54 protein-coding genes and 2 pseudogenes (2 of these 56 running past the window's edge) are annotated in these 56,154 nt (G+C 72.9%); 23 read left to right on the plus strand and 33 right to left on the minus strand.

The features are described 5' to 3' along the window. From E4P38_RS05035 to E4P38_RS05045, 3 genes are all read left to right on the plus strand, one after another. Positions 1-775, plus strand: the 3' portion of a protein-coding gene (locus tag E4P38_RS05035; protein WP_135130685.1) for an HAD family phosphatase. Its footprint begins 11 nt before the window's first position; the window shows 775 of its 786 coding nt (coding positions 12-786); its start codon lies beyond the left edge, outside the window; the stop codon is at positions 773-775. After that, a complete protein-coding gene (locus E4P38_RS05040; protein ID WP_135130686.1) occupies positions 772-1,887 on the plus strand; it encodes a CDP-glycerol glycerophosphotransferase family protein in 1,116 nt (371 codons plus the stop codon). The genes E4P38_RS05035 and E4P38_RS05040 overlap by 4 nt, the downstream gene beginning before the upstream one ends. Positions 1,888-1,966: 79 nt before the next feature. Next, complete coding sequence (locus E4P38_RS05045) at positions 1,967-2,704, plus strand: phosphocholine cytidylyltransferase family protein (protein ID WP_135130687.1); 738 nt, start codon at positions 1,967-1,969, stop codon at positions 2,702-2,704. Positions 2,705-2,708: 4 nt separating this feature from the next. Here the strand turns inward: E4P38_RS05045 and E4P38_RS05050 are convergent, their stop codons facing one another. From E4P38_RS05050 to E4P38_RS05070, 5 genes are read right to left on the minus strand one after another with little or no spacing between them, the layout of a single operon-like run. After that, complete coding sequence (locus E4P38_RS05050) at positions 2,709-3,785, minus strand: hypothetical protein (protein ID WP_135130688.1); 1,077 nt, start codon at positions 3,783-3,785, stop codon at positions 2,709-2,711. After that, the gene (locus E4P38_RS05055) at positions 3,782-4,459 is read right to left on the minus strand and encodes an SCO family protein (RefSeq protein WP_135130689.1); all 678 of its coding nucleotides are present in this window, start codon (positions 4,457-4,459) and stop codon (positions 3,782-3,784) included. Before E4P38_RS05055 ends, E4P38_RS05050 begins: the two co-directional genes overlap by 4 nt. Then, positions 4,456-5,181, minus strand: coding sequence for a YcnI family protein (locus E4P38_RS05060; RefSeq protein WP_135130690.1), 726 nt, complete (start codon positions 5,179-5,181; stop codon positions 4,456-4,458). The genes E4P38_RS05055 and E4P38_RS05060 overlap by 4 nt, the downstream gene beginning before the upstream one ends. A 35-nt stretch (positions 5,182-5,216) precedes the next feature. Further along, on the minus strand, positions 5,217-6,989 hold the full coding sequence (locus tag E4P38_RS05065) for a copper resistance protein CopC (RefSeq protein ID WP_135130691.1): 1,773 nt from the start codon (positions 6,987-6,989) through the stop codon (positions 5,217-5,219). Beyond that, positions 6,986-7,627 (minus strand): hypothetical protein, encoded by a 642-nt coding sequence (locus E4P38_RS05070; protein WP_135130692.1) that lies wholly within the window; start codon positions 7,625-7,627, stop codon positions 6,986-6,988. The genes E4P38_RS05065 and E4P38_RS05070 overlap by 4 nt, the downstream gene beginning before the upstream one ends. Before the next feature lie 69 nt (positions 7,628-7,696). On the opposite strand from E4P38_RS05070, the gene E4P38_RS05075 reads away from it, so the two are divergent. The 5 genes from E4P38_RS05075 (at position 7,697) to E4P38_RS05095 (ending at position 12,633) form a co-directional block, all read left to right on the plus strand. Beyond that, positions 7,697-8,263 (plus strand): sigma-70 family RNA polymerase sigma factor, encoded by a 567-nt coding sequence (locus E4P38_RS05075; RefSeq protein WP_135130693.1) that lies wholly within the window; start codon positions 7,697-7,699, stop codon positions 8,261-8,263. Between the two features lie 104 nt (positions 8,264-8,367). Next, complete coding sequence (locus E4P38_RS05080) at positions 8,368-8,985, plus strand: DUF47 family protein (RefSeq protein ID WP_135130694.1); 618 nt, start codon at positions 8,368-8,370, stop codon at positions 8,983-8,985. 6 nt (positions 8,986-8,991) lie between these two features. After that, on the plus strand, positions 8,992-9,993 hold the full coding sequence (locus E4P38_RS05085; RefSeq protein ID WP_135130695.1) for an inorganic phosphate transporter: 1,002 nt from the start codon (positions 8,992-8,994) through the stop codon (positions 9,991-9,993). A gap of 7 nt (positions 9,994-10,000) precedes the next feature. Then, positions 10,001-11,413, plus strand: coding sequence for an MFS transporter (locus E4P38_RS05090; RefSeq protein WP_135130696.1), 1,413 nt, complete (start codon positions 10,001-10,003; stop codon positions 11,411-11,413). A 230-nt stretch (positions 11,414-11,643) separates the two neighbouring features. After that, on the plus strand, positions 11,644-12,633 hold the full coding sequence (locus E4P38_RS05095) for a sulfite exporter TauE/SafE family protein (protein ID WP_135130697.1): 990 nt from the start codon (positions 11,644-11,646) through the stop codon (positions 12,631-12,633). A 15-nt stretch (positions 12,634-12,648) separates the two neighbouring features. Here E4P38_RS05095 and E4P38_RS05100 read toward each other — a convergent pair whose 3' ends face one another. The 9 genes and pseudogenes from E4P38_RS05100 to E4P38_RS05130 all read right to left on the minus strand — a co-directional run bounded on the left by E4P38_RS05100 (position 12,649) and on the right by E4P38_RS05130 (position 18,896). Beyond that, a complete protein-coding gene (locus tag E4P38_RS05100) occupies positions 12,649-13,632 on the minus strand; it encodes an NAD-dependent epimerase/dehydratase family protein (RefSeq protein WP_135130698.1) in 984 nt (327 codons plus the stop codon). Between the two features lie 182 nt (positions 13,633-13,814). After that, positions 13,815-14,342 carry a DUF5994 family protein gene (locus tag E4P38_RS05105; RefSeq protein ID WP_245160802.1) on the minus strand — a complete coding sequence of 176 codons (528 nt, stop codon included), beginning with the start codon at positions 14,340-14,342 and terminating at the stop codon, positions 13,815-13,817. Positions 14,343-14,592: 250 nt separating this feature from the next. Beyond that, on the minus strand, positions 14,593-16,485 hold the full coding sequence (gene typA, locus E4P38_RS05110; protein ID WP_135130699.1) for a translational GTPase TypA: 1,893 nt from the start codon (positions 16,483-16,485) through the stop codon (positions 14,593-14,595). 102 nt (positions 16,486-16,587) lie between these two features. Beyond that, the gene (locus tag E4P38_RS05115; RefSeq protein WP_135130700.1) at positions 16,588-16,935 is read right to left on the minus strand and encodes a hypothetical protein; all 348 of its coding nucleotides are present in this window, start codon (positions 16,933-16,935) and stop codon (positions 16,588-16,590) included. A gap of 22 nt (positions 16,936-16,957) precedes the next feature. Further along, positions 16,958-17,131 carry a thioredoxin domain-containing protein gene (locus tag E4P38_RS23770; RefSeq protein WP_280791051.1) on the minus strand — a complete coding sequence of 58 codons (174 nt, stop codon included), beginning with the start codon at positions 17,129-17,131 and terminating at the stop codon, positions 16,958-16,960. Between the two features lie 130 nt (positions 17,132-17,261). Next, positions 17,262-17,546, minus strand: a pseudogene (locus E4P38_RS23775) (thioredoxin domain-containing protein); the annotation flags it as partial. A gap of 157 nt (positions 17,547-17,703) precedes the next feature. Next, entirely contained in the window at positions 17,704-17,982 is a 279-nt protein-coding gene (locus E4P38_RS23780; RefSeq protein WP_280791045.1) for a MauE/DoxX family redox-associated membrane protein, read from the minus strand. 89 nt (positions 17,983-18,071) lie between these two features. Continuing rightward, a pseudogene (locus E4P38_RS23960) lies at positions 18,072-18,203 on the minus strand (hypothetical protein); the annotation flags it as partial. 129 nt (positions 18,204-18,332) lie between these two features. Continuing rightward, positions 18,333-18,896 (minus strand): YceI family protein, encoded by a 564-nt coding sequence (locus E4P38_RS05130; protein WP_135130701.1) that lies wholly within the window; start codon positions 18,894-18,896, stop codon positions 18,333-18,335. A 93-nt stretch (positions 18,897-18,989) separates the two neighbouring features. Between E4P38_RS05130 and E4P38_RS05135 the strand changes: the two genes are divergently transcribed. Then, complete coding sequence (locus tag E4P38_RS05135; RefSeq protein WP_135130702.1) at positions 18,990-19,496, plus strand: MarR family transcriptional regulator; 507 nt, start codon at positions 18,990-18,992, stop codon at positions 19,494-19,496. Between the two features lie 70 nt (positions 19,497-19,566). Here the strand turns inward: E4P38_RS05135 and E4P38_RS05140 are convergent, their stop codons facing one another. From E4P38_RS05140 to E4P38_RS05150, 3 genes are read right to left on the minus strand one after another with little or no spacing between them, the layout of a single operon-like run. Beyond that, a complete protein-coding gene (locus E4P38_RS05140; RefSeq protein ID WP_135130703.1) occupies positions 19,567-21,690 on the minus strand; it encodes a xanthine dehydrogenase family protein molybdopterin-binding subunit in 2,124 nt (707 codons plus the stop codon). Beyond that, a complete protein-coding gene (locus tag E4P38_RS05145) occupies positions 21,687-22,682 on the minus strand; it encodes a xanthine dehydrogenase family protein subunit M (protein WP_135130704.1) in 996 nt (331 codons plus the stop codon). The genes E4P38_RS05140 and E4P38_RS05145 overlap by 4 nt, the downstream gene beginning before the upstream one ends. Further along, positions 22,679-23,200 carry a 2Fe-2S iron-sulfur cluster-binding protein gene (locus E4P38_RS05150; protein WP_135130705.1) on the minus strand — a complete coding sequence of 174 codons (522 nt, stop codon included), beginning with the start codon at positions 23,198-23,200 and terminating at the stop codon, positions 22,679-22,681. Before E4P38_RS05150 ends, E4P38_RS05145 begins: the two co-directional genes overlap by 4 nt. A gap of 183 nt (positions 23,201-23,383) precedes the next feature. Between E4P38_RS05150 and E4P38_RS05155 the strand changes: the two genes are divergently transcribed. From E4P38_RS05155 to E4P38_RS05165, 3 genes are all read left to right on the plus strand, one after another. After that, positions 23,384-24,043, plus strand: coding sequence for a hypothetical protein (locus tag E4P38_RS05155; protein ID WP_135130706.1), 660 nt, complete (start codon positions 23,384-23,386; stop codon positions 24,041-24,043). 98 nt (positions 24,044-24,141) lie between these two features. Next, a complete protein-coding gene (locus E4P38_RS05160) occupies positions 24,142-26,208 on the plus strand; it encodes a histidine kinase (protein ID WP_135130707.1) in 2,067 nt (688 codons plus the stop codon). 1 nt (position 26,209) lies between these two features. Continuing rightward, on the plus strand, positions 26,210-26,851 hold the full coding sequence (locus tag E4P38_RS05165) for a response regulator transcription factor (RefSeq protein WP_135130708.1): 642 nt from the start codon (positions 26,210-26,212) through the stop codon (positions 26,849-26,851). A gap of 15 nt (positions 26,852-26,866) precedes the next feature. Here the strand turns inward: E4P38_RS05165 and E4P38_RS05170 are convergent, their stop codons facing one another. Beyond that, positions 26,867-27,532, minus strand: coding sequence for a DUF4386 family protein (locus tag E4P38_RS05170; protein ID WP_135130709.1), 666 nt, complete (start codon positions 27,530-27,532; stop codon positions 26,867-26,869). A gap of 159 nt (positions 27,533-27,691) precedes the next feature. On the opposite strand from E4P38_RS05170, the gene E4P38_RS05175 reads away from it, so the two are divergent. From E4P38_RS05175 to E4P38_RS05185, 3 genes are all read left to right on the plus strand, one after another. Then, positions 27,692-28,861 (plus strand): histidine kinase, encoded by a 1,170-nt coding sequence (locus E4P38_RS05175; RefSeq protein WP_135130710.1) that lies wholly within the window; start codon positions 27,692-27,694, stop codon positions 28,859-28,861. Next, positions 28,858-29,514: a response regulator transcription factor gene (locus E4P38_RS05180; RefSeq protein WP_209308941.1), complete on the plus strand. Its 657-nt coding sequence runs from the start codon at positions 28,858-28,860 to the stop codon at positions 29,512-29,514. Before E4P38_RS05175 ends, E4P38_RS05180 begins: the two co-directional genes overlap by 4 nt. Positions 29,515-29,583: 69 nt before the next feature. Beyond that, a complete protein-coding gene (locus tag E4P38_RS05185; RefSeq protein WP_209308942.1) occupies positions 29,584-31,179 on the plus strand; it encodes a long-chain-fatty-acid--CoA ligase in 1,596 nt (531 codons plus the stop codon). A gap of 67 nt (positions 31,180-31,246) precedes the next feature. On the opposite strand, the gene E4P38_RS05190 is transcribed toward E4P38_RS05185, so the two are convergent. Beyond that, positions 31,247-32,140, minus strand: a complete 894-nt coding sequence (locus E4P38_RS05190) for a LysR family transcriptional regulator ArgP (protein ID WP_135130712.1) — start codon at positions 32,138-32,140, stop codon at positions 31,247-31,249. Between the two features lie 70 nt (positions 32,141-32,210). Here E4P38_RS05190 and E4P38_RS05195 point away from each other — a divergent pair, with 70 nt between their 5' ends. Beyond that, on the plus strand, positions 32,211-32,843 hold the full coding sequence (locus E4P38_RS05195) for a LysE/ArgO family amino acid transporter (protein WP_135130713.1): 633 nt from the start codon (positions 32,211-32,213) through the stop codon (positions 32,841-32,843). 25 nt (positions 32,844-32,868) lie between these two features. Here E4P38_RS05195 and E4P38_RS05200 read toward each other — a convergent pair whose 3' ends face one another. Next, entirely contained in the window at positions 32,869-33,720 is an 852-nt protein-coding gene (locus E4P38_RS05200; RefSeq protein WP_135130714.1) for a patatin-like phospholipase family protein, read from the minus strand. Between the two features lie 90 nt (positions 33,721-33,810). Here E4P38_RS05200 and E4P38_RS05205 point away from each other — a divergent pair, with 90 nt between their 5' ends. Together E4P38_RS05205 and E4P38_RS05210 are read left to right on the plus strand one after the other, a co-directional pair. Next, a complete protein-coding gene (locus E4P38_RS05205) occupies positions 33,811-35,544 on the plus strand; it encodes a class I adenylate-forming enzyme family protein (RefSeq protein ID WP_135130715.1) in 1,734 nt (577 codons plus the stop codon). 80 nt (positions 35,545-35,624) lie between these two features. After that, positions 35,625-36,653 (plus strand): potassium channel family protein, encoded by a 1,029-nt coding sequence (locus E4P38_RS05210; protein ID WP_135130716.1) that lies wholly within the window; start codon positions 35,625-35,627, stop codon positions 36,651-36,653. A 63-nt stretch (positions 36,654-36,716) separates the two neighbouring features. Here E4P38_RS05210 and E4P38_RS05215 read toward each other — a convergent pair whose 3' ends face one another. From E4P38_RS05215 to E4P38_RS23145, 3 genes are read right to left on the minus strand one after another with little or no spacing between them, the layout of a single operon-like run. Then, complete coding sequence (locus tag E4P38_RS05215; protein WP_135130717.1) at positions 36,717-38,633, minus strand: peroxidase family protein; 1,917 nt, start codon at positions 38,631-38,633, stop codon at positions 36,717-36,719. Then, a complete protein-coding gene (locus E4P38_RS05220) occupies positions 38,630-40,669 on the minus strand; it encodes a GMC oxidoreductase (protein ID WP_209308943.1) in 2,040 nt (679 codons plus the stop codon). Before E4P38_RS05220 ends, E4P38_RS05215 begins: the two co-directional genes overlap by 4 nt. Beyond that, on the minus strand, positions 40,666-41,064 hold the full coding sequence (locus tag E4P38_RS23145) for a hypothetical protein (protein ID WP_209308944.1): 399 nt from the start codon (positions 41,062-41,064) through the stop codon (positions 40,666-40,668). Before E4P38_RS23145 ends, E4P38_RS05220 begins: the two co-directional genes overlap by 4 nt. 675 nt (positions 41,065-41,739) lie before the next feature. Between E4P38_RS23145 and E4P38_RS05225 the strand changes: the two genes are divergently transcribed. Genes E4P38_RS05225 through E4P38_RS05235 form a run of 3 tightly spaced genes read left to right on the plus strand, consistent with a single transcriptional unit; the run spans position 41,740 to position 44,356 of the window. Next, positions 41,740-42,147 (plus strand): hypothetical protein, encoded by a 408-nt coding sequence (locus E4P38_RS05225; RefSeq protein ID WP_245160803.1) that lies wholly within the window; start codon positions 41,740-41,742, stop codon positions 42,145-42,147. A gap of 53 nt (positions 42,148-42,200) precedes the next feature. Beyond that, entirely contained in the window at positions 42,201-43,388 is a 1,188-nt protein-coding gene (locus E4P38_RS05230; RefSeq protein ID WP_135130720.1) for a hypothetical protein, read from the plus strand. Continuing rightward, the gene (locus E4P38_RS05235) at positions 43,385-44,356 is read left to right on the plus strand and encodes a patatin-like phospholipase family protein (protein WP_135130721.1); all 972 of its coding nucleotides are present in this window, start codon (positions 43,385-43,387) and stop codon (positions 44,354-44,356) included. The genes E4P38_RS05230 and E4P38_RS05235 overlap by 4 nt, the downstream gene beginning before the upstream one ends. 5 nt (positions 44,357-44,361) lie before the next feature. On the opposite strand, the gene E4P38_RS05240 is transcribed toward E4P38_RS05235, so the two are convergent. Further along, positions 44,362-45,888 carry an adenylate/guanylate cyclase domain-containing protein gene (locus E4P38_RS05240; RefSeq protein ID WP_135130722.1) on the minus strand — a complete coding sequence of 509 codons (1,527 nt, stop codon included), beginning with the start codon at positions 45,886-45,888 and terminating at the stop codon, positions 44,362-44,364. A 162-nt stretch (positions 45,889-46,050) separates the two neighbouring features. Here E4P38_RS05240 and E4P38_RS05245 point away from each other — a divergent pair, with 162 nt between their 5' ends. Further along, positions 46,051-46,833, plus strand: a complete 783-nt coding sequence (locus E4P38_RS05245) for an IclR family transcriptional regulator C-terminal domain-containing protein (RefSeq protein WP_135130723.1) — start codon at positions 46,051-46,053, stop codon at positions 46,831-46,833. A 7-nt stretch (positions 46,834-46,840) separates the two neighbouring features. Here E4P38_RS05245 and E4P38_RS05250 read toward each other — a convergent pair whose 3' ends face one another. The 5 genes from E4P38_RS05250 to E4P38_RS05270 all read right to left on the minus strand — a co-directional run bounded on the left by E4P38_RS05250 (position 46,841) and on the right by E4P38_RS05270 (position 51,173). Then, entirely contained in the window at positions 46,841-47,311 is a 471-nt protein-coding gene (locus E4P38_RS05250) for a LysM peptidoglycan-binding domain-containing protein (RefSeq protein ID WP_135130724.1), read from the minus strand. Then, complete coding sequence (locus tag E4P38_RS05255; protein ID WP_135130725.1) at positions 47,308-48,708, minus strand: FAD-binding protein; 1,401 nt, start codon at positions 48,706-48,708, stop codon at positions 47,308-47,310. Before E4P38_RS05255 ends, E4P38_RS05250 begins: the two co-directional genes overlap by 4 nt. Positions 48,709-48,853: 145 nt before the next feature. Continuing rightward, positions 48,854-49,237 carry a cupin domain-containing protein gene (locus E4P38_RS05260; protein ID WP_135130726.1) on the minus strand — a complete coding sequence of 128 codons (384 nt, stop codon included), beginning with the start codon at positions 49,235-49,237 and terminating at the stop codon, positions 48,854-48,856. Between the two features lie 15 nt (positions 49,238-49,252). Further along, complete coding sequence (locus E4P38_RS05265) at positions 49,253-50,275, minus strand: alcohol dehydrogenase catalytic domain-containing protein (RefSeq protein WP_209308945.1); 1,023 nt, start codon at positions 50,273-50,275, stop codon at positions 49,253-49,255. A 43-nt stretch (positions 50,276-50,318) separates the two neighbouring features. After that, positions 50,319-51,173 (minus strand): SDR family NAD(P)-dependent oxidoreductase, encoded by an 855-nt coding sequence (locus E4P38_RS05270; protein ID WP_135130727.1) that lies wholly within the window; start codon positions 51,171-51,173, stop codon positions 50,319-50,321. Between the two features lie 157 nt (positions 51,174-51,330). Here E4P38_RS05270 and E4P38_RS05275 point away from each other — a divergent pair, with 157 nt between their 5' ends. Continuing rightward, positions 51,331-52,236, plus strand: coding sequence for a helix-turn-helix transcriptional regulator (locus E4P38_RS05275; protein WP_135130728.1), 906 nt, complete (start codon positions 51,331-51,333; stop codon positions 52,234-52,236). Here the strand turns inward: E4P38_RS05275 and E4P38_RS05280 are convergent. The 4 genes from E4P38_RS05280 to E4P38_RS05295 all read right to left on the minus strand — a co-directional run. Continuing rightward, complete coding sequence (locus tag E4P38_RS05280; protein ID WP_135130729.1) at positions 52,209-53,573, minus strand: FAD-dependent monooxygenase; 1,365 nt, start codon at positions 53,571-53,573, stop codon at positions 52,209-52,211. The genes E4P38_RS05275 and E4P38_RS05280 overlap by 28 nt on opposite strands. An 84-nt stretch (positions 53,574-53,657) precedes the next feature. Next, positions 53,658-55,238, minus strand: a complete 1,581-nt coding sequence (locus E4P38_RS05285) for a Na+/H+ antiporter (protein ID WP_135130730.1) — start codon at positions 55,236-55,238, stop codon at positions 53,658-53,660. 21 nt (positions 55,239-55,259) lie between these two features. After that, positions 55,260-55,547 carry a DUF1905 domain-containing protein gene (locus E4P38_RS05290; RefSeq protein ID WP_135130731.1) on the minus strand — a complete coding sequence of 96 codons (288 nt, stop codon included), beginning with the start codon at positions 55,545-55,547 and terminating at the stop codon, positions 55,260-55,262. A gap of 9 nt (positions 55,548-55,556) precedes the next feature. Further along, on the minus strand, positions 55,557-56,154 hold the 3' portion of the coding sequence (locus E4P38_RS05295) for an alpha/beta hydrolase (protein ID WP_245160804.1). 275 nt of this gene lie beyond the right edge of the window; 598 of the gene's 873 nt are visible here — the last part of the coding sequence; the start codon falls outside the window, past its right edge; the stop codon is at positions 55,557-55,559.

The following is a 56,154-nucleotide window of genomic DNA, read 5'->3' on the forward strand; positions in this document are numbered from 1 at the left end:
CCCGACGCCGCTCCTCGAGCGGGTGCAGATCCTGCTCTGCGACGCCGACGGCAACCTGTTCCCCTCCGAGGAGCCGGCCTTCGACGCCTCCGTCGAGGTGACCAACGCCTTCCTGGCCGAGATCGGCAGCGACCGTCGCTTCACCGCGGACGAGCTCCGCCATGAAGCGACGGGCATGAACTTCCGGACGACGGCCCTGCGCCTGACCGCCGCCGAGGGGGTCACCGACATCGACGTGGACCCCTGGGTCGCCGAGGAGAAGCGGGCGGTCACCGCCCACCTCGGGCACACGCTGCGGCCACATCTCCCCACGTCGGCGGCGTTGACCGACCTCGCCGCCGTCCTGCCGCTCGCCGCCGTGAGCTCCAGCGCACTCGCGCGCCTGGCTGCGTGCTTCACGGCCACCGGCCTCGACGACCTGATCCCGCCCGCCCGCCGGTACAGCGCCGAGGACTCGCTGCCGACGCCCACGAGCAAGCCCGACCCGGCCGTCTATCTGCACGCCTGCGCCCAGCTCGGCATCGCACCCGAGGCGGGTCTGGCGGTCGAGGACGCCGTGGCCGGCGTGCGGTCCGCGGTCGCCGCAGGCTGCCCCACGATCGGCAACCTGCTCTTCGTGCTCCCCGACGAGCGTGCCGACCGCGCCGAGGCGCTCCGGGCCGCCGGTGCGCTCGCCGTCGTCAGCTCCTGGCAGGAACTGGCCGATCTGCTGCTGCCGGTGCTCGCCCGCCGCGGTTCGGCGGCCGACGACCTCGTGACCGGAGCGGCCCGATGAACCTCGTCTTCACCGCGTTCCGCGGCCACTTCTCCGACAGCCCGCGGGCGATCTACGAGGCCCTGCTCGAGCGGGGCCTCGACGCGGACGTCACCTGGCTGTCGGCACCGCACACCCAGGCGACGTTCCCCGACGGCGTCAGCACCGCGGAGTTCGGCACCCCCGCGTCCGTCGCCGCGCTCGAGGCCGCCGACGTCGTCGTCTCCAACGACCACATCCCGCTCGACTGGGAGAAGCGGCCCGGCGCGACCTACCTGCAGACCTGGCACGGGACGCCGCTGAAGCGGATCCACAACGACGTCCTCTGGGCGCCCGAAGGCCGCTTGGCCTACCTGGAGCACGACATCGCGCGCTGGGATCTGGTGCTGTCCCCCAACGCCGCCAGCACCGAGCGGCTGCGCCGGGCGTTCGGGTTCAGCGGCCCGATCCACGAGACGGGACTCCCCCGCAACGACCTGCTGAGCTCGCCGCGCGCGGGCGAGGTCCGGGCCGCCGTCCGCGCCGAGCTCGGTATCGGCGACGACCAGAAGGTCGTGCTCTACACGCCGACCTGGCGCGACGACCTGGTGTTCCAGAAGACCGGACCCCAGGACTTCGAGTTCCCGATCGACCTCGACGACTTCGCCGCGCGGCTGGGCGAGGACCACGTGCTGCTGCTCCGGCTGCACAACATGGTCATGGACCGGCTGGAGATTCCCGAGGGATCGCCGGTGCGCGACGTCTGCGGCTATCCGGACATCCGCGACCTCTACCTGGCTGCGGACCTGCTGGTCACCGACTACTCCTCGACGATGTTCGACTTCGCCATCACCGGCAAGCCGATCGTCTTCTTCACCTACGACCTGGACTACTTCCGGGACGAGTTGCGCGGCTTCTACTTCGACCTCGCCGAGGCCGCCCCGACGCCCCTGCTGCGCACCAGCAAGGAACTCGTCGACGCCATCACGGACATCGATGCGATCGCCGCGGAAAGCGCGGAGGACTACGCCCGTTTCCGGGAGACTTTCACCCATCTCGAGGACGGCGCAGCCACCCAGCGCGTCCTCGACCTGCTCTTCCCCACCACCCCCACCGAAGACCCCGAGGGAGATGAGAACCATGCGGACCTCTGATCGAGTTCTGAACAACGTCCTGCGGGGTCGCTCCCCCTCCTCGGCCCACCCGCCGAGGCTCCGGACGGCGACCCCACCCATGGAGGTCGTCATCCTCGCTGCGGGCATGGGCACCCGGCTGGGTCGCGACCACCCCAAGCCGCTCACCCCGCTGAACGACGGGCAGAGCATCCTCCAGCGTCAGCTCGACGGCCTGCGGTCGGTGCTCGGGAACGACGTCCCGATCACCGTCGTCGTCGGCTTCCGCTGCGAGATGATCATGCAGGCCGCACCCGACCTGACGTTCGTCTACAACCCCGACTTCGCGACGACAAACACCTGCAAGAGCCTGTTGCGCGGGCTCCGGTCCTCTCGCGACGGCGGCGTCCTCTGGCTCAACGGGGACGTGGTGTTCGACCCGGCCGTCGTGGATCTCGCGCTGCCGCTCGTGCACGCAGACCAGAGCTTCGTCTGCGTCGACACGAACACGGTCGCCGACGAAGAGGTCAAGTACACCCTCGACCCCGACGGCTACGTCGCCGAGCTGTCCAAGACCGTGGTGGGCGGGCTGGGCGAGGCCGTCGGCATCAACTACGTCTCCGCCGCCGACAAGGCCACGCTGATCGACAACCTCGACGCCTGCGACGTCACCGACTACTTCGAGCGGGGCATGGAGACCGCCATCGAGCGGCAGGGACTGCGCTTCCGGCCGCTCGACATCTCCCAGTTCGCCGCCGTCGAGGTCGACTTCGAGACCGACCTCCACCGGGCGAACACGCTGCTGCCCGGCACCCGCGGACACGTCTCCGATCTGGCCGAGGTCGCCGAGGTCGGCTGACCCGTCAGGCGGCCGGAACGGGCCGGCCGGCGTCCGCCCCCTCGGGCGGCACGTCGGCCTCCCGGAACCGGCGGACGGCGGCGATCCCGGCGACCACGAACCCGGCGCCCAGCGCCAGCAGCAGCGCCACGGCCACCCGGCCGACCTCCGGCGGCCCGTTGGACAGCACGTTCGCCGACCACAGGACGTCGACGTCGGGCAGCCCCTGCACCAGCAGCAGCCAGCCCAGGACGACGGCGAACAGACCGGTCATCGCGCCGCGCCCGCGCCGGGACGCCCGGAAGCCCAGGACGGCCACGACCGCGGCGGTGAGCGCCGGCAGCAGGGCCGAGAGGATCGCCCCGGTGTGGGAGGAGATGCTGACGGCCGGAACCGGCGTCGCCCCGGCGTGCCACAGCGCCGCAGCCGCCCCGACGAGCAGCAGCGCCCCCAGCGGGCGGGCCGACCCGGCCAGCACGCCGGCCGCCGCCGCGATCAGCGCCAGCGCCGCATAGAGCGGCCACACCAGCCACGGCGACGGCGGCGGGGTCCAGGTGAGCACCCCGGCCACCTCGGCCGGGCTGTCTCCGTAGCGCAGCGGCACCGTCCACTCGAAGACGGTGTGGCTGCGGCTGGGATCGGCGGCCACCACCGGCGGCAGCTGGCCCTGGCTCATCCAGTGCGTCCGGTGGTCGTGCCAGACGTAGTGCGGCTCGGTGGACAGCTGCACCCAGTCCGGGTCGGCCCGGGGGTCGACGTCCCCGGGAAGCGGAACGCGGGCGTACCGGTCGAGGTTGATGTAGGTCGCCGGACTGCGGGCGTTGCGCCAGACGCCGTCCGGGCCGATCCGCAGGTACGGCTCGTCCTCGTAGCCGGGCACCGTGACCTCGGTGTCACTCGAGTTGACCAGCTCGAACTCGTCCCCGAACTGCAGGATCCGGACCGTCACGCCGGGCAGGTCAGGGCTGACCGAGGTGACCCGGCCGTCGAAGTCGCTGCCTGCCGCCCCACCACCGACGTGCGCCGACGCCGGTCCGGCGAGCGCGACGCTCGCGAGTGTGGCCAGCGCGACCACCAGCAGCCGCGCTGCCACCCGTCTCACGCCGCGCCCGCCACCAGGCGCAGGTCGTCGGCGATGTCTCGCGAGGTGTTGGCCGCGTCGAAGGCGACGTGGGCCTCGTCGTCCGTTCCGTACAGCAGCAGTAACGACGAGTGCAGCCGCCCCTCCTCCTCGGCCAGCGGCACACCGGTCGACAGCTGCGCCTGGTCGATCGCCTCCTGGTCGCCGGTCAGTCCGATGAACCGCTGTGGGAGGTCCGCGTCGAAGCGGGCCAGGTACTCCCCGAGCACCCCGGGGCTGTCGGTCTTCGGGTCCGTTGTCACGAAGACGACCTGCAGCTGCTCGACCAGCGCCGCGTCCAGGCCGCGCAGGGCCACCGCGACGTCGGCCATCGTCGTCGGGCACACGTCCGGGCAGTTCGTGTAGCCGAAGAACAGCAGGGTCGGCCGGCCCGACGTGGCGGCCGTGAAGTCGAAGGACGCGCCGGCGGTGTCGGTGAGCGTGAAGGAGGGCCGGCGGTAGGGCTCGGCCAGGTCCAGGCCGGCATAGACGTCCTCCGGTCCCTCGACCGTGGCCGGCCCGGAGCTCGCGGAGTGGTCGTGGCCGGCGTCGGCCCCGGGGGTCGCCGTCCCGCAGGCCGACACAGCCAGGCCCGAGGCGAGCAGCAGCGCCGCCAGGGCCTGGCGCCTACGGCGGCTAAGGACGGCGGAGCTCACGAGGACACGGTACGTCGGCCCGCCCGCAACCCGAGGACGACGCCGCCGATCGCCGCGAGCAGCGCGAGGATCGAGAGGAACAGCGCGAGGCCTGCGGGCGCGTTCGACACGTCGTCCCCGTGCGAGTGCACGGACGCCTCGTCCGTGGCGGCGGCGGTCGGGGTCGCGGCCGCGGGGTCGGCGGCGAGCGAGAGCACGGGGGCCGGGTGCTCCGGCTCCGCCTGGCCGTCGACGGTCGGCTCGATCCAGGCCGACTCGCTACCGTCGCTGTAGCTCTGCACCACGGGGAAGGCGAGCGAGTCGGCGTCCGGGAACGGGCCGCCGGACAGCGAGAACTCCTGGAACTCCCCCGGCCCGACCCCGCCGCCGGCGTCCGCGCTGAACTCCACCACCGAGATCGCCTCGGTGATCCGCTGACCGTCGTCGTCGGTGACCGGTGGGTCGAGCTCGCTGCGGGTGGTGGTGGCCGTCCAGCCGGGCACCGGCTGCGTCCGCAGTGACGCCAGCGGCGTGTCCGTGGGGAACTGGATCCGGATCGTGGTGGTGCTGGCCGTGTCGCTCTCGTTGGGCACGCGGAAGGTCAGCTTGCCGAAGCCGCCGGCCGCGGCGTCCGGGGACGAGACGCTGACGTGGGCCGAGGCGAGCCCGTTGGAGGCCGCGACGGCCGTGGTTGCAGCGAGGACGACCACGGCGAGACGGGCGAGGGGGCGGGGCAAGGACACGGAACTCCTCTTCATCGGGGTGGGACGTGTACCGGTCAGCGGACCGGGAAGTCGGTGCTGGCCGTGGTGGCGGTGAACTCGTCGAGCCGGACGCTGACGGCGAGGGTCCAGGTGCCGGCGCCGGGGATGTCCATCGCGTCGCTCACGTAGTGACCGGGCCCGGCCGGTGAGAGCTCGACGTCCAGCGGGCCGATCTGCTGACTCGCCTCGGTCAGGCTCACGGTGATGTCGGCCGGCTGCGTGAGCCGTCCGGTGTCGTCGAACAGGTAGACGTGCAGCGTGTTGCCGCCGGGCCGGGCGGGGTCCACCGACACCTGCACGCTGCCGGACGGGCCGGTGGCGCTCTGCAGCGGCAGCAGCGCGTCGACCGGCTGGGCGACGGCCGCCCGCGCCGGTGGAAGGCCGACCAGGGTCGCCGACAGCGCGAGGACGGCAGCGGCGACGGCGAGCTCCACGAGCACCGAACGGCGCAGCGCCGGCACGTGCTCGGCCGCGCTGTCCGACTGCGTCTGCCCCCGCACGTCCGCGGCAGTCTGCACGCTCCCGTTCGGGTCGGCCGTGGCGGCGAAGGCGTGGGCGGTGAGGCTGCGGCTCCCGCCACGGCGGGAGCGGCGCACCCCCAGCCGCTGCTGCACCCAGACCCGCGAGATCCCGGCTGCCGCGAGCACCACGGCGACCAGGACCAGCTTGGCCACGAGCAACCAGCCGTAGGCGGTGACGAAGAGCGCGGTGGGCGACTCGACCTCCCGGACCGCCTGCACGGTGCCGCTGACGACGAGCGCCGCCACCGCCCCGAACGCGATCCGCGAGTAGCGGGGCACGACGGCGGCGACCTCGCCGGCCGGGACCTCCGGCCGGAGCACGGCGAGGAACAGCCCCGCGAGGCCGCCGAGCCAGACGGCCATCGCCGCGACGTGCACCACGGTGACGGCGACGGCGAGCCAGGGCCACGGGCCGGCGACCGGATGGCCGATCGCGGCCGTGCTGATCACCAGCCCGGCGGCGAGGGCACCGCCGAGCACGACCCGGCCGGCGGACGGCGCAGTGCCTCGGCGCCAGACCGACAGCAGCACCCCGGCCAGGGCGAGCGCCAGGACGAAGCGGGCCAGGAGCGCCCAGCCGGCGCCCGCCGCTGCCGTGGCGCGCAGCAGGGAGGGGTCGAGCAGGGAGCCGGGACCGGTGGCCGCGGCGTAGGGCCCCTGGAACAGGAAACTGCCCAGCGCGCCGACCGCGACCGCGACGGCCCCCCAGATCGCCGGCCGGCGCAGCCGGTCCGAGGCCCAGCCGCCGGGCCAGCAGAGCAGCGCGAGGACCGGCACGCCGACCGCCAGGGCCACGCCGGCGAAGCCGAGCCAGCGGAAGAGCGGCAGGGCGACCGCGACGACGGGGTCGGTGGGGTCCTCGGTGCCGGCCGCGGAGGTGGGCACGAGTTCGCCGTCCCCGACGACGAAGGAGTAGGCGCCGGAGATCGGGTGCGAGTCGGCGGAGATGACCCGGTAGGTGACGAGGTAGCCGTCGTCCGGCAGCCCGCTGCGCAGCGGGATCGTCAGGACGCCGCCGCCGACCGACGCCGTCCCGGCGTCGACGCGCTCGCCGTCGGACCCCAGGACCCGGGCGTACCCGGCACCGAGCGAGACGCCCTCGCTGAACTCGAGGGTCACCGCCGCCGGCACCTGGTCCACCCGGGCGCTCTCGCCCGGGTCGGTGGAGATCAGCGTCGCGTGCGCCAAGGCCGGCCCGGCCGTGACGACGCCGGCGAGCAACCAGCCGGCCAGCAGGGTGAGCAGGAGCAGGGGGGCACGCCTCACGCGGGCACCCGCTGCCCGGAGACCGCCCGGGCGCGGTGCCGGTGCCCGCGCCAGGCGACCGTGGCCACCAGCGCCAGCCCGGCGAGGAGCAGCAGGTGGACGGCGGCGCGGTCGGCGTGGACGTGCCCGGCCCCGAGGTCGGCGAGGGTCACCGGAACCAGGAGCGCGGTGACCGTGGCCAGGAACGGCAACGCCCCGGCGGCCAGCCGCGGGGACGCGGCGACGGCCAGGAACGCTGCTGCCACGCCCAGGCTCCAGGCGCCGGTCTCGTGCGCCATGTGCACCGGCGCGCTCATGGCGGCCTGCCCGGAGGCGAGCGCCGGCCAGGCCAGTCCGGCCTGCGCGACGCCCACGGCCAGCAGGGCGAGCCGCAGCGCGGTGTCGACCAGCCGGACCCGTGCGGCGGCGCCGACGCCCGGCAGCTCACGGGGCAGCGCGGCCAGGACCGTGGCCGTGAGGTCGGGAACGGGCGGTGCCGCCGACAGCCGGGCACGGCGGGTCACCCGAGCGGCGTCGGCAGCCCAGGCCGAGCAGGCGGCGCACGTCGAGAGGTGGCTGTCGAGCTCGGATCCGGGCATCCCGAGGGGCTCGGCATCGAGCCGCGCGGAGATCGCCTCCCGGAAGGGCACACAGGTCATGGTTGATTAGTCGTCCGCCGAGGCCTCCTGGTTCCCGGCGGGGTTGCACCAGCCGATGAAGATGGAGACATGGACGAGCTCGAGCGCATCGCGGCCGGCGCCGCCGGGGGCGATCCCCTGGCCGCGGCGGCGCTCGTGCGGGCCACCCAGTCCGACGTCTGGCGGCTGTGCGCCGCCCTTGGGGACCGCTCCTCGGCGGACGACCTCACGCAGGAGACCTACCTCCGCGCCTTCGGGTCGCTGCACCGCTTCGAGAACCGCTCGTCGGTGCGCACCTGGCTGCTGGCCATCGCCCGCCGCGTGTGCGCCGATGCCGTCCGCTCGCGCCGCCGCCGGCGGCTCACCCTGGTCCGGGACGACGCCGACCTCGAGCTCTTCCAGCGCGACGGGGCACTCGTCGACGCCGTGGCCGAGGGAGCGGCGGCCGCGGATCTGCTGGCCCGGCTCGACCCCGACCGCCGTGAGGCGTTCGTCCTGACCCAGCTGCTGGGCCTCTCCTATGCCGAGGCGGCGGAGGTGGCGGGCTGCCCGGTCGGCACCATCCGGTCCCGGATCGCGCGGGCCCGGGCGGACCTCGTCGATTCCCTCGGCGGGGTGGCCGAGGACGATCCCCGGGGCGACACCGCCCACGCCTGACGCTGCCGGGGACATCCGTCCTCCGTGGGGCACCTATGCTGCCCGACGGCCGTGCGTCATCTCCATGACGCCGTCCGTTTCCCATCCCGATACGGAGCCGCCGCGTGCCCTTCAGCCTGACCCCCAAGGACTCGAGCTTCTACCCGTTGTTCACCGCCTCGGCGGAGAACCTGGTGGCCGCCACCGACGTCCTGAGCGACTTCGTCCACGACCACGCCCGACGTCCGGAACTGAACGACAAACTGCGCGACCTCGAGCACGCCGGCGACCAGACGACGCACGCGATCTTCCGGCAGCTCAACACCAGCTTCGTGACGCCGTTCGACCGCGAGGACATCTACAACCTGGCCAGTGACCTCGACGACGTCATGGACTTCGTCGAGGCGGCCGCGGACCTGGTCATCCTGACCGGTCTCGGCACGCTGCCGGCCGAGATGCACCAGCAGGTCGAGCTCCTGCAGCGCTGCGCCCACACCACGGCCGAGGCCATGCCCCGGCTGCGCACCCTGAAGGACCTCTCCGACTACTGGATCGAGGTCAACCGGATCGAGAACGAGGCCGACAAGCTGTACCGCCGGCTGCTCTCGCGTCTCTACAGCGGCGAGTTCGACGCGCTGGAGATCATGAAGCTGAAGGAGGTCGCCGACCAGCTCGAGGAGGCGGCCGACGCGTTCGAGCACGTCGCCAACGTGGTCGAGACGATCGCCGTCAAGGAGTCCTGACCCCGCATGGATGCGGCCTTCCTCGCGCTGCTGCTGATCGTCGCGGTAGCGCTGGCCTTCGACTACACCAACGGCTTCCACGACGCCGCCAACGCCATCGCCGTGGCGGTCTCCACCAAGGCACTCACGCCGCGGGTGGCCCTGGCGCTGGCCGCGGTGATGAACCTCGTGGGCGCCCTCATCTCGACCAAGGTCGCCAAGACCGTCGGCGAGGGCATCATCGACGCTCCCCGGGGCTCCGACGGGCTGAAGATCGTCTTCGCCGCCCTGATCGGGGCGATCACCTGGAACCTGATCACCTGGTACTTCGGCCTGCCGTCGTCGTCGTCGCACGCCCTCATCGGCGGCCTGGTCGGCGCGGCACTGGCCGCCGTCCACTCCGTGAAGTGGATGGGCATCTTCGACAAGGTCATCATCCCGATGGTGCTCTCGCCGCTGGTGGGCTTCGGGCTGGGCTACCTCTTCATGCTCGGCATCCTGTGGACCTTCCGGGGCGCGAACGTGTCGAAGGCCAACCGTGGATTCCGCTACGCGCAGATCGTCAGCTCCGGGACCATGGCGCTGGGCCACGGCATGCAGGACGCTCAGAAGACGATGGGCATCATCACCCTGGCGCTGTTCACCGCCGGCGAGATCGACACGTTCGACGTCCCCTTCTGGGTGGTCCTGGCGGCCGCCGCGGCGATCAGCGCGGGTACCTACGCGGGCGGGTTCCGCATCATGCGGACCATGGGACGACGGATCATCCAGCTCACCCCGGCCGGGGGCTTCTCCGCCCAGACGGTCGCCTCGGGCGTCATGATCACCACGGCCACCGTGTTCGCCGTCCCCGTGTCGACGACGCACATCACGACCACCTCGATCATGGGCGTGGGCGCGACCCGTCGGCTGTCGGCGGTCCGCTGGGGCGTGGCGGGCAACATCGTGCTCGCGTGGATCGTCACGCTGCCGGCCGCCGGCGCGGTCGCTGCGGTGGCGTTCTACCTGACCGATCTCGTCATCGGCTGAGCGGCTCATGACCGACGCTCCTGCACGGCAGTCGGTCGCGCTCGGCACCGCACCGGGCCGGTGGCTGGTCGTCGTCACGGTGCTGGCGTCGGGCATGGCGTTCCTCGACGCGACGGCCGTGCAGGTGGCGCTGCCCTCGATCGGCCGCGAGCTCGACGCCTCGCTGTCGGGCCTGCAGTGGACGGTCACCGGCTACACGCTGACGCTGGCGTCGCTCATCCTGCTCGGCGGCTCGCTCGGCGACCGCTACGGCCGCCGCCGCGTCTTCGTCATCGGGGTGTGCTGGTTCGCCGCAGCCTCCCTGCTCTGCGGCCTGGCCCAGAACACCGGGCAGCTCGTCGCGGCCCGCGCCCTCCAGGGGGTCGGCGGCGCGCTGCTGACCCCCGGCAGTCTGGCTCTGATCCAGTCCTCGTTCCGGCCGCAGGACCGCGCCCGGGCGATCGGCCTGTGGTCGTCCCTGGCCGGCATCTCGGGTCTCATCGGCCCGTTCCTCGGCGGGGTCCTCGTCGACACGGTGAGCTGGCGACTGGTCTTCCTCATCAACGTGCCGTTCGCCGTCGTCATCGTGGCCGTGGCCGGGCGGCACGTCCCGGAGAGCCACGACGCGGGTGGTCACGGTCGCTTCGACGTGCTCGGCGCCGCCCTGGGCGCCCTGGCGCTCGGTGGGCTGACCTACGCCCTCATCGCGGGTGGCGAATCGTTCACGCGTGCCGACGTGGTGGTCTCGGTCGCCATCGGCCTCGCCGCCGGCGTGGCCTTCGTGGTGCGCGAGCAGCGGGCGGCCGACCCCATGCTGCCGCTGGGGTTGTTCGGCGACCGGCAGTTCACCGGCGCCAACCTCGCCACGCTCGCCGTCTACGGGGCGCTCGGGGGCAGCGGCCTGTTCCTGGTGCTCCAGCTGCAGACCACGCTCGGGTACGACGCCACGGCTGCCGGCGCGGCCACGTTGCCGACGATCGCGCTGATCACGCTGCTGTCGCCCCGGGCCGGCGCGCTCGCGACGCGGATCGGCCCGCGGCTGCCGATGACCGTCGGCCCGCTGATCGTCGCGGTCGGCACACTGTGGCTGGCCTGGGTGGACGGCAGCGCTCCCTACGTGGTCGAGATCCTCCCGGGCTCGGTGCTCCAGGGGCTGGGCATGGCGATAGTCGTCGCTCCGCTGACCGCCACGGTGCTCGGTGCGGCGCCGGACGCGCAGGCGGGGATCGCGAGCGGGGTCAACAACGCCGTGGCCCGTGCCGCTCAGCTGCTGGCCGTGGCCGCGCTGCCGGTGGCGGTGGGCCTCTCCGGGGACGACTACGCCGACCCCACCGCCTTCACCAGCGGATTCCGGATCGCGCTGATCGCGTGCGCCGCCCTGTTCGCCGCGGGTGGCGTGGTCTCGTGGCTGACCATCCGGAACGACGTCCTCGAGGGGTAGTCCCGCGGTGTGGGACGCCACGTTGCATATGTCGATCGGCCTGGTAGACATATGCACGTGGCGGCGACGGCGGTGCTCCTCGTGGGGCGGATCCACGTCGACCTGCTGCGGGTCTGCGCGAGTCGCTGTCCGGGCTGCTGACGCCCCGCGTCTCCCCCCGCCCCTGCTGAACCCGCTGTGCTGCGCCGTGTCCGGGCGCCCGCGGTCCCCTGACTCGGAGTCCACTTCCCGTGAAGACCATCGTCCTGCTCGCCCTCGTCGGCCTGGGCGCGCAGCTCGTGGACGGCAGCCTCGGCATGGCCTACGGCGTCACCTCCACGACGCTGCTGCTCGCGATCGGGACCAGCCCGGCCGCCGCCTCCGCAACGGTCCACTTCGCCGAGATCGGCACCAGCCTGATGTCGGGGCTCGCGCACTGGAAGTTCGGCAACGTCGACTGGAAGGTGGTCGCGAAGATCGGCGTCCCGGGCGCCGTCGGTGCCTTTGCCGGCGCCACCTTCCTGTCCCACCTGTCGACCGCCCTGGCCGCGCCGGCGATGTCGCTGATCCTCCTGGCGCTCGGTCTCTACCTGCTCATCCGCTTCACCCTGCGCGGGATCGACCGCCGGCACCTGGGAAAGCCCATGCGCAAGCGCTTCCTCGCCCCGCTCGGCCTGGTCGCCGGCTTCGTGGACGCCACCGGCGGCGGGGGCTGGGGGCCGATCGGCACGCCCGCGATCCTGGCCAGCGGGCGCATGGAGCCGCGCAAGGTGATCGGCTCGATCGACACCTCGGAGTTCCTGATCGCCCTGGCCGCGAGCCTGGGCTTCCTGTTCGCGCTCGGCTCCCAGGGCGTCGACGCGACCTGGGCACTCGGCCTCCTGGCCGGTGGGCTGGTCGCCGCCCCGATCGCCGCCTGGCTCGTCCGCCACGTCCCGCCGCGCCTGCTCGGCTCGCTGGTCGGCGGCATGATCGTCCAGACCAACACCCGCACGCTGTTGACCAGCGACTGGATCGATGCCGGCGACGCCGTCCGCTACTCGGTCTACGCCGTCATCTACGTCGTCTGGGCCGCGGCGGTCGTGCACTCCTTCCGCGCGTACCGCAAGGATCGCGTCCTCGAGTCCGCCGAGGCGGTCGCCGCCCAGGCCGAGATCCAGGCGAACGTCGCGGCCGACGTCGACCCCGAGCCGGCCGAGGCGCGGGTCCCCGCCGGGCGCCCGAGCGCCCCCCGCGACTAGACCGGCGCCGGAGGCCTAGCGGCCCGCGAGCAGCCGCTCCTCCAGCTCGACCGGCAGGCCCGGTTGCGGAGAGCCGAACGGGGAGACGAACGGCCCCCCGTCCGCTGTCTGCCACGCCCAGGTGTCGGCCACCGACTCGGCCAGCGGCCGGCTGGGCAGCCCGAGGGACCGCGCCCGGGTCGTGTCGATGTCCCATCCCGGGCCGGCGTCCGCCGCCCGCAACCACAGCGGCAGGTGCACCCACTCCTCGACGCCGGCGTCGAGCAGGTCCGCCTCCGGCACCGGCACCCACTCGGCATCGCTGCCGGTGACGTCCCGGCAGAGGTCGAGGAGGCCGCCGAAGGTGGTCATCCCGTTCGGCCCGGTGGCGTTGACCGCTCCGGTCTCGCCGCGCTCGGCCATGTCGACGAGCCAGCCGGCCAGGTCGCGGGCGTCCACCAAGGCGATCGGCTGGGCGAGCCCCTCGGCCGGCACGACGACGCGACCCCCGCGGGCGATCCGGTCCAGCCACCAGCCGAGCCGGTAGACGTAGTCGTGCGGGCCGATGATCAGCCCCGCCCGCGCGGTGAGGAAGCCGGTCCCGACGGCCGACCCGATCTCCCGCTCGGCAAAGGCCTTGTTGGGGCCGTAGTCGTCGTCCTCGGTCGACCAGGTTGCTTCGTCCTCCTCCTTGCCCACCGGGCCCGGAGGCCAGTTCCGGTACGCGTTGAGGCTGCTGACGAACGCGTACCCGGCGACGTCGCCGAGGGCCGCCGCCGCATTCCGGGCAGCGGCGCGGGTCCGGCAGGAGGTGTCAACGACGAGTTCGGGCGCCCAACCGTCGAGCGCCGCCGGCAAGGCGTCGGGGTCGTTCCGGTCACCGTGCAGCGCCCGCGCCCCCTCCGGAGGCTCGCCGGAGACCCCGCGGGTGAACGTCGCGACGTCGTGCCCGCGCTCGAGCGCCGCCGTCGCGACGTGCCTGCCGAGGAAGTGGGTGCCACCGAGAACGAGGAGTCGCATGGCCCCACTCCAGCCGAGTCCCGCCCCCGCCGTCCAGCCGGTTCGCCGGAGGCGTAGAGCCCGGCCCGCAGTCGTCAGGCGGACGTTTCGTCGTCCTGGCTCAGCATGCTGGGTCCTGGCTCACCGTCGACAGTGAGCCAGGACCCCGAATGATCAGGTCTCCTGATCATTACGGGCCGCGTTCAGACGGCTCGGCGGTACTCCGGCACCTGCGGGAGCGGTGTCGACCGGGCGGCGGCCAGCACCATCTGCGGCGAGCGCGGCAGGCCACGGCGGGTGCACAGCCGCAGCGCGCGGGCGCCGGTCAGCACGTCGGTCTCCGGGGGCACGACGAGCAGGTCGGCCCGCCGCGTGCCGGCGTCCCAGGTCAGGCAGACGATGCCGGGGTCCATGCTGCGGAAGCCGCCGGTGCGCACGATCCGGTCGCCGACGACCAGCTTGCGGGCCGCCGGTGACCAGGCGTCGAGGGCGTAGGTGAACCGCTCGACCCGGACGCCGCGCCGGTCGAGTTCGGCGATCAGCTCGGGCACCTCGACCGCCAGCTCACGGGTGCGCGGGAACCACGCCCCGTCGAACGCCGAGTTCCGGTCGCCCGCGTCGGCTCGGAGACTCACCCGGACGTCGATCCCGCCCCGGAACCCCGCGTCCAGAGCCGTTCGGGTGATCGCCGTCATCAGCGCCTCTCTCGTCGTCGCCAGGGCCGTCCACACGGACCCGAGAGGAACGTACGTCGAGGTCAGCGCGCCGTCCGCGCAAGGGACGACGGGCGGGTCGCCGTCCACCGGCCGGTCGTCACGACCCGTGCCCGACTCGCCACGTCAGCCCTCTCGCCACGTCAGCCCTCTCGCCACCCGAAATATGATCATCGCCTGCGTGCACGCGACACAGGCGAACGCGGTTGGACGCGCCGACCGGCCGGGCACGCAGGCGATGATCAACTGCGGGCAGGCAGGAGACTGCTCAGGCGGGCTTGGGCTTGCGGTTCTTCGCCTTGCCGCGCTCGGTCTGGTCCAGGACCACCTTGCGGATGCGGACGGTGGCCGGGGTGACCTCTACGCACTCGTCCTCGGCGCAGAACTCCAGCGCCTGCTCCAGGTTCAGGATGCGCGGCGGGATCAGCCGCTCCAGCTCCTCGGAGGTGGACTTGCGCATGTTAGTGAGCTTCTTCTCCTTGGTGATGTTCACGTCCATGTCGTCCGGACGGGAGTTCTCACCGATGATCATGCCCTCGTAGACCTCGGTGCCGGGCTGCACCATCATCGAGCCGCGCTCCTGCAGCGAGAACATCGAGTACGTCGTCGCCACACCCTGCCGGTCGGCGACGAGCGAGCCGGTCGGGCGCGCGCGCATGTCGCCGAGCCACGGCTCGTAGCCCTCGAGGTTGTGGTTGAGGACGCCGGTACCGCGGGTCTCGGTCAGGAACTCGGTGCGGAACCCGATGAGGCCCCGCGACGGGATGATGTACTCCATCCGCGCCCAGCCGGTGTCGTGGTGCACGAGGTTCTCCAGCCGCGCGCGGCGACTGGCCAGCGCCTGGGTCAGCGTGCCCACGTACTCGCCCGGGACGTCGATGGTGACGCGCTCGACCGGCTCGTGCAGCTTGCCGTCGATCTCCTTGGTGACCACGGTCGGCCGGCCGACGGTGAGCTCGAACTCCTCGCGGCGCAACTGCTCCACCAGGATGGCCAGCGCCAGCTCGCCGCGGCCCTGCATCTCCCAGGTGTCGGGACGGTCGGTGGGCAGCATCCGCACCGACACGTTGCCGACCAGCTCCTGGTCGAGCCGGTTCTTGATCAGCCGGGCCGTGAGCTTCTTGCCCGACCGGCCCGCCAGCACCGACGTGTTGATCCCGATGGTGATCGAGATCGACGGCTCGTCGACGGTGAGCGGGGGCAGCGGCCGCGGGTCGTTCGGGTCGGCGAGGGTGTCGCCGATCATGATGTCCTCGATGCCGGCGATGGCCACGAGCTCACCGGGGCCGGCGCTGTCAGCCGGCGTGCGGGTGAGGCCCTCGGTGACCAGCAGCTCGGTGATCTTGACGTTCTTGATCGTGCCGTCGACCTTGCACCAGGCGACCTGCTGGCCGTTCTTCATCTCACCGGAGTGGATGCGCAGCAGGGCGAGGCGGCCGAGGTAGGGCGAGGCGTCGAGGTTGGTGACCTGCGCGCGCAGCGGCTCCTCGGCGTCGTAGACCGGTGCCGGGATCGTGTCGAGCAGCGTCTTCACCAGCGGCCCGAGGTCGGGGCTGTCGGGTGAGGTGCCGTCCTCCGGACGCGTGAGCGACGCCTGGCCAGTCTTGCCGTTGCTGTAGACGATCGGGAAGTCGAGGTTGTCCACGTCCATGCCGGAGTCCTCGAGCAGCTCCATGAACAGCTCGTAGGTCTCGTCGACGACCTCGCCGATGCGGGCGTCGGAACGATCGGTCTTGTTCACCACGAGGATGACCGGCAGGCCCTTGCCGAGCGCCTTGCGGAGCACGAAGCGGGTCTGCGGCAGCGGGCCCTCGGAGGCGTCCACGAGCAGGACGACGCCGTCGACCATCGACAGGCCGCGCTCGACCTCGCCACCGAAGTCGGCGTGGCCCGGGGTGTCGACGATGTTGATGACCACGGGGTTGCCGTTGTCGTCAGCCAGGTGGATGGCGGTGTTCTTGGCGAGGATGGTGATCCCGCGCTCGCGCTCGAGATCCATCGAGTCCATGACCCGGTCCTGCGTCGAGTCGTTGTCCGTGCCCTCGCCCTTGGACCGCCCCAGGGCGCCCGCCTGACGGAGAAGGGCATCGACCAGGGTCGTCTTGCCGTGGTCGACGTGGGCGATGATCGCCACGTTGCGCAGGTCGTCGCGGGTGGGCATGGAAAAAAAGCACCTCAGAAAGTCATTCGGGGATTCGGCGCTCTGGTGCGCCCGTCATGGGAGTAACGGTCGCCGGCCCGGCGACCTTCCCATGGTAGTCGCTCAGATGCCTTCGGCGTCCGTCCGCGGGCGATCGGCCACCGCGAACGTCACTCCTGCGGAGACAAGGGTGACCAGACTCACCGCCAGCCAGGCCGGGAAACCGGCGCCGAGCGCCAGCACGTGGGCCAGGACGAAGGCCGCGACGTAGAGGACGCCGAGGCCGAGAGCCACCGCCCAGCCGCGCCGCTGCACCCACAGCCAGGCAGCGCCCAGGCCCCCGAGGGCGAAGACCGCCCCGCCCAGCGCGCGGATGCCGGTGCCCTGCGCGATGCCGAAGCCCGCCGCCAGGCCGACGGCGACGAGCAGGGCGGAGGGGAACCGGGTGCGGGTCAGGGTCGAGGTCGACATGTCTCCGAGTCTCCCCGAGGGGTCAGCCGGCCTGGGCGGCGGTGACCGCGGCGGTCAGTCCGGCCGGCGACAGTTCGGTCAGGTCCTGGCCGTCGACGAGGACCGTCGGGGTGCCCGTCACGCCCTCCTGACTCGCCTGGTCGGTGGATGTCGCCACCCAGTCCCCGTAGGTCAGGTCCCGGATGTCCTGCTCCACCGTGCTGCCCGAGGCACCGGCCTGCGCTGCGTAGGCGATGAGCTGGTCGTCGGTCAGGCCGGAGCCGCCCCTCGTCGGGCTGGTTGGCGTACAGCAGGTCGTGGAACGTCTGGAACGCCTCGGAGCCGCCGGCTACGACGACCACGGCGGCGGCGTCGAGGGCGCGCGTCGAGTACTGGTCGTTGGCGCTCGTGTCGAGGAACGCCATGCCGTGGTAGCGCGCCTGCACGGTGCCGTCGGCGACGAGCTGGGCGAGCGTGCTGCCGGTCGCGTCCTCGAAGGCCTTGCAGTTGGGGCACTGGAAGTCCTCGTAGAGATCGACGGTCACAGGGGCGTCGGCCGCGCCGACGGAGATGACGGTCCCGTCGACGTTGGCCGGCACCGCCGCGCCGGCGGACGGGGACGTCCGCTGCATCTGGACGGCGATCACGACGACCAGCGCGACGAGGACGGCGACCGCCGCGACCACCCCGCCGAGGATGGTGCGCCGGCGGCGCTCGGCCCGCGCCCGGGCGGCCGCCTCGGCGGCACGGCGGGCCGCGAGCCGATCGCGGTTGGCCTGGCGGGTGGTGTCAGCGGGCACGGGAGAACTCCTCGGATTCCGTCGGTGCGACGACCGGACGGCCGCCGAGAGCCAGCCGGGAGACCGGCCGGCCGGCGAGCAGCAGCGCTATCAGCAGCAGGCCGACGTCGCGCAGCACCTCGAGGGGATAGGCCGTCTCCCCCGCGGCCACCTCGCCGCCGTTGCCGAAGCAGCCGCAGTCGATCCGGAGGCCGCGGGCCCAGGCCGAGCCGACGCCCACCAGGAAGACGACCAGCAGGACGGCCGCGGCGATCGCGGCGGTGCGCACGAAGACCCCGAGCAGCAGGGCCAGTCCCCGGCGATCTCGAGGACCGGCAGCCCGAAGGCCACGGGCGCCACGAGGGTCTCGGGCAGCAGCCGGTAGGCCCGGACGGCGCGCACCGCCGCGGCCGGGTCCGGGACCTTCAGCGCGCCGGCGACGACGAACACACCACCGAGAACGAGCCGGGCGACCGTGGCCAGCCACGGCCCGGCCACGTCCCAGCTCACGTTCTGGAAGGTCGTCCGGAGAGCTGGAGAAGTTTCCGGGGCTTCCTGTGCATTCGCTGGACGCCGGAAGACGCCGCGAGGGCCCCGGGCAGATCGCCCGGGGCCCTCGCCAGAGGTGCTGCTGCTGGATCAGGCGGCGCGGAGCACGGCCTCGATCTCGAGCTCGACGTTGATCTTGTCGCCGACGACGACGCCGCCGCCATCCATCGGCATGTCGATGTCGACGCCGTAAGCCTTGCGGGAGATCTCGGTCTTGGCACTGAAGCCGGCGCGGAAGCCGCCGTAGGCGTCGGGACCGAAGCCGTTGAGCTCCAGCTCGAGGGTGACGGGCTTGGTGATGCCCTTGATCGTGAGGTCGCCCTCGACGGTCCAGTCGGCACCGTCGGTGCGGACGGCGGTGGAGCGGAACGTCAGCTCGGTGTGGTTGCCCACGTCGAAGAAGTCGGCGGAGCGGATGTGCGCGTCGCGCTGCTCCTGGCGGGTGTCGATCGAGTCCATGTTGACGGTGGCGGTCACGCTGGACTGCGTCGGGTCCTCGGCGGTGACGAGCTCACCGGAGAACTCACGGAAGTAGCCGCGGACCTTGCTGACCATCATGTGGCGGACGGAGAAGCCGACGGTCGAGTGGGCGGCGTCGATGTCCCAGGTGCCGACGGTGTAGCCGGGGATCTGGGTGGTGGTGGAGCTGGTCATGAGTGGAGCCTCCGAGTTTGGTTGAGCGCTTGACCTTCTGCTCGACCGTAGCGTAGTTGAAGACTGAAGTATTCCGCTAGTACTCTGGGAGACATGAGCGTGCCGGTGTCGTCCCCTTCCGCGGGTCCGTCCCAGGTCGCCGAGCCGCGCTGGCTCGACGCCGATGAGCAAAAGGCCTGGCGGGCGTGGCTCTACAGCTCTCTGCTGCTGCAGGACCGGCTCGACCGTGACCTCACTCATGTGACCGGGATCTCGCACGCCTACTACGAGATCCTCGTGGCGCTGTCGGAGACGCCCGGCCGGATGATGCGCATGAGCGAGCTGGCCGACCGTTGCCTCTCCTCCCGCAGCCGCCTGTCGCACGCGGTGTCCCGGCTCGAGGAGCGGGGCTGGGTCCGGCGACAGGTGTGCGCCGAGGACGGGCGCGGACAGCTCGCCGTCCTCACCGACGAGGGGTTCGCCGCACTCGAGGCCGCCGCACCCGTGCACGTGGAGAGCGTGCGGACGCACCTGTTCGACCAGCTCACGCCACAGCAGGTGGAGAACATGCGCGACATCGGCGAGACCCTCCTCCGCCACCTGGATGCCCCGACACCGTGACGCTCCGCGCCACACCGCGGCCACGTGCCGTCCCCCGCTGATCTCAGCCCTGCACCCTGGTCACTTCCGGTCAGGTGAGACCGAGCTCCCGGAAGTACTTGTCGGGCGTGATCGGGAGGTCCCGGACGCGCAGGCCGGTGGCGTGCCAGTAGGCGTTGGCGACGGCGGCCGCGGCACCGGTGATGCCGATCTCGCCGATGCCCTTCAGCCCGAGCTCGTTCGCCAGCTCGTCGGGGTGGTCGAGCCAGGAGATGTCCAGCTCACCGATGTCGGCGTTGGTGGCCACGTGGTACTCGGCCAGGTCGTGGTTCACGTAGTGACCGAGCCGCGGATCGGTCAGCGTCTCCTCGTGCAGGGCCATCGAGACGCCCATGCTGAACCCGCCGATGAACTGCGAGCGGCCGGTCTTCGCGTTCACGACCGTCCCGGCGTCGTACACGCTGGTGGCCCGCGGCACGCGCACCTCGCCGCTGTCCGCGTCCACCCGCACCTCGACGAAGTGGGCGCCGAAGGCGTGCATCGAGTGCGTCTTCGCGTGTGGCCCCTCACCCTCGATCCCGCCGTCCACGGTGACGCCGTCGGCCGGGACCTGACCGCCGAACTCGTCGTCCAGTCGCCGGCGCAGGTCGCGGGCGGTGAGCACGATCGCCGACCCCCACGAGGCGAGCCCGGTCGAGCCCCCGGCTCCCCCGGCCCGGGGCAACCGGCTGTCGCCGATGTGCAGCTCCACGGCGTCCATCGCCACCCCCAGTGCGTCCGCGGCGATCTGCGACAACGCCGTCCAGGCGCCCGTGCCGATGTCGGAGCCGTCGATCTCGACGAGATACCGGACGGGGGCGGTCCCGCCGCGCCCGTCGACGGAGATGCGGCACTGCGCCTTGCGCCGACGGGTCGGATAGGTGGCCGAGGCGACGCCCGTCCCGATCAGCCAGCGTCCCTCGGTGCGCATCCGCGGGCGCAGGTCGCGCCCGGCCCAGCCGAACCGCTCGGCCCCGGTGCGCAGGCATTCGACGAGATGCCGGCTGGACCACGGCACGTGGCGCTCGGGGTCCTCCGTGGGCTCGTTGCGGATGCGCAGCTCGACCGGGTCGATGCCGAGCGCGGACGCCAGTTCGTCCATCGCCGATTCGAGCGCGAACATCCCGGGGGTCTCCCCCGGCGCCCGCATGATCGTCGGCGGCGGGACGTCGAGCCGCGCCAGCCGGTGCGTCGTCCGCCGGTTCTCCGCCGCGTACAGCACCCGGGTCGGGGTGGCCGTCTGCTCGGCGAACTCGCTGATCTTCGAGGTGTGCTCGACGACCTCGTGGCTGATCGCGGTGAGCCGGCCGTCGGCGTCGGCGCCGAGCCGGACGCGCTGGATGGTGGGCGTCCGGTGCCCCACGAGGGTGAACATCTGCGGCCGGGTCAGCTCGAAGACGACCGTCCGCCCGACCACCCGGGCGGCCATCGCGGCCAGCATCTGGTTGGGGTGGGGAAACGCCTTCGACCCGAACGCCCCGCCGACGTACGGCGAGATGATCCGCACCTGCCCGCGGTCGAGGCCGAAGCCCTTCGCGAGGTCGTTGACGATGTTGTGCGGGCCCTGGTTGGCGTCCCACATCGTGAGCGAGTCGCCGTCCCACCGGGCCATGGAGGTGTGCATCTCGATGGGGTTGTTGTGCTGTGTCGGCGTCTCGTAGGTGGCATCGATGGTCACCGCGGCGGCGGCCAGGGCGCCGTCGACGTCGCCGATGACGGAGTCGGTGTCGAAGCCGGCCATCAGCTGCTCCGGCGCGTACAGGTCCGCGCGGTCGGTGCTGAGGACGACGTCGGGTTCCTCGGCCGCGTACTCCACGACGACGGCGCCGATCGCCGCCGCGGCGATCTCCGAGGTCTCCGCGACGACCGCGGCGACCACCTGCCCCTGGTAGTGCACGTCGAGCGACTGCAGGACGGGCAGGTCCGAGGAGAGCCCCTCGGCCAGCCGCGGAGCACTCGCCGGGGTGAGGACGGCCAGCACGCCCGGCATGGCCTCCGCACGGGTCGCGTCGAGCCGGCTGATCCGGCCGCGGTTGACGGTGCTCTGGACGACGGCCAGGTGCGCGATCGGCTCGCCCGGGTCCTGCTCGAACGCGTACGGCGCCGTGCCGCGGACCTTGGCCGGCCCGTCGATGCGGTCCACACCGGCCCCGACCAGCCGGTCGATCGTCGTCATCGGGAGCCCTCCGTCAGGTCGGCGAGCGTGCGGACGACGAGGTTGCGCGCCAGCGGCACCTTGAACCCGTTGTCGCGCAACGGGGTGGCCGCTTCGAGCTCCTCGGCGGCCGCGGCGGCGAAGGCGTCCTCCGTGGCCGGCCCGCCGACCAGCGCCCGCTCGGCGGTGAGCGCCCGCCACGGCGTGTGCGCCACGCCGCCCAGGGCCAGGCGCGCCTCGCGGACGACGCCGTCCTCGACCCGCAGGGCCGCGGCCACGCTGACCAGCGCGAAGGCGAAGGAGGCCCGATCGCGGGCCTTGCGGTAGCGGGACGGGAAGCCCAGCGGCGGCAGGTCGATCGCGGTGATCAGCTCGCCGTGCCGCAGGGTCGTGTCGCGCGAGGGGTCCTCGCCGGGCAGCCGGTGCAGCTCGGCGAGCGGGACGGCGCGCTCGCCGTCCGGCCCCAGCACCCGGACGACGGCGTCGAGGGCGAGCATCGCCACCGCCATGTCCGAGGGGTGCGTGGCCACGCAGGTGCCCGGCCCGTCGAGGGTCTGGCCGAGGATCGCGTGGTTGCGGTGCACGCCCTCGAGCGCCCCGCAGCCGCTGCCCGGGAGCCGTTTGTTGCACGGCTTCGTGACGTCGGTGAAGTAGCCGCAGCGGGTGCGCTGGAGCAGGTTCCCGCCGGTGGTCGCCCGGTTGCGCAGCTGCCCCGAGGCGCCGGCCAGCAGGGCCTGGGCGAGGACCGAAAACCGCTCGCGGACCCGCCGGTCGGCGGCGAGGTCGGCGTTGGGGACGCCGGCACCGATCCGCACCCCACCGTCGGGCAGGTCGGTGATCTCGCGGGACGTGAGCTCGCGGACGTCCACCAGGAGGTCGGGGGTGGCGACACCGAGCTTCATCAGGTCGACCAGGTTCGTGCCGCCGCCGAGGAACGCGCCGTCGGGCGCCCCGGCCACGAGGGCCACCGCGCCCGCGACGTCCGGCGGCTGCTCGTAGCGGAACTCCCTCATCGCCGCACGCCTTCGGACTGGGCCACCGCGGCGACGGCAGGAACGATGTTGGCGTAGGCGGCGCAGCGGCACAGGTTGCCGCTCATCCGCTCCCGGATCTCGGCGTCGGTCAGGTCCGGCTCGTCGGTGACGTCCCCGGTGACGGCGCTGGGCCAGCCCTGGCGGGCCTCCTCGATCACGCCCGCGGCGGAGCAGACCTGGCCGGGCGTGCAGTAGCCGCACTGGAACGCGTCGTACTCGACGAAGGACCGGTGCAGCCGGTGCGGCTGCCCGTCGGCGGCGAGCCCGTCGGAGGTGGTCACCTCGGCGTCCCCGACCGTGACCGCGAGGACCAGGCAACTGTTCACCCGGCGGCCGTCGAGCAGCACCGTGCAGGCGCCGCACTGGCCGTGGTCGCAGCCCTTCTTCGGACTGGTGTTGCGCAGTCGCTCCCGGAGCGCGTCGAGCAACGTCGTCCGGGTGTCGACGGCCAGCGGGTGCGCCGCCCCGTCGACCCGCAGGGTGATCTCGGTGTCCACACCGCCCTCCTGCCCCGGCGGCGGGTGTGGACAAACGATGTAGCGCGCAACCGGTTTGCGACAACCCCACTCGGTAGCAGCACGGAGAAAGCTCCCAGGCCGTTCGGGATCGCGCACCCTGTCTCCCGGGAGTGCTCCCGCCCGACCGTGGTCGCACCACACCACCGACCACGGAGAGTTCCGATGACCACCGTCACGACCCCCGCGACCACCCCGTCAACCGTCTCCCGCCGCGCCCGTGCGGCCACGGTGGGCGCCGTTCTGTGGACGCTGTCCTCCGGGATCTGGGCCATCTCCGAGATGGAGGACCAGGAGTTCGGCAGCCTGCGCTTCGTCGCCGTCGCGGTCGCGTGGTGGGTGTTCATGGTGCTGCCGGCGGCGCTGCTGATCCTCGGTCATGCGGCGCTCCGGACGGCGCTCGGCCCCGCCGCCGGGCGGGTAGGGAGCGTGGGCCTCGTCGTCGCCGCGGCCGGGATCGGGGCGCTGGGGCTGGGCATCGGCATCGAGGTCGCCTCGATGAGCGTGGGCGGTGGAGAGGTCGCACTCGGCCACGTGATCCTGCTCGTCGGCTACCTGGTCAGCGTGGTCGGCGCGCTCCTCCTCGGGATCATGATCATCCGCAGGCGCCGCGACGGTCTGTCCCGCGCGGCCGGGTGGCTGCTCGTGCTCGCCGTTCCGCTCGGCATCGGCATCGGCCTGCTCGGGAGCGCGGTCGCACCGGAGAACGACGCCGTCTTCTGGGCCGCGCTGACCGTTCCGACCGGGATCGCGTGGGTGCTGCTCGGCGCCTCGCTCCGTCCCGTCGTCCGTCCGGCCCCCGCCGAGTTCACGACGGCGGACTGACCGCGCCTCCGGAGGGTCGCGCCCCACGGTGCGGCCCTCCGTTGACGTCCGGGCGCCCCGGCGCGCATCGTGCCCACGCCGACCGAAGAGGTGATCCGGTGACGACGACACAGGTGGAGGCCGCGCCGGGGACGACGGCTCGCGAGCCCGTCCGCATCGGCCGCTTCTCCCGCGGATTCGCCTGGGCCGTCGTGCCGGTGTACCTGGCCGCGGTCGCGACGCATCTCGTCCTCGCCGGACGACTGGGGAACCCCGGGCCGGAGCCGCTGGAGGGCACGCTGCTCTGGCTGGCGTTCGGTCTGTTGGCGGCCGTCGGCGCCCTGCTCGTGGGCAAGCGGCCCGGGAACGCGGTCGGTTGGATCCTCGCCGGCAGCGGCCTGCTGCTCGGCCTCGCTCCCGCCGGGGACTACTACGCGGCCTGGGTCATGTCGAGCCGCGGCCGGCCGGACGCGATCGCCGTCCTCGGGGCGTGGGTGCAGAGCTGGTACTGGATGCTGCTGCTCTTCCTCGTCTTCGCCGTGCTGCCGCTGGTGTTCCCCGACGGCCGGCTGCCGTCGCGGCGGTGGCGGCTGCCCGCGGGCATCGGGGCCGCGGGCGCCGTCGGGCTCGTGGTGCTCGGCATGCTGACCGGCACGCTCACCGGGCAGGACGTCGACTACCGCATCGACAACCCGATCGGCGTGGACGGGCTGGCCGGCGTGGAGGAACAGGCCGCCTTCCCGTTCCTCAGTGCCCTGTTCGCCGTCGGTGTGCTCACCGGCGTCGCAGCCGTCGTCGTCCGCTTCCGGCGTTCGCGCGGGGCCGAACGCCAGCAGATGAAGTGGTTCCTCTACGCGGTCGCACCCCTGGCCCTCCTGCCCGGGAGCGATCTCCTCCCCGAGTGGGTCGGGGGCGTGATGTTCGGCTGGGTGATCCTCACGCTGCCGGTGGCGATCGGCATCGCGGTGCTGCGCTACCGCCTCGACGGCATCGACGTCGTCATCAACCGGACGCTGGTCTACGGCCTGCTCACCGCGATCGTCGTCGGGATCTACGTGCTCGTCGTCGGCTACCTCGGCGCAGCGCTGCGGCGTGACAACGATCTGCTGATCTCGCTCGTCGCGACCGGGATCGTCGCGGTGCTTTTCGCGCCGCTGCGGGAACGGCTGCAGCGAGCGGTCAGCCGGCTCCTCTACGGTCAGCGCGCCGAGCCGTACGCGGCGCTGTCCCGGCTCGGCCAACGGCTGGAGAGCACGCTCGCCCCGGACGCCGTCCTGCCGACCATCGTGTCCGCCGTCCGCGAGGCATTGCGGCTCCCCTACGCCGCCATCCGCATCGACGACCGGGTCGCGGCGAGCGCCGGGGAGTCGTCGGGGAGCGCCGTGGAGCTGTCGCTGCTGTACCAGAACCAGCCGGTGGGCGAGCTCGTGCTCGGCCTGCGACCGGGCGAGGACGGCTTCTCGGCGGCGGACCGGCGACTGCTCGCCGACCTCGCGAGGCAGGCGGGCGTCGCCGTCTCCGCCGTCCGGTTGACCGCCGACCTGCAGCGCTCCCGGGAACGGCTGGTCTCCGCGCGCGAGGAGGAGCGCCGCCGGCTGCGCCGCGACCTGCACGACGGCCTGGGCGCCCAGCTGGCGGGCCTCACCGTGCAGACCGGCGTCCTGCGCGGGCTGATCGCGCGCGACCCGGCAGCGGCCGACGCCCTGGTGCTCGAGCTGCGCACCGAGCTGCGCACCGCGATCACCGACATCCGCCGGCTCGTGCACGGCCTCCGCCCCCCTGCCCTCGACGAGCTCGGTCTCATCGGCGCGCTCCAGCAACTGGCCGAGCGGATCGGCGCCGAGGAGGGCGGGGTCGCGGTCGCCGTCGACGTGCCCGAGGACCTGCCCGCCCTCCCGGCCGCGGTGGAGGTGGCGGCCTACCGGATCGTGTCGGAGGCCCTCACGAACGTCGTCCGCCATGCGGGGGCCCGGGCCTGCACGGTCCGGCTGAGCGCGACCGACGACGCGCTGACCGTGGAGGTCACCGACGACGGAGACGGACTGCCGGCGTCGTCCGCGGCGGGTGTGGGGTTGTCGTCGATGCGGGAACGGGCGGCGGAGATGGGCGGGGACTGCTCCGTGGAGTCGCTGCCGGCGGGCGGTACCCACGTGCTCGCCCGGCTGCCGCTTCCGGGAGGTAGCTGAGATGGACCCGCTGCATGTCCTCGTCGTCGAGGACCACCCGCTCTTCCGCAAGGGGGTGGTCGCCCTCCTGGACGCCCACCCGGACCTCACCGTGGCCGGCGTGTGCGTCTCCGGCGAGGATGCCGTGGCGCAGGCGGCGGAGCTGCGGCCGGACGTCGTCCTGATGGATCTGCAGCTTCCCGGGATCAGCGGGATCGAGGCGACCCGGGCGATCGTCGGCGTCGACCCGGACGTGCGGGTGCTCGTGCTCAGCCTGTTCGAGGACGAGGACTCGGTGTTCCTCGCCCTGCGCGCCGGCGCCCGCGGCTACGTCCTCAAAGACGCCGACGAGGACGAGATCATCAGCGCGATCCGGGCGGTGGCGCGGGGCGAGGCGATCTTCAGCCAGGCGGTCGCCGGCCGGGTGCTGGCGTTCTTCGCCCAGCCGCGGCAGACGCCGAAGGTCTTTCCCGGGCTGACCGACCGCGAGCGCGAGATCCTCGCCCTCATCGCGCAGGGACGGCCCAATCCGGCGATCGCCCACAGCCTGTCGCTGAGCCCGAAGACCGTCGCCAACTACGTGTCGGCGATCTTCGCCAAGCTGCAGGTCGCCGATCGTGCCGAGGCGATGATCCGCGCCCGCGAGGCCGGGCTGGGCAGCTGACCACGCCGCCGAACGTCAGGCAGCGAGTGCCGGCTCCGGCGCCGACGGGACCGTCCGGTTCCCCCGTGCCAGCAGCCAGCCACTGGTCACCAGCAGCCAGAGCAGGAAGACGGGCTGGAGAGCGTCGAACAGCGATCCACCGGCGAGCCCGACCAGGACGGCGAGACCGGCGACGACGGCGAACCCGGCGAGCCAGCGGGGCATCGCGGTCCCCGTAAGAGCAGCCAACCCGATCAGCAGCGCGAAGGCTCCGTCGACGGCCCAGGCGACGTCGAAGGAGGCGTCGTTGAGGCCGAGCAGCGCGGTGACCGTGCCGGCGTCGTACCGGTCGACGTCCAGCGCGGCGATTCCGGCGGCGAACGACCCGATCTTCACCGTGAAGCCGGCGACGGCCAGGCCCACGACGGCGGCGGGTGTCCAGGCGCTCGGATCGGTGGCGCGGAGCCGGGCGGCCAGCCGGGCGGCGAGCAGGACGAGGGCAGCCAGGCCGGCTCCCTCCATCCAGACGCCGGCCCAGAACGCCGCTGTGGGCGGGTGCGCCTGCAGGTGGTCGACCACTGCGGTCGGTGACTCGAGCGACTCGGGCATGGACGGGCCGACGAGGGCGATGTACCCGACCCCGGTCAGCAGGACGAACAGGATGCCGCCGGCGTCGGCGACGCGGTCGAGGATCTTGGACACGGGAACCTCCGCAGGTCAGGAGTACGGACCCGTCGAGGGTGCGGCGCACCACCCCCCGCCCGCGTCCACCCCCGGCGTGCTCCGGATCCACCCGGAAGGGGAGCCGGGTACGCCGCCGAGAGGACGCCGGAGCGCCCGGAACGGCGCTAGCGTCCGGCCATGGGCCGCCGGGCACGCGCGCTGGACGTCTTCTTCGCCGCAGGCTCCGCCGTGCTGACCCTCGCCGTCGTGTTCGGCGAGGGCATCGCCGCGGCCAGCGACCAGACCGTCGCCGGCAGCCGCTGGTGGGTGGTCCCGCTCCTGCTGGTCCCCGCCGCTGCCCTGCTGTGGCGGCGCACCCGCCCGCTCGCCACCATCGTCGGGGTCTGGGTTCCCGTCGCGCTGCACGCCCTGTTCACCGGTGAGGGCGGCGAGGGTCTCTACCTCGTGTGGCCCGCGTGGGTGAGCCTGTACGCGCTGGCCGCCTACGGCTCGCGCCGTCAACTGGTCACCGGGCTGTCCCTCGCCGTCGCCGCGCTGGCCGTGCACGACTGGAACGACCCCCTGGCCTGGCGGGCGGGAGCCGAGGCGGCGTGGTCGACCGCCTGGTGGGACCTCGTCCTCTTCGTCGCTCCTCTCGTCGGTGGCGTGGTCGCCGGCGCCCGCCGCACCCGGGCGCTGGCCACCGAGAAGGCACTCGTCGAGGCGGAGGCGCGGGCCGCCGTCGCCGAGGAGCGGGCCCGCATCGCCCGGGAACTGCACGACGTCGTCACCCATCACGTGAACCTCGTCGTCCTCCAGGCGATGGCCGCGTCCGGGATGCTCGACCTCGATCCCGAGCGGGTGCGGGGGCCCCTGCAGGTGATCGAGCGCAGCGGCCGCGAGGCGCTGACCGAGATGCGCCGGCTGCTGGGGGTGCTGCGCGACGACGACGCCGAGCGGCCGCTGGCCCCCCAGCCCGGGGTCGACGACGTCGACGACCTGGTCGGCTCGGCGCGCTCCGCGGGCCTCTCGGTCGGGCTCGCGGTGACGGGGACGCCGCGCCGCCTGCCCGCGGGCCTAGGGCTCACCATCTACCGGATCGTCCAGGAGTCGCTGACCAACGCCGCCCGGCACGCGGCCGGGTCCCGGGTGGGGGTCAGCCTGCGGTACGGGCCGGAGGCGGTGGAGGTCGCCGTCGTCGACGACGGCGGGCAGGACGCCGAGCATCCCCCCGCCGGTGGCGGACGGGGTCTGCTGGGCATGCGGGAGCGGGTCGCCGTGTACGCCGGCACGCTCGACTGCGGCCCGGTGCCGGACGGCGGCTTCGCGGTGCACGCCCGCCTGCCGCTGCCCGAGGAGGAGCCGTGATCACGGTGCTCGTCGCCGACGACCAGGCGCTGATCCGGGACAGCTTCCGGCTCCTCCTCGACCTCGAGCCCGACATCGAGGTGGTCGGGGAGGCAGGCAACGGTCAGGAGGCCGTGGCGCAGGTGCGCCGGCTCGGGCCCGACGTCGTCCTGATGGACATCCGGATGCCGGTGCTCGACGGGCTCGGGGCCACCCTCGCCCTGACCCGTGCGGGCTCACCGTCCCGCGTGCTGATCCTGACCACGTACGACGCCGACGAGTACCTGTACGACGCGATGCGCGCCGGCGCCTGTGGCTTCCTGCTGAAGGACGTGCGCCGCGAGCAGCTGGCCGGGGCCGTGCGGACCGTCGCCGCCGGCGATGCGCTGCTGGACCCCGCTCTGACGCGGCGGCTGGTCGAGCGGTTCGTGGAAGGCCCGCCGCCGGGCGGGCGACCGGCTGGGCTGTCGGCACTCACCGAACGGGAGACCGAGGTGCTGACGCTGGTCGGCCGCGGGCTGTCCAACGCCGAGATCGCGAAGGAGCTCTTCCTCGGCGAGGCGACGGTCAAGACGCACCTCGGCCGGGTGCTGACCAAGCTGGGCCTCCGCGACCGGGTGCAGGCGGTGGTCACCGCGTACGAGTCCGGTCTGGTGCGGCCGGGCGCCCACTGACCGCGGTTGACCGCTCCGACCGCCCCCGAGAGCATGACGCGTGTCACATCCCGGTCCGGAGGAGTCCCCGTGAGCGTTGCCATCCCGAAGCTGCAGGGCCGCGGCATGACGCTGGGCGACCAGCTCGCGCGGCACGCGCGGAGCATCCCGGACGCGACCGCACTCCGCTTCGACGGCGCCGGGCTGACCTACGCCGCGCTCGACCAGCGGGTCACCCGGCTGGCCCGCGCCCTCGGCGAGCGCGGGGTGGGCGCCGGCGACCGGATCGCCGTCCTCGCCCTCAACGGGCTCGAGGTGGTCGAGTCCTTCCTGGCCGGCGTCCGGCTCGGCGCGATCGTCGTCCCGGTGAACTTCCGGCTGGTCGCCGACGAGGTCGCCTATGTGCTGGCCGACAGTGGCGCGGTCGCCGTCGTCACCGACCCCGCGATGGCACCGCTGATGGCCAAGGCCCGCGAGCAGGCACCCGGCGTCACGACCGCCCTGGTGATCGGCGGCGGCAACGCCGGACCGGGCAGCGAGGACTACGAGGCAGCGATCTCCGCTGCGGACGCCGGGCCGCTCGACGTCGTCGTGGACGAGGACGCCCCAGCCTTCATCATGTACACCTCGGGCACGACCGGGCGGCCGAAGGGCGCCGTCCTCACCCACCGGAACCTGCTCATGCACGTCTTCAGCCACGTCACGCACCTGGGCTGGGACCCAGCCGACCGGGTCGGTAGCTACGCGGCCCCGCTGTTCCACATCGCCGCAGTGGCGGGGCTCCTGCCCAACATGCTGATCGGCGGCTGCCTGGTGATCACGCGGTCCGGCGGGTTCGACCCGGTCGAGATGCTCGACCTGATGGAGTCCGAGGGGATCACCAGTCTCTTCCTGGTGCCGGCGATGTGGGCCGCGGTCGTCGCCGTCCCCGACGTCGCGGAGCGGGACCTGTCGCGGCTGAAGCGCATCTCGTGGGGTGCGGCGCCGGCGTCCACCACGCTGCTGCGCACGATGCTCGACACGTTCCCGCAGGCGGAGATGGTCACCGCGTTCGGTCAGACCGAGTGCAGCCCGGTCACCTGCTTCCTGCGCGGCGAGGACGCCCTGCGCAAGATCGGCTCGGTGGGCACACCGATGCTCAACGTCGAGGTGCGCGTGGTCGACGAGGCGATGAACGACGTCCCGCGGGGGGAGGTCGGCGAGATCGTCTACCGCAGCCCGATGGTCATGAAGGAGTACTGGAACAAACCCGAAGAGACCTCGATCGCATTCGAAGGTGGCTGGTTCCACTCCGGCGACCTGGTCCGCGAGGACGACGACGGCTACTTCTTCGTCGTCGACCGCAAGAAGGACATGATCATCTCGGGTGGGGAGAACATCTACTGCGCCGAGGTGGAGGACGTGCTCGCCGCGCATCCCAAGGTCGGCGAGGTCGCGCTCATCGGCGTCCCGGACACGAAGTACGGCGAGGCGCCACTGGCCGTCGTCGCCCCGCGCGACCCGGCCGATCCGCCGACCACCGAGGAGCTGGCGGCCTGGTGCCGGGAGAAGCTCGCCCGCTACAAGAACCCGCGCGAGTACTCGATCGTCGGTGCCCTCCCCCGCAATCCCAGCGGCAAGGTGCTCAAGACCGCCCTCCGGCAGGAGCACTCCGCGGGTTCGCTGGTCGCCGCTCCCGTGGTGTGACTCAGGGGTCGCCTGGGCGCACGAGCCCGGACTCGTAGGCGACCACCACCGCCTGCGACGCGGTCCCCTACCTGATGGCGGGCTGGTCCAGTTCGCGGCCGGCCGCCGCCAGCACGGCCTCGCGCACCCGGTCGAGGGTGGTCGAGCGCAGCCGCCACTGCTGCCAGTACAGGACGACGTCGACCGTGGCGGCCGGATCGAGAGCGACCAGCTCCGCCGTCATCCCTCGCGCCTGCAGGTCGGGCACCATGCCCCAACCCAGGCCGAGGCCGACAGCGGCGACGTAGTCCGCCGACGCCGGCACGTAGTGCACCGGCGGGGCGACGTCGGAACCGGCCCGCGCGTGCAGATAGCGGTGCTGCAGGTCGTCCTTGCGGTCGAAGACGACGACCGGGGCCCGGGCGAGCGCTTCCGGGGTGGGGCCGGCGGGGAACCAGCGCCGCGCGAAGCCGGGGGTGGCCATCGGGCGGTAGCGCATGCCGCCCAGGCGGGTGGAGGTGCAGCCGGGCACCGGCTCGGCGTCCGCCGTCACCGCCGCCATGACCGTGCCGGCGCGCAGCAGGGCGCTGGTGTGCTCCTGGTCCTCGCGGTACAGGTCGAAGCAGACGTCGTCGGCCAGCGGCGTCAGCGCGGGCAGCACCCAGGTCGCCATCGAGTCGGCGTTGACCGCGATCGGCAGCGTGGGCACGCGGTCGTGCGCGGGGTCACCGCCGAGCAGGCAGGCGACGTCGGCGGTGAGGAGATCGACCTCCCGGGCCAGGCGCAGCACCGCCTGCCCGGACTCGGTGACCTGCACCGGCTTGGTCCGGACCAGCAGGATCCGTCCGGTCGCGACCTCCAGCGCGCGCAACCGCTGGCTGATCGCCGAGGGGGTGACGTGCAGCGCCCTGGCGGCCGCCTCCAGCGTGCCTCCGCGGACGGTGGCGTCGAGCGCCCGCAGCTGCGCCAGGTCCACGTCCATGAAGCAAGGCTAATGTCGCATCAGAATCATGAGCTGGACCGTGGGCACCTGAGTTCCTAGCGTCGACGGCGTGCTCACCACCCCTGCGCTGCTCGCCGTCGCCTCCGGGCTCGCGCTGGGTCTGGGACTGATCGTCGCCATCGGCGCCCAGAACGCCTTCGTCCTGCGGCAGGGGCTCCGCCTCGAGCACGTGGCCGCGGTGGTGGCGGTGTGCGCCCTCTCCGACCTCGCACTGATCGCCGCCGGCGTGCTGGGTGCCGGCGCGGCGCTGTCGCGGGTGCCGTGGCTGATTCCGGTGGTGTGCTTCGCCGGGGCGGCGTTCCTGCTCTGCTACGGCGCGCTGGCGGCGCGACGAGCGGTGCGTCCCGGCGTGCTGCTGCCGGACGCCGCCGGCGCCCGCACCGGTCTCGCGGTGACCGTCGGCACGTGCCTGGCGCTGACCTGGCTCAACCCGCACGTGTACCTGGACACGGTGGTGCTGCTCGGGTCGATGGCCTCCACGTACGACGAGCACCGGTGGCAGTTCGCCGCCGGGGCCGGCCTCGGCAGCACTCTCTGGTTCGCCGGCCTGGGCTACGGCTCCCGGCTCCTCCGGCCGGTGTTCGCGCGCCCCGCGGCCTGGCGGATCCTCGACGGCGGCATCGCCGTCGTGATGTCAGCCCTCGCCGTCTCCCTGGTCGTCCGCGGCGTCATGGGGACGTGAGGCCGAGCGCCTCCACGACAGCTGATCAGCCGTTCCAGACGTCGGCGATCCGCTGTGCGACCTGCCCCGCCTGGGCGCGCCCGGCCCGTGCTGACGGCGCCCGGGCGGCGGGGTCGAGGACGTTGCGGCCGATCGCCGTCCGGCTGTCCTTGTCCGGCGAGACGACGGCGACGCGGGAGACCATCCCGGTCACCTGCGCATCCACGCTGGCCATCGGACCCACGCCACGCGGGATGGGCGCGAGGACGACGAGCCGGTCGTAGTCGTGGGCGAGGTCGGCGTTGGCCGCAGAGCGCATCCCGCCGTCGACGTACCGGCGGCCGTCGCACGTCACCGGCGGATAGACACCGGGGACCGCGCAGCTCGCGGCCACGGCCTGGACGAGCGGGACGCCCGAGTCGCGGTCGAAGGTCCGGAACTCGCCGGTCTCCGCGTCGACGGCGCTGATCAGCAGCCGGCGCTCCGGCCACTCGGTACTGACCAGCCGACCGCCGATCACGTCGAGCCGCTCCTGCTCGGTCGGTGTGACGCCGGCCTTCTCGGCGGCGAGCGCGAGCGCACCGATCCGCCGGCGGAACTCCACGTCCTTCCCGCGGCTGCGCAGCATCGCCCAGGCGAACTGGGCGAGGGTCGCCCGGTTCAGCCGCGCCGCCTTCTCCGACGTCGCCGGCTCCAGCTGCCGCTCGTACAGGGTGTCGAGCCCGGCGCCGCAGGTCACCTGCGCGCCCACGACGGAGCCAGCGGAGGTGCCGACGACGAGGTCGGCCCCGCTGAGGTCGGTGCCGGCGTCGGCCAGTCCGGCGAGGAGGCCGATCTCCCAGGCGATGCCGGTGATGCCACCCCCGCCGAGAACGAGTGCGGTGCGCTGGTCGCTCATCGCGCCATCCTCACAGACCCGGCGGATCTCGACAGGGCGTGTGACCTGAGCCACGCTGTGCGTCCACCTTCCGACGACGAGAGGTTCCGCATGACCGCGAGGCAGTCCGCCCCCACGGCGGCGAGCTGGCCGCCGGGTCTCCCCCGGTCGCTGGACTACCCGGACGTGCCGGTGGGATCGATCCTGCGGGCGGCCGCGCGGCGCTGGGGTGAACGGACGGCGTTCATCGACCACGACGTCCCGCTGTCCTTCACCGAGCTCGGCCGACGCGCGCACGCGGTCGCCGGCTGGCTGGCCGACCACGGGGTCGGGCGCGGCGACGTCGTCGCGGTGCACATCCCGAACTGCCGGCAGTACCCGCCGCTCTACTACGGGATCCTGCTGGCCGGGGCCACGTTCTCCCCCACCAACCCGCTGCTGCCCGCCGCCGACCTCGCCGCCCAGCTGACCGACGCCGGCGCGACGGTGCTCATCACCTGGGACCAGGTGCTGCCCTTCGTCCGTGGGGCGCTCGCACCGACGCCCGTGGAGACGGTGATCGTCACCGGGGAGGCGCACATCCTCGACTTCGCGGCGCGCCTGCCGCTCGAGGACGGCGACATCGACGCCGCCGACCTGCTGGCCGCCGACCCCACCGATCGGCACCTGGACGCCGATATCGACCCGGCCACGGACCTCGCCCACCTCGCCTACACCGGCGGGACGACCGGCGTCAGCAAGGGCGTGGAGCTCCCCCACCGCAACGTCGTCACCAACGTGCTGCAGTCGGCCTGCTGGACGTCGGGCTCGCTGCCGGTCCTGGACGAGGCCGGCGACGTGACACTGGACCAGGTCGGCAGCGAGGACGAGTTCACCACCCGCCTGGGCGCCGCCACCGTCGTCAACCTCACGCCCTGGTTCCACGCCATGGGCGCCATCGGCTACCTCAACGGCATGGTCATGGGCGGCACCACCACGGTCATCCACATGCGGTTCGACCCGGTGAAGTACGTCGAGGACGCCGTCCGCTATCAGGTCACCGCGATCGGCGGCGCACCGCCGGTCTTCGTCGCGCTGCTGCAGGTGCCCGGCATCGAGGACGCCGACCTCTCCAGCGTCCGCGGGGTCTCCAGCGGCGCCGCGCCGCTGCCGGTGTCGCTCATCGAACGGCTCAAGGCGCTGCTGCCGGGGGCCGTCATCGGCGAGGGCTACGGGCTGACCGAAGTCACCATGCAGGCGACCGGCAATCCCTCGTTCCAGTCCGGCACCCGCAAGGCAGGCACCGTCGGTGTGCCGGTGTTCGACACCGAGATCACCATCCGGCCGCTCGGCGGCGGCGACCCGCTGCCGGTGGGCGAGCGCGGCGAGGTCTGCATCCGCGGTCCGCAGGTGATGCGCGGCTACGCCCACCGTCCGGAGGCGACCGCGGAGTCCATCGACGCCGACGGCTGGTTCCACTCCGGGGACGTGGGGATCCTCGACGAGGACGGCTACCTGTCGATCGTCGACCGCACCAAGGACATGCTGCTCTACAAGGGCTACAACGTCTTCCCGCGCGAGCTGGAGGAGATCCTGTTCGGCGTGCCCGGGGTGGCCGGCGCCGCGGTGGTCGGCCGGCCGGACGAGGACGCCGGGGAGCTGCCGGTCGCCTACGTCGTCCGCAAGGCCGACGACGACGGAACCGCGCTCACCGCCGACTCGGTCATGGCCGCGGTCAACGACAAGGTGACGCCGTACAAGCGGCTGCGCGACGTCGTCTTCATCGACGCGATCCCGGTCTCCGCCGCCGGGAAGGTGCTCAAGCGCGAGCTCGCCGCCAAGGAACGGGAGAAGGTCGGCGGCTGACCCGGCCTGCCGCGCCCGTTCGTTACCCGAACGGGTGCGGCGGCGCGCCCTCCGGCTGAGCGCTCCGTACTGTGCCCGGGGTGGAGAGCGAGCGGGTCGGCGCGGAGACCGAGCACACCGGCGTCCGGCTCGCCCACCAGGAGCAGTCCCCGGTCCGGCAGGTGTGGCGCCGGGTCGTCATCGGTCTCGCCGTCCTCTTCCTCACGGTCGGGGTGATCTACCTCGACCGCAACGGCTACCGGGACGGCGACGACGTCGGCCTCTCGCTGCTGGACTCCGTCTACTACGCGACCGTCACCCTCTCGACCACCGGCTACGGCGACATCACGCCGATCACCCCGGGCGCGCGGCTGGTCAACATCCTGCTGATCACACCGCTGCGCATCACGTTCCTGCTCGTCCTCATCGGAACCACCCTCGAGGCGCTCACCGCGCGCTCGCGGGAGGAGTTCCAGATCCGTCGGTGGAGGTCTCGCGTGCGCCAGCACGTCATCGTGTGCGGCTACGGCACCAAGGGCCGCAGCGCCATTCGTTCCCTGCAGGCCCTCGGCACCCCGCTGGACAAGATCGTCGTCGTCGACCCCGAGCCACGGGCCATCGACGAGGCCAACTCCCTCGGGCTCACCGGGATCGTCGGCGACGCCGGTCGCACCGAGGTGCTGCGCCGGGCCTCGGTCGAGCGGGCCCGCGCGGTCATCGTGGCCGCCAACCGGGACGACTCCGCCGTCCTCATCACCCTCACGGTGCGACAGCTCAACCCGAGCGTGCCGATCACGACCAGTGTCCGCGAGGAGGAGAACGCCAATCTTCTGCGACAGTCGGGCGCCGACACCGTCATCACGACGTCGGCGACGTCCGGCCGGCTGCTCGGCCTCTCCACCGACGCCCCGCGCGTGGTCGCCGTCGTCGAGGACCTGGTGACCGGTGGTCAGGGCCTCGACCTGCACCAGCGCCGGGTGACGTCCAGCGAGGTCGGCCTGGACTCGCGGTCGCTGCGGGACATCGTCCTGTCGGTGACCCGCAGCGGCCGCACCCTGCGCTTCGACGACCCGCTGATCGGCACCCTGCAGCCGGAAGACGAACTCGTCGTCGTCCGCAGCCACCATTAGTCGAGCTTTTGGTACCAAAAGCCTCCTGCACCCAGGGGCTTTTGGTACCAAAAGCTGGCACGGCTACTCGGTGACGCGCTGCCAGGGGGCGAAGGCGTTGTCGCTGGCGCGGAGGGCCGGGCGCAGTTCGGGGAAGTGCCGCAGCAGGACCGTGCGCATGTCGTTGTCCCGGATCCAGTTCAGCCCGGTCGGCGAGTAGACCTCCGGCCGGAAGTCCGTCGTGAAGAACCGGTCGCTGTTGAGCCGCCGGGACGCCATCAGGATGAAGATGCGGAACGCGGTGTCGCTGAACGCGAAGCCGGTCGGCCGCGACTCGGCGAAGAGCCCGACCATCAGGTCGACCTTCTCGATGTCGCCGTAGAGCTCTTCCATGTCCGCCGCGAGGCCGGCGTCGTCGGTCAGCTCGGCGAAGGACGCCGGGGCCCTCAGGTGCATCTGCCGGCGGAACTCGCAGTACCGCGGGACGCCGAGCTCGCGGATGCGGACCAGGTCGGTGGACGCGACGTCGATCGTCGTCCCGTCCGGCCGCTCGTACTCCTGCAGGAACTTCGGGTAGTTGCGCAGCACGATCGCGCCCGGGTGCGTGGTCCCGAACGAGTAGAAGAGGTCGCCGAGGGAGTACGTCGCGGTGATCTCCTTCGAGTGCGGTCCGGCGAGCGCCCGGAAGTCCAGCTGCGCCAGCGGGCGGTCGCCGTCGGCCGTCCGGAGGTCGAAGTCGTCGGGCAGCAGCGGGTGCATGCGGTAGACGCTGGTGAACTCCTCGGTGAGGGAGAACGGGACGCCGTAGTGCTCGGTCGCCGCACCCGGGATGCCGCTGATCACCTCGCTGCCGCTGATCCGGCCGAAGGCGCGCGCGATCCGCTCCCCCGCCACCCCGAACCAGTTGGCCCGCAGCGCGAACACCGTGGTCGGGTGGCTGATGACCGCCGGCGTCCACTCGACGGTGTGGATCTTCGCCAGCAGCGCCGCGACCACCAGCCGGGCCCGCTGGAACAGCTCCTCGTCGTCCCAGTTCGGGTACTCCGACGCCAGCCGCGCGCAGACCGCGTTGTGCTCGCGGGCGAACAGGGTCAGGAGCATCCCCATGCCGGTCCACCAGCCGGGCTTCATCGTGGGGTCGAGCGCGGGGTCGTCGGGGATCGGGATCTGGCCGTCCGCGGTGAGCCGCAGGCGGCCGCCCTCACCGGCGCGGACCCGCTGCTGCTCCTCCATCGTGGTGCCGTACAGCGACGACCCGTCCCACCAGTGGGTCACGTCGTTGACGCTGGTGATGGGCCCCTCGGCCCCCGCGGGCCGCGTGGGGTCGGCCTTGATGCGCGGGATCCGCATCGGGTTCTCGTGCCAGGGATCGCCGGGCGGCAGGGGGATGTCGACCAGGCGAGAGGTGTCGCCCTCCCCGTGGGTGAACCAGTCGTGGATCATGAACTGCAGCCACGACGCGGCGAGGGTGTTCACGCTCGTCGCCGGCAGGAACGGGTCGCGGGTGAGCAGCCGACGGCTCACCTCGCGCGGGTTGGGCTCCATCAGCTGCTCACGAGTCACCGGCAGCACCTGGTCGAGCGGGATGTTGCGGCCGAAGCGGGCGCCGGCCCGCCCCATCTCCGGGTGGTCGAGGTCGTTGTAGGTGCCGTCGACGCTGCGGGCGACGAGGTGCTGCGGGGTGCGCTCCGGCACCGGAGGCGCGTTCACGACCGGCACCTTCGTCGACGGGTCGTGGAGGTTGCTCTGCCGGAGGATCGTCCGCACCCCGATCAGGACGGCGAGACCAGCGGGCAGCGGCAGCTTGTCCCAGCCGCGCCGGTGGTCGATCGCCTGGGCGACCCGGTCGTAGATGCGCCAGAACGGGGTGTGCCGGTAGTCCGCACCGGGAACGGGTGGGGGGCCGGCGGCCGGCCGCTTGTTGGGGTGCCCGTCGGAGCCGGCGCGCTGCTGCGGCACGGACGCGGAGACGCTCGTCTGTCCTGGGGTCTCGGTGCTCATCGGATCTCCTGGACTTCACTGGGGCGGATCACAGCCGAGCGGGTGGGCTTGCGCGGGTGGGGCAGCCGGGCGAGGACGTGCCGCAGATCCGGTCGGGACGGCGCCGCCGCGGGTTCCTGCCTGGCCGCGTCGGCCAGGATCACGGCGCTGGCCTTCTCGGCCGCCATGTAGATCGCGGTGACGATGAAGAAGCCGGGGATGCGGGGGAACACCGAGGCGTCGACCACCCGCAGCCCCTGGGTGCCGTGCACCCGGAAGTCGCTCCCGACGACCGCCCCCGGATCGGTCGCCGGGCCCATCGCGGCGGTGCACGAGGCGTGGTGGCCCCAGGCCTGGTCGCGGACGAAGGACCGCAGCTCCTCGCGGCTCTCCACGGTCGGCCCCGGCACCAGCTCGGCGGCGACGTCGTCCTCGAGGCAGGCCATGATCGACCGGGCGACCTCGATGCCGGTGACCACCGCGTCCAGGTCCTCCCCGGCGGTGTCGGTCCCCTCCTCGAAGTAGCGGAAGCGGACGTCGGGGGTGTCGCGCGGATCGGCCGACCGAAGCAGGACGCTGCCTCCCCGGTTGACCGTGTGCGCCTTGAGGATCGCCCAGGTGAAGACGTCGGTGGCCTGCGCCAGACCGCCGGAGTAGCCGGGGAAGTAGCCGGTGAACCTGGCCGGCAGCCCGAAGATGAACAGGTCGGGGCTGGTCAGCTCCGGGCGGGAGCGGCGGATGATCCCGAGCAGCGCCCCGTTGGTCGTGTAGACACCCTCGCCGTCCTGCCACTGGAGGTAGCCGGCGTCGGGGTCCTCCCCCGTCCCGGGCGGCTTGAAGGTGAGGCCGTCGAGCAGCGCGAAGTTCCGGCGCATCCGAGTGACCACGCCGACCTCGTAGCGGTCCTGCAGGTTCTCCCCGACGCCCGGGAGGTCGCGGCGGCAGGGGATGCCGAACCGGTCGAGCTCGGCCCGCGGCCCGATGCCGGAGAGCTTCAGCAGCTGCGGGGTGTTGAACGCGCCGGCGGCGAGGACGACCTCGCGGCGGGCCCGCACGCGAACGGTCTCGGCAGCGGCAGGAGCCTCCTCCGGGTCGGCCCCGTAGGCGTGCGGCTGGGCGAGGTACTCCACCCCGACAGCGACGGGATCGCCGTCGGGGGTCGCAGGCTCGTCGAACAGCACGCGGGTGACCAGGGTGCCGGTGCGCACCTCGAGCCCGCCGGGCCGCCTGCCCTCGACGTCCCGGATCCGCTCCCGGGACCCGTTGCGCCGGCCCTTGCGCACGGCCAGCGGGATCAGCCAGAGCCCTTCGGGCAGGGTGCGTCCCCGCCAGTCGTTCGGGTCGACGGCGCTGGCCAGACCCTCGAACGGGGTGAGCGGACGGTGCAGGAAGTCGGCCAGGCTGCGGGCCGCGGCAGACTTGATCACCGAGATGACCTGCCGGTCGCCGAGCGCCAGCGCCGGGTCGGCGAGGGTGGTGTGCAGCCAGCCGTCGAAGCCGTGCCGGCTTCGGTTGACGTACTTGTCGCTGACGAACGGCAGCCAGGCGAGCAACCGGGCGAGCCACGGGTGCCGGGGCAGCATCCGGGGACGGCGCTTGTACTGGCATGCCTCCAGCCGCTCGAACCACTGCCGCATCTCCGTGGCGCGCCAGCTCCGGTCGCCGGTGGCCGCGGCGATGGCGTCCCAGTCGGCGTCGTGCGGATAGACGGTGATCATCGCGTTGTGGGCGGTGCAGCCGCCGAGGGTGCCCGAGCGCGGGTACAGGACGCCGTCCTGCTCGGGCACGAACTTCTCGTCCCGCTCCTGCTGGGCGCGGTCGTCGAAGTGGCGGACATAGAACGGCCAGCTCATCCCGGGGTGCTCGCTCGCCCGCCCGTGGAAGGCCGGCACGCGGTAGTCGTCGTCCTCGGGGTCGAGCCCGGCCTCCAGCAGGAGCACCCGGTGGCCCGCCTCGGCCAGGTTCGCCGCCACCGGCCCGCCGCCGGCTCCCGATCCGACGACGACGTAGTCGAAGGTCGCCACGTCGGCCGGGAGGGCGTCGGCGGGGACCGTCACGTCCGGCTCCTCCGCGCGGCCAGGTAGGCGGTGATGGCGAGCACGGTGTTCAGCGCCGACAGCAGAGCCAGGGGGCGGGCGCGCTCCGGGGAGAGCTGCTTGTGGCGCTGCAGCGTCAGCACCGTCGCGGTGTCGCTGGCGTGGATGATCGGCGCCACCCGGAGCGCCCGGTCGAGGTCGCGACCCTTCAGCCGGAACAGGTCGGCCCCGATCAGCACCGTCCGGATGCCGAACAGCCGCAGCCCGTAGATCGCGGCCGGGTTCGCTGCCGGGTTGATGTCGCCGAAGCGGTTGATGATCATCGCGGGGGCCAGCAGACCGGTCGTACCGGCGAGAATGCGCACGCCACCGAGCGCGTAGCGGGCCGTCGTCCCCAGGGTTCCGGTGACCGACACGTCGGTCCTCCCCCACCCGGCTCGAGCCGGGCGAACTCAGCGGAGGAGCGCGCACGGAACACATTCGGCACGGAAGAGAAGTGCAGTTCACCGTCGACGGACGTGCCCTGGTCCCGGTGCCCGACAGGCACCGGTCTGGAGTTCCCCCTGATGGATGGCGCGCCGGGTTTCCTGTTCCGGCGGCGCACAGATTCCTCCCGCCCCAGCAAGATCACAAGGGGGTCCCTCGCTCATGCGGAGAATTGGCGGCCGGCCGTCAGCTCCGGCCCGGGCCGCCGCCTCCTGCCTGTTCCCACCGGGGGTACGTCGACCAGCCGATGGTGGCCCGACGGGCAGCGCCTTGGCGAGGCCGCTACGTCTGCCGCACCTCGGCCCCCGGGGGCAGCCCCACGACGTCCCGACGGGGAAGGGGCGCTGCCTCGGCGGCGCCACGACAGGACCGCCCAGGTGCCGGGCGAGGTCCCGGGCATGCCTTGACAGGAAATGACGCTGCGTGGACGCTGCTCGGTCATAACCGGGCGGACTCCCGAATGTGCTGCGTCGGTCGCCCCCGGCAGTTCCTGTACCAATTCAGCCGAATTCGGCAGGAGACCACGAGGCGCGATCCGCACGTTGGGGGGGGCCATGGGCCGGGTCCACGTCCGCGCCCACGGCGCGGTTCCTCCGGAACGATTCGTGGCAGCGCTCACCGACTTCGGTGCCGGCCGCGAGGAGATCTGGGGCAACAGCGACCCGCGCCACCTCGCCGTTCACGACCGCGGGGAGACATGGGCGGAGGTCACCGAGGGCTCCGCCGCGGGGGGTGTCTGGCAGCGACTCCGCTACGACTGGTCGGTGCCCGACGAGGTCACCCTGGAGGTGCTGGACAGCAACGCCTTCGGCGCGGGGAGCCGGTGGACCTACCGGGTGGAGTCCGACGGTGCGGGCGGCTGCCACGTCGATCTGACGATCGAGCGGGTGCCGACGACGACCAGGGGGCGGGTGCTCGACACCCTGCTCGGCCTCGGTGGCGGCGCGTGGTTCGCCCGCGACCTGCGGCGGTCGCTGCGCCGACTGGAGAGCGCGTCGCGGACGCCGGCCTAGACCGGCGGCGTCCTTGACGGGACACATCCGACCACCACCGATGGGGGGACAGCGTGGCGGACCAGAACCATCCGAACTCGGGCATCCGTGTGCTGTTCCGACCAAAGGTCGACCCGCACGCGCCCTCCGCCCGCCCGGAGCCGGAGCTGAGTGCTGCAGGTTTCACCGCTGACCTGGCGGCGGTCCGGCGCCGGCGAGCGGAGTGGGAGGCCACCGCCGACCCGGCCGGCCCCGTGGCGGCCGCCGAGGTGCTGATCCTGCGCCACCGGGAGGTGCTGCTCAGCGGGGCCCGCCCGGAGGACCTGCTCGTCCTCGGCACCGCAGTGGACGAGGCGGTGGAGCGCTTCCCGGCAGAGCCGGACCTGCGCCTCCTGCGGGCCAGGATCGCACTGGAGGTGCACCGCCCGGATGTGGCCACCGAGGCGCTGGCTGCGGTGCCGGGACTCGTCGATCAGCCGCCCGGCCGCGTGCTGGCTGCCGACATCGCCCAGTTCAGCGGCGACTACCGGGCGGCGCGCGCCGGCTATCGGACGGCCGCCAGGGAGGACCCCCGCTGGGAGACCACGGCACGGCTGGCGGCGCTGGCGGTCACGACCGGGGCGTTCGACGAGGCCGACGAGCTGTACACCGCCGCGGAGGACGACCTCGCCACGCAGCGGCGCTCGTTCGCCTGGCTGCGCGTCCAACGGGCCGATCTCGCCGTCGCGAAGGGCAACCACTCCCGGGGTCGCCGACTGCTCACCGACGCCGAACGGGCCTATCCGGGCTGGTGGTACGTCGCCGCCCACCGCGCCGCGCTGGAGGCCGCCGCGGGACGGCACGAGCGGGCGGCGACCGGGTACCGGAGCGTGCTGGCCGTGGTCGACCGGCCGGAGTTCCGGGAGGCCCTGGGCGCCGTGCTGGACGCGGCCGGCGACGCCGACGGCGCGGCCGCGTGCCATGCCGCGGCGCTCTCGGCGTACCTCGCGTCGGTCGCCCGGGGCGAGGTGCACCACCTCCACCATCTGGCCGCCTTCCACGCCGACATCCACCTCCACCCCGGGGCCGCCCTGGCCTGGGCCCGGCAGGACGCCGACCTGCACCGCACCGGGACGACGCTGTCGCTCCTGGCCTGGTGCCTGCACCGCGCCGGACGCCGGGACGAGGCACTGGCCGTGGTCGAGGAGGCGTTCGCCCTCGGCGCCGCCGATCCGCTCCTGCAGGCGCGGGCCCGCGCGATCCGGCAGGGCGGGCGGCCGTGAACCGCCGGGCCGACCTCGTCCTCGAGGGCGGGGGCGTGAAGGGCCTGGGCACCGCCGGCGCCGTCATGGGGCTCCTGGACGCGGGGTGGACCTTTCCACGCGTCGCCGGCACCTCGGTGGGCGCGCTGGCCGCCGCCTTCGCCGCGGCCGGCGCCGACTCCGCCGTCTTCGCAGACGTGCTCGCCCGCCTGGACCTCCGGCGGATCCCCGATCGCCGGGTCCCGCTGCCGCTGATCAGCGAGGGCGTGTCACTGCTCAGAGGACGGGGCGCGTACGCCGGGGACTGGATCCACCGGTGGCTCACCCGCGAGCTGGAGGGTCTCGGCGTCCGGACGTTCGCCGACCTGCGCCGCGACGACCCCGACGACGACCCCGCGCTGACCACCCCCGACCACCGCTACGGGCTGGTCGTCATGGCCACCGACATCACCAACGGCCGGTTGCTGCGGCTGCCGTGGGACTACCCGAAGTTCGGCCTCGACCCCGACGAGCAACTCGTCGCCGACGCGGTGCGGATGTCGCTGTCCATCCCGTTCTACTTCGAGCCCCGCACCCTGCGGAACCCGGTCACCGGCGAGGAGGCGACGATCGTCGACGGCGGGGTGCTGTCCAACTTCGCCATCGAGATCTTCGACCGCACCGACGGCCGCGAGGCGCGCTGGCCGACGTTCGGCGTCCGGCTGCTGCCCGACCTGCCCGCCGGGCTCGGCGACCTGGTGCCGTTCTTCGGCCTGCCCATGTTCCCCGCGGTGCGACTGCTCGAGCAGGTGGTGGCCACGGCCCTGGTGGGGCGGGACCAGACGCACCTGGAGCGGCCGGGCGTGCGCGATCGCACCATGACCGTCGACACCCGGGGGACGGCGATCACCGAGTTCGGCATCGGCATCGTGGAACGCCGGGTGCTCATCGACCGGGGCGGGCAGGCGGCCCGGGGGTTCCTCCGCAGCAGGGAGCCCGCCCGCACCTGAGCGGGTCAGCCCTCGCGGCGCACCCAGGTGCGGGTCGCGACGTCCCGGCCGCGCAGCTCCACCTCGCCGTCGCGTTCCCAGTGCGCGCGCTCCTCCGGATCGGCCGCGAGCACGGTCGCCTCGCTGGCCACCGTCCGGCCGGGGTGCTCCTTGGCCAGCTCGGTCAGCCGGGCGGCCTCGTTCACCGGGTCGCCGATCACCGTGTACTCCAGCCGGCTGGCCGCACCGACCTGGCCTGCCCAGACGGGGCCGCACGCCACGCCGACCCCGACGTCCACCTCGCCGGCGGCCCGGACCTCGTCGCAGATGCGGCGGGCCGCGCGGAGTGCGGCGCCGGCCGGGTCCTCGTGGTCGGCCGGAGCACCGAAGACGCAGAGCGCCGCGTCGCCCTCGAACTTGTTCACCAGGCCGCCGCCGGCCTCCATGGTCTCGACCACGATCTGGAAGAAGCGGTTGAGCAGACCCACCATCTCCTCCGGGCCGGTGCGCCGGACGAGCGAGGTCGACCCGGCGATGTCGACGAACAGCGCGGCGACGGTGCGCTCCTCGCCGCCCAGGGAGACGCCGGTGGCCAGCGCCCGGTCGGCGACCGTCGTCCCGACGTGGCGACCGAACAGGTCGCGCATCCGTTCCCGCTCGGCGAGGCCCGCCGCCATGGTGTTGACGCCCTCCTGGAGGAGCCCGATCTCGCCGGCGTCGTCCACGACGACGCTGACGTCGTAGTCGCCGCGCCCGACCCGGCCGACGGCCTGCCGCAGATCGCGCAGCGGCTGCCCGACGGCGCGGGCGATGAGCAGCGTGGCCAGGCCGCCGACCAGCAGGGCGACGACGACCAGGAAGACGACGGCCGCCTCGCCCGGTCCGCCGGGATTGCTCGGGTCCACGAACAGGAGGACGACGCCCAGCATCGGGACTGCGCTGGTGAGGCCCCAGGTGAGCAGCAGGCGGGGCCGGACGCCGAGGGTGAGCGTGCCCGCGGGCGGGTGAGCCGCGAGGGCCGTGGCCGTGACGCTGCGCGCGGCGCGGGCGACCAGCAGGTAGGTGACCCCGGCGGTCGCGATGCCGCCGAGCAGGGTGGCGATCCCGGTGCGCAGGCCCACCCGGGCGTCCGGGAAGGCCACCGCGGAGACGATCCCGATGAGGACGGCGCCGATCAGCCAGACGACGCCGGCGACCAGGGCGGTGTCGACGGGGAGCCGCAACGCATGGCCGGCCTCGGCGCTGGTCGGTGCGCGGCCGGCCATGAGCCACCGGTTGGTCACGCGCTGGCGGCGCAGCCCGGCGATCGTGGCCGCGGGCAGGGCCACCACGAGGTAGCCGGCGACGGCCAGGAGAACGGTGTTGCGGGCGTCGTCGCCACCGCCGTCGGACACGCCGACGAGGAGCATCGTGACGGTCGCGACCCCCACCAGGTTGGCGACGAGCACGAGCAGGACGATCGCCGGGACGGCGCCGCGCCCGCTCGGCGCCCAGGACGCCCAGGCGCCGTCGCGGCGGACCGTGTCCGGTCCGCCCGTCCGGTCGGCGGTCATGCGCGGCGCAACGACGGACGGGACCGGCCGGACACGGCGGGGCGTGCCATCGGGGTCACTGCGTCATGATCGCGGAGCGACGGCACCCGCGCACCGCACGGGGTGTCGGTGTCGCCCGGTCGTGTGTTCGCAGAGCGCACGCCCGGGCCTAGGGTGGCCGGCATGCCGGACCGCCCGACTCGAACCGACTACCTCCAGTCGCTGGAGCGAGGTCTCGCCGTCCTCCAGGTGTTCTCCAAGGACCATGCGCGGCTGACCCTGAGCGACGTCGCACGGCTGGCCGGGATCACCCGGGCCACCGCCCGGCGGATCCTGCTCACCCTCGAGCACCTCGGGCACGTGCGCGCCGAGGGCCGCCTGTTCTCCCTCACGCCGCGTGTCCTGTCCCTCGGGTTCGGCTACCTGTCCTCGCTGAACCTCTGGGAGGTCGCGCAGCCGTACATGGAGCAACTGGTCGAGCAGACCCACGAGTCGTGCTCGGCGGCGACCCTGGACCTGCCCGACATCGTCTACGTCGCGCGCGTGCCCACCCGCCGGATCATGACCATCGCGCTGGGCATCGGGTCGCGGCTCCCCGCGCACTCGACGTCGATGGGCCGGGTGCTGCTGGCCGACCTCCCGGACGCCGAGCTGGATGCCTTCCTCGCGACGGGTCCCTTCGCGGCCGCCACGGAGCGCACCACCACCGACCCCGAGGAACTGCGGACGGCGGTCCGGCAGGTTCGCGAGCAGGGCTGGTCGATGGTCGACCAGGAACTTGAGACGGGGCTGCGCTCGATCTCCGCACCGATCCGCGGCGCCGACGGGCGGACGATCGCGGCGCTCAACCTGGCCGCCGCCGCGCCGCGGATCGGGCTGGACGAGCTGCGCGGGCAGTTCCTCCCGCCGCTGCTGACGACGGCCGACCAGATCTCCTTGGCCTTCCGGCACAGCGGCCGGCGGTAGCCCCCCGTCAGAGCGGGACGCGGAGGACCTGTCCGACCTGGATCTTGTTCGGGTCACGCAGCCGGCTGGCTGCCGCGATCTTGGCGACCGTCGACCCGGTCGCCCGGGCGATCGCGCTGACGGTGTCGCCACGGACGACCTGGTGCAGCTGATAGCCCTGCATCCCGCCGATCACGATGATCGACACCGACTGGGTGTCCAGGCCCTGGTCGCGCATCCCGGACGGGTCGTCGCCGAAGAGCTCGAACGTCGCGTGGCCGATGTAGTCGGTGCCGACCGCCGCCTGGTGGACGAAGGACTCCAGCAGGCCCATCGACCCGGCGGTGAACGACCCCTCGGCGAGCACACCGTCGGGCGCGCGGATCACCCAGCCGTACGTCGCCTCGAAGGCCGTCCCGAGCGCGGCGATCGCGAGCGTCCGGCCGACGAGGTCCCACGGCTGCGGCTGCCTGAGCGAGATCCCGTAGAGGTCGGTCACGCAGTGCTCCCCCGCGGCGAGGGCACCGGCACCGGCCGGATGTTCTGGTTCAGGTGGAACAGGTTGTCGGGGTCGTAGCGCCGCTTGACCTCGCTCAGCCGGCGGTAGTTGGCCCCGTAGTTGTCGGCCACCTTGTCCTGGTCGTCAGGGGAGGCGAAGTTGACGTAACCCCCGGCCTCGGAGTGCGGCGCGATCGCGGCGTAGTACTCGCGCACCCACCGGATGTTCTTCTCGTTGTCGGCGGGGTCGGGCCACATGCCGGCGATGACGGGAGCGAAGTTCGCATCGCGGTGCCCGAACGCCGTGGCATCGGCAGACACGTCGTGCACCGCGCCGTCGATCGGGTACAGGTGCACCGTCGAGTTCACGGTCGGCACCTTGGGCCCGTGCTCCATGTGCACCGCGATGGCCTCGTCGGTCATCTCGCGCACGTACGCGGCCTTCCAGTAGTGCTGCAGTCCCGGCGGCACGAGGCCGTCGAACGCACTGTTCAGCGCGGCGTACGGCATCTCGCCGATGTGCTCGGCGACCGGCATGGCGACGTCCCGGAAGCCCTGGAGCAGCCGCTCGCCCTCCTCGGCCGGTCCGTTGAAGCACGAGACGAGGGCGACGAACGGCTGGCCGGCGCGGTCCGCCGGTACGAACGGCAGCGGAGGGGCGATCTGGAAGGCCGGGAAGCCGCCGAACTCGCGCGGCGCGGTCGTGATGAAGTCCCGGAAGTAGCGCAGCAGGGCGACCCCGTCGGACAGCTCGAAGAACATCGGACCGCCGTAGATCGTGGTCACCGGGTGCACCCGGAAGGTGAACTCGGTGACGACGCCGAAGTTGCCTCCGCCGCCGCGGAGCGCCCAGAAGAGGTCGGGGTTCTCGTCGGCGTTCGCGGTGACCAGGGAGCCGTCGGCGGTGACCACGCGGGCGGAGACCAGGTTGTCGCAGGACAACCCGAAGCCGCGGGAGAGGTAGCCGATGCCGCCGCCGAGGGTGAGGCCGCCGACCCCGGTGGTGGAGATGATGCCGCCGGTCGTGGCCAGGCCGTGCGCCGCGGTCACGTCGTTGAAGCGCCCCCAGGTGGTGCCGCCACCGGCCGTCGCCGTGCGGGCCGCGTCGTCGACGTGCACCGACTGCATCGGCGACAGGTCGGCGACGATGGCGCCCTCGGCGGTGCCGAAGCCCGGCACGCTGTGCCCACCCCCGCGGACGGCGAGATCCAGCCGGCGTTCGGCTGCCGCCCGCACGACCTCGACGACGTCCTCGTCATTGGCGCAGCGGACGATCGCGGCGGGGCGCACGTCGACCATCGCGTTGTAGACCCGCCGGGCTTCCTCATAGCCCTCGTCGCCGGGACGGATCACGGTGCCGGCCACGCGGTCCTTCAACGCTGCCAATGCCTGTGTCATAGCTGCTCCTCGCTCGGAGCGCACGCACCCGCGGTTCGAGCACGCACGCAGATGGCGGCGCCGAACGTAGGGCGACGGCCATCGACCGGACACGGTCCTAGGTCCCTGTCACGGGAGCGTCACAGGCGACGGCCCGGGAGCCGGCTCAGCGGGCGCCGAACTCCTCATCGGTGACGTGGTCGCCCCACGTCGCGTCGTCGTCCTCCCAGATGGCGGTGTGCACCATGAAGTTGTCCGGGGCGGCGCCGTGCCAGTGCTCCTCGCCCGGCGGCGTGTGGATCACGTCGCCGGGCCGGATGACGACGACCTCGCCGCCGCGGGACTGGACCAGGCCGACGCCGTCCGTCACGTGCAGGGTCTGGCCCAGCGAGTGCGAGTGCCACGCCGTGCGGGCGCAGGGTGCGAAGCGGACCGTGTTGACCCGCACCCGCGAGGGCGCCTCGCCCCGGGCGATGACGTCGAACCACACGTCACCGGTGAACCACTGGGCCGGTCCCTTGGCGCTGGCCTGCTTGGGGAGCAGTTCCACGTCGTTCTCCTTCGATCAGGGCTGGACGAGGACCTTGAGGGCGTCGCGGGCGTCCATGGCGCGGTACCCGTCGGGGACGCCGTCGAGGTCGACGGTGCGGTCGAACACCTTGCCCGGCTCGATCCGGCCCTCGAGGACGTCGGGGAGCTGCTCCTCGATGTACGGGCGCTGCGCGCCGGGCCCGCCGGTCAGGGTGATGTTGCGGCCGAACAGGCTGCCGAAGCCGACCGGCGCCGCCTCGTACTGCGGCACGCCGACCCGGCTGATGACGCCGCCGGCGCGGACGACGCCGTACGCCTGCTGGTAGGCCGGCATGTGGCCGACGCATTCGAGAACCGTGTGGGTGCCGTGTCCGCCGGTGAGCTCGCGCACCGTGGCGATGCCCTCCTCGCCGCGCTCGGCGACGACGTCGGTGGCACCGAACTCCCGGCCGAGGTCGGTGCGGTCCTTGTGCCGGCCCATGAGGACGATCCGCTCGGCGCCGAGCCGCTTGGCGGCGAGCACCGCCAGCAGCCCGACCGCGCCGTCACCGATCACCGTGACCGTCGTCCGGGCGTTGACACCCGCCGTCACGGCGGCGTGGTGACCGGTGATCAGGACGTCGGACAGCGTCAGCAGCGAGGGCAGCAGCGCCGAGTCCTCACCCACCGGCGCCGGAACGAGGGTGCCGTCGGCCTGCGGCACGCGGACGGCCTCGGCCTGGGCGGTGGAGAAGAAGCCACCGTGCTCGCACGAGGTGGTCAGACCCTCGCGGCAGAACGCGCAGGTGTTGTCGAACCAGGCGAACGGGGCGATCACGAGGTCGCCGGCCTTCACGGTGCTGACCGCGGAACCGGTCTCCTCGACCACGCCGATGAACTCGTGGCCCATCGGAGAGCCCTCGGCGGAGGCCGGCATCGAGTGGTAGGGGTGCAGGTCGCTGCCGCAGACGCAGGTGCGGACGACGCGCACCAGCGCGTCCGTGGGCTGCTGCAGCGCCGGGTCGGGCACGTTCTCCACGCGCACGTCGCCGGGGCCGTACATCAGGGTTGCTCGCACGAAGATCTTTTTCCATTCCGTAGGGGTACTGACAGGGCCACCCTCAGGCGTTCGCCGGGGCATCGTCGTGAGCCAGGGAGGAGGAGAGCTCCCGGTGGGCGGCCACCTGGGCGAGCAGGTCGTTCGCTTTCTGCTCGACACCCTGGACGGCGTCGGCGCCGGCGACCCAGCGCAGCGGCGGGTTCTCCTGAGTGGCGACCTGGACGAGGCTGACGGCGAGCTTGGCCGGGTCGCCGCCCTGCCGGCCGTTCATGTCGTTCCAGGCGGCGACGGTCTGCCGGGTGCGCTCGGCGTAGTCGTCGATCGAGGGCTCGGCGTAGTTCGTGGACCCCGCCGTGAGCAGGTCGGTGCGGAAGAACCCGGGCTCGACCACCGTGGTGCGGATGCCGAACGGCGCGACCTCGGGCGTCAGCGACTCCATCCAGCCCTCGAGGGCGAACTTCGACGCGGCGTAGGCGCTGGTGAACTCCCCGCCGATGAGTCCGGCGGTCGAGCTGATCGTGACGACGTGACCGGCCCGCTGAGCCCGCATGACCGGCAGCACCGCGCGGGTGACGTTCAGCGGGCCGAACAGGTTGGTCTCGATCTGGGCCCGGAAGTCCTCCGGGGTGATCTCCTCGAAGAATCCGGCGTAGAAGTTGCCGGCGTTGTTGACCAGGACGTCGATCCGGCCGAAGCGCTCGACGGCGGCGTCGACAGCCGCCCGGGCACTGGCCGGATCGGTGATGTCCAGGGCGACCGTCAGCAGGTCGTCGTGCGGGCCGACGGCGGCGCCGACCCGCTCGGGGTCGCGACCGGTGGCCACGACCGCGTGGCCCGCGGCCAGGGCGGCCAAGGCGATGTCCACGCCCATCCCGCGGCCTGCGCCCGTGACGAACCAGACCTTCTTGTCACTCATGAGTTGCCTTCCATGCGGAGTCGTCGGGACGAGGGGTGCGTTCGCGACCTCGTCGGAACCCAGGGAACGCGCGTCGGCGGGGATGTGGGAGAGCCTGGGCTGAGGGGGTACCGCCAGGGACCCCCTCATGGCCGGACGACGACCTAGCCTGGTCGTCGTGGACAACCGCAAGGAGCTGCGCGAGTTCCTGATCTCCCGGCGCGCGAAGGTCACCCCGGAGCAGGCGGGTCTGCCGACCTTCGGCGGGCACCGGCGCGTGCCCGGGCTGCGCCGGGAGGAGGTCTCGCTCCTCACCGGCGTCAGCGTCGAGTACTACACGCGCCTCGAGCGGGGCAACGCGCAGGGCGTCTCGGAGTCCGTGCTCGAGTCGCTCGTCCGCGCACTGCAGTTGGACGAGGCCGAGCGCGCCCACCTGTTCGATCTCGCCCGGCGGTCGACCTCCGCGAGTCCGGCCCGCCGACGTCCCGCGCACCGGGTGCGCCCTGGACTCCAGCAGCTTCTCGACGCGATGACCGACGTCCCCGCGTTCGTCCAGAACGGGCGCCTGGACGTCCTGGCCACCAACGAGCTCGGGCGGGCGCTGTACTGCGACCTGTACGACGGCGACGTCGTCCGCGGTGCTGCGGGCCGCCCGCCGAACCACGCCCGCTACACGTTCCTCGACGCCCGTTCGACGGACTTCTACCCGGACTGGAACCTCGCGGCGCGGACCGGGGTCGCACTGCTGCGCGCCGAGGCGGGACGGCGCCCGGACGACCGGATGCTCACCGAGCTCATCGGTGAGCTGACCACCCGCAGCGACCGGTTCAGCGCCCTGTGGGCCGCGCACGACGTCCGGCGGCACACCGCCGGCACCAAGCACTTCCACCACCGCGTCGTCGGTGACCTCACGCTCGACTACGAGACGATGGAACTCCCGGGCGACGAAGCCCTGGCGCTGATCAGCTATACGGCTGCACCGGGGTCGACGTCGCACCAGGCGCTGCGCTTCCTCGCCAGCTGGGCCACGTCACCCGTCCAGGAGCCGGCCTCCGATCAGGTTCCCGAGGACCGCCCCGCCTGAGCCGGCTCGGGCGACTCCCTCAGAGCGCCGGCGACGATCTCCCGCAGTTCGGCGCGCGTGGGGCCGGAAGTGAACGCGGGCCGCCAGCCGGACTCGTAGACGCGGCGGGCAAGAGGTTCCACGGGGTCCAGACACGAGGGCAGTTGCAGCATGGAGATGTATCCCCCGAGCGCCGGCCCGATGGCGGGGTCCCGCTCGGCCGCGGCCATGATCAGGTCCGAGGGCAACCGACGGGTGAGGTCGACGTCCCCGCCCTCCCACCGACGGACGGAGTCCCCGTCCATGTCCACGTGGTCGACGACCCACGGGCGCATGGTGGCCTCGCACCAGTCGCCGAACGGCTCCCCCACGAGTCCCGGATCCGTCACACTGCCGAGCAGCGCCACCAGCTGCTGGACCTGGAGGAACGTCGTCGCCACGCCGCGGCCGAAGATCGGGGTGGTCGTGGCCACCGCGTCACCGACGCTGACGAGCCCGGGGATGCACGGCCGTCCGTCGCGCCCTCGCTGTCCGCGGTAGGTGTTGTACAGCGGGCCGCCGGGAAGGACGTCGGTCACCGGGGCCGCGCGCTCCGGGTCGGTCCACGCGGCGAGGCCGGGGATGGCTCGGCAGACGGCCTCGAAGGCCGTCTGGTGCCGCAGGTCCTTCAGCGCCGGATCGGCGGTCGGCCGCACCAGCACCACCGAGAAGTGGCCCTGCTCGTGCAGGAACACCAGGACCTGATAGCCGTCGAAGTCTCCCTGCCAGGCGAGCTGATTCGACATCGGCCCGGGCTCCGCGCCGTCGTGCAGGCGGTACTGCCGGTCGACGTACGCCATGCCGCACGGGCCCCCCGCCGAGGCGGGCGCGCGCAGCGCGTCGACGCTCCGGCCGGACCGTCCGGATGCGTCCACCACCAGATCCGCCTCCACCGGAGAGCCGTCGACGACGATGCCGCGCACCCGCCCGGCCGAGGAGATCACGCCGTCCACGTGCCCCTGCGCGACCGTCAGGCCCGGCACCGTGTCCGCCGTCGCCCGCAGGGCTCGCTCGAAGGTGTCGCGGCGCGACCGGTGCCCGGCGGGCACGACGCCCATCCCGGGGACGTCGAAGGTGATGGGCTCGGCGCCGCGAGCGAGCCACGCGTCCAGCGCCGCCGGCCACTCGCGCCCGAGTGCCCTCCCTACCTGCGGCCGGAAAGCGTGCGCGTGGTGGAACTGCATCACCCCGGGCCGCGGCCAGTGGCCGGCCGGCGGCCGGGTGTCGCGGTCCACCGCGATGACGTCGTGGCCCCGGCCGGCCAGCGCACCACCGAGGAACAAGCCGGCCGGGCCGGCTCCGATGATCGCGACCCGCATCAGAACGCCTCGTCCCGCGCCCAGGGCGCCTCGACTGGAGGGAGCGTGTTCTCGTGCGGGTCGCCGCGTCAACGGGATTGGGTGTCAGTCGGCGACCTCGCGCCGGGACAGGCGGACCTCCTCGATGTCCAGCCGGGCCTGGTACTGGCGCAGCACGATGTCGTCGATGCGCTGTTCGTCGCGGAGCGCGAGCACCGTGGTCCGCTTGCGGGCGAGCAGGGCGAGCCGCAGGGCGGCGTACTGCTCCTCGTGACGGGCCACCGGCTCGTCCTCGTCGTCCTCACCGACATGCGTGACGTGCAGGTGCTCCTCGTACTCGCGCCGGGTCCGCTCGATCACGTCCGGGTCGGTGCCCAGCTCCGCGGCAACCCCGGGCAGCGCCGCCAGGGCCGCGCCGGTGGCCTCGCTCTGGGCGAGCCGCTGCTCCTCCTCGACGGAGGTGTCGCGAGGCAGCCGGGCCCAGCGGACCACCGCCGGCAGGATCAGCGCCTGCAGCAGGGTCACCGCGATGACGCCCGCGGTCACGAAGACGATCAGGTCGCGCCCCGGGAACGACTCACCGGACGCCACGGTCTGGGGCACGGCGAGCGCCGCGGCGAGCGACACGGCGCCCCGGAAGCCGGCCACACCGTTGACCACGCGCCCTCGGGGTCCGACTCGACGGAGGCGCTGCTGCGGCCGTCGGTCCAGCGCGCGGATCACGTAGGGCATGGTGAACAACCAGGCGAAGCGCACGCCGATCACCACGGCCGAGACGGCGGCCACGGCGAACAGCCCGCGTGCCAGGTCGGTGCTGGTCAGCCCGCGGACCGACGCCTGGACCTCCAGCCCGACGAGCACGAAGAGGGCGCCGTTGAGCAGGTAGGTCGACAGCGTCCAGAACGCCGTCGTCATCTGGCGGGTGTCTGCCCGGCTCAGGCGCGGGCCGACCTGGCTCATGATCAGTCCGCACACGACGACGGCCAGGACCCCCGAGGCCTCCACGACCTCCGCCAGCAAAAAGGCACTGAACGGCGTCAGCAGGATGAGCACGTTCTCCAGCAGCAGGTCGTCCAGGCGCCTCCTGGCCTGGGTCGCCAGCCAGGCGACCAGCACCCCCACCAGCGCGCCGCCGCCGTAGGAGACCAGGAACAGACCCGCCACGTGCAGCGTCCCCACGCTCTCCTCGCCGACCGTGACGCCGACGGCGAGGCCGTACACGACCAGCGCGGTGCCGTCGTTGACCAGGCTTTCAGCACGCAGCGTGGTGACGGTCCGGCGTGGCAGCGCCCGGGCCAGGACGCCGACGGCCGTGGCGTCGGTCGGCGCCAGTGCGGCTCCCAGCACCCACGCGGGCCCCCACGGCAGCCCCAGGGCGTGCCCGACCGCCGCGACCGCCGCGGCCGTGGCGATCACGAGCAGGGTGCTCGCGAGGACGATCACGCGCAGGTTGCTGCGGATCTCCCGCAGCGAGGTGGTCAGGCTCTCCCAGTACAGGAGTGCCGGCAGGAAGATCAGCAGCATCGCCTCGGGCGGCAGGTGCACCTCACGCAGCGCGGGGACGAACCCGAGGAGCACGCCGCAGAGGAGCAGGAGGAGCGGCGGGGCCAACCGCAGCCGGCGGGCCAGGACCCCGGCGATCAGCAAGGTCGCGCCGAGGACGACGACCAGTTCGAGTCCGAGCATGTGTCCCCCTCCGGCGGACGGTCAGACGTCGACGGCGACGCTGATCGTCACGGTGTCACCCACGGTGATCCGCTCGGCGTTCCGGACCTTGTCCTTCAGCGGCACCACGTAACCGCCGTCCTTGGGGAACAGCGACGTCGTCCACCGGGTGGACCCGATCCTGAGCTCGGCGGGGATCATCCCCCAGCCGTAGGTCACGAGTGCTGACGCTGCGCGCAACTCCTCGCACTCGGGGTCGGGCACGGTGACGAAGTGGTACGGCGACGGCCCCCGCCAGGACCACACCTCGCCGGTGAACTCCAACTCCACGTGGTCAGCCTAGGAAACGGAGTCCTGCGACACGCTCCGGACGATCGTCCGGGCGGCCGCGCGCCCCTCCGGCGCAGGCACCAGCGGGTAGACGTGCACGGCGCCCTCGCACACCGTGACCTGCGGCGTGACCCCCTCCGTGGCGCAGCGGTCCTTCAGGAGCAGGACGTCGGGGAGGCAGAGTTCACGGGTGCCGACGTAGACGTCCATGGGGGCCAGACCGGAGAGCGGCCCGTTCAGCGGGCTGAGCCGGGGGTCGGTGGGGTCGTCGCCGCCGGCCCACGCCGCTGCGGCCTCGGCCAGTCCGACCCTGTTCAGCCAGGGATCGCGGATGGCGTCGAGGTCGGGATTGCTCAGCGTCAGGTCCAGCCACGGGGAGATCAGCACCAGCCGGCCCGGCTGCGGGAGGCCCACTCCGGCCAGGGTCTGGGCGAACCCCAGTGCCAGACCCCCACCGGCGGAGTCACCGACGAACGTGATCGCGGAGGCGTCGACGTCGGCGAGCAGCCGGCGGTAGACGGATCCGAGGAACGGATACGCCTCCCGGTAGGTGTGCTGCGGAGCGAGCCCGTAGCTGGGCACCTCCACGCGGACGCCGGCGTCGGCC

The sequence above is a fragment of the Blastococcus sp. CT_GayMR16 genome (assembly GCF_004570875.1).
Taxonomy (GTDB): domain Bacteria; phylum Actinomycetota; class Actinomycetes; order Mycobacteriales; family Geodermatophilaceae; genus Blastococcus_B.

Excerpts from the sequence above, each read along its gene's own strand:
- E4P38_RS05040 (WP_135130686.1), top strand. The coding sequence starts at position 772 with ATGAACCTCGTCTTCACCGCGTTCCGCGGCCACTTCTCCGACAGCCCG.
- E4P38_RS05045 (WP_135130687.1), top strand. The coding sequence starts at position 1,967 with ATGGAGGTCGTCATCCTCGCTGCGGGCATGGGCACCCGGCTGGGTCGC.
- E4P38_RS05070 (WP_135130692.1), bottom strand. The coding sequence starts at position 7,627 with ATGACCTGTGTGCCCTTCCGGGAGGCGATCTCCGCGCGGCTCGATGCC.
- E4P38_RS05075 (WP_135130693.1), top strand. The coding sequence starts at position 7,697 with ATGGACGAGCTCGAGCGCATCGCGGCCGGCGCCGCCGGGGGCGATCCC.
- E4P38_RS05085 (WP_135130695.1), top strand. The coding sequence starts at position 8,992 with ATGGATGCGGCCTTCCTCGCGCTGCTGCTGATCGTCGCGGTAGCGCTG.
- E4P38_RS05090 (WP_135130696.1), top strand. The coding sequence starts at position 10,001 with ATGACCGACGCTCCTGCACGGCAGTCGGTCGCGCTCGGCACCGCACCG.
- E4P38_RS05100 (WP_135130698.1), bottom strand. The coding sequence starts at position 13,632 with ATGCGACTCCTCGTTCTCGGTGGCACCCACTTCCTCGGCAGGCACGTC.
- typA (WP_135130699.1), bottom strand. The coding sequence starts at position 16,485 with ATGCCCACCCGCGACGACCTGCGCAACGTGGCGATCATCGCCCACGTC.
- E4P38_RS05115 (WP_135130700.1), bottom strand. The coding sequence starts at position 16,935 with ATGTCGACCTCGACCCTGACCCGCACCCGGTTCCCCTCCGCCCTGCTC.
- E4P38_RS05130 (WP_135130701.1), bottom strand. The coding sequence starts at position 18,896 with ATGACCAGCTCCACCACCACCCAGATCCCCGGCTACACCGTCGGCACC.
- E4P38_RS05135 (WP_135130702.1), top strand. The coding sequence starts at position 18,990 with ATGAGCGTGCCGGTGTCGTCCCCTTCCGCGGGTCCGTCCCAGGTCGCC.
- E4P38_RS05140 (WP_135130703.1), bottom strand. The coding sequence starts at position 21,690 with ATGACGACGATCGACCGGCTGGTCGGGGCCGGTGTGGACCGCATCGAC.
- E4P38_RS05145 (WP_135130704.1), bottom strand. The coding sequence starts at position 22,682 with ATGAGGGAGTTCCGCTACGAGCAGCCGCCGGACGTCGCGGGCGCGGTG.
- E4P38_RS05155 (WP_135130706.1), top strand. The coding sequence starts at position 23,384 with ATGACCACCGTCACGACCCCCGCGACCACCCCGTCAACCGTCTCCCGC.
- E4P38_RS05165 (WP_135130708.1), top strand. The coding sequence starts at position 26,210 with ATGGACCCGCTGCATGTCCTCGTCGTCGAGGACCACCCGCTCTTCCGC.
- E4P38_RS05175 (WP_135130710.1), top strand. The coding sequence starts at position 27,692 with ATGGGCCGCCGGGCACGCGCGCTGGACGTCTTCTTCGCCGCAGGCTCC.
- E4P38_RS05190 (WP_135130712.1), bottom strand. The coding sequence starts at position 32,140 with ATGGACGTGGACCTGGCGCAGCTGCGGGCGCTCGACGCCACCGTCCGC.
- E4P38_RS05200 (WP_135130714.1), bottom strand. The coding sequence starts at position 33,720 with ATGAGCGACCAGCGCACCGCACTCGTTCTCGGCGGGGGTGGCATCACC.
- E4P38_RS05205 (WP_135130715.1), top strand. The coding sequence starts at position 33,811 with ATGACCGCGAGGCAGTCCGCCCCCACGGCGGCGAGCTGGCCGCCGGGT.
- E4P38_RS05215 (WP_135130717.1), bottom strand. The coding sequence starts at position 38,633 with ATGAGCACCGAGACCCCAGGACAGACGAGCGTCTCCGCGTCCGTGCCG.
- E4P38_RS05240 (WP_135130722.1), bottom strand. The coding sequence starts at position 45,888 with ATGACCGCCGACCGGACGGGCGGACCGGACACGGTCCGCCGCGACGGC.
- E4P38_RS05245 (WP_135130723.1), top strand. The coding sequence starts at position 46,051 with ATGCCGGACCGCCCGACTCGAACCGACTACCTCCAGTCGCTGGAGCGA.
- E4P38_RS05255 (WP_135130725.1), bottom strand. The coding sequence starts at position 48,708 with ATGACACAGGCATTGGCAGCGTTGAAGGACCGCGTGGCCGGCACCGTG.
- E4P38_RS05270 (WP_135130727.1), bottom strand. The coding sequence starts at position 51,173 with ATGAGTGACAAGAAGGTCTGGTTCGTCACGGGCGCAGGCCGCGGGATG.
- E4P38_RS05280 (WP_135130729.1), bottom strand. The coding sequence starts at position 53,573 with ATGCGGGTCGCGATCATCGGAGCCGGCCCGGCCGGCTTGTTCCTCGGT.
- E4P38_RS05285 (WP_135130730.1), bottom strand. The coding sequence starts at position 55,238 with ATGCTCGGACTCGAACTGGTCGTCGTCCTCGGCGCGACCTTGCTGATC.